The following is a 57671-nucleotide window of genomic DNA, read 5'->3' on the forward strand; positions in this document are numbered from 1 at the left end:
GTCCTAATAACCTTTTTGAATTTTCAAGTACAAACAATCATCCCTGACTAAAAAAACAGAAAATAATGGACCTGCACTTCTATGAAAAAGTAGATCAGGATAAATTATATGAAATCATCGAAAAAGAGGAAATTACCCAAGTTGCCTTCCGTAATGATATTCCAGTGATTGCTGAACTTTATAAAAAATGGTCAAAAAAACTAAAAAATATCTATAAAGTAACAATTACAAACCGTATTTTTCTTGACATAAACCCTTTAAATGTTGATAAAGCTAACGGAATTAAGATGCTATTAGAAAAAAATAACCTAAAACCTGACCAGTTAATCGCTTTTGGTGATAGTTCAAATGATTATTTTATGGTAAAATTAGCTCGTTTTGGTTATGCAATGGAAGATTCAACCCCTGATTTGTTAAGCGTTGCTTATCAAAAAATTGGCAATTGTAACTCCGGATCAATTGCCAAAACGATAAAATCACTTTTAGAAAAACAAGAAGAGCTATTTTCCTAGGCAAAATTTTGAAAAAATTGAATCAAGAAGATTTTCATCATCAACTCGGCCAAAAATAGTTTTTAATTCTTTTCAGGCAATTCTGAGATCAACAATTGCAATTTCAGGACCAAAACCAGATTCTAAACTGGTTTTTGCATCTAGAATTGCTAATTTTCCTAGCTCAATTTGCGAAATTTGGAAGGAATTAGCAACAAATTCTTTGTTTTTTCCTAAAAAAGCAAAAATTGACTTGATTTTTTCAAGTAAATTTTCAATTTTTTGATATTTTGCACTGATTAAAATTTCATCTTTAAATTCCTCTTGATTTTCAAGAAGATCTGATTTATTATAAATTTTAAGATAAATCTGATCAGGTCGCGTTTTTGCTTTTAGATCTAAATTTTGCCTGTTTTTTTCACTAGCATCAATAATGTGCAGAATTAAATCCGCTTTTTTGATACTTTCATAAGATTTTTCAATACCGATTTGTTCAATTTTTTCAGTAGTTTTTCTAATTCCGGCGGTATCAAAAAGTTTAAAAAGAAGACCGTCAAGGACAAAATTTCCCTCAACAACATCGCGTGTAGTGCCTGGAATTTCGCTGATAATTGCCTTATTTTCGTTAATTAAAATATTTAAAAGTGAGGATTTTCCGCTGTTGGGCGCTCCGACAAGACAAGTTTTTATCCCTTGATAAATCAGGCGCGAATTATTTGCGATTTTTATTAACTGATCAAAATCGGCTAATAATTGGTTAATTCTTGGCAAAAGCACATCTGAGGTTAAAATTTCAACATCATCATATTCTGGATAGTCAATATTTACTTCAATTATCCCGATAATTTCCTCAATTTTTTCAATTAAATTTTTAATAAAATTAGAACTTTTTCCTAAAAATTGATTTAAAGCTGCTTGATGTTGAACTTTTACCTCAGCATGTATTAGATCATTAATGGCTTGGGCTTTTACTAGATCAATTTTCCCATTTAAAAAAGCGCGGAGACTAAACTCACCTGGATTTGCAAGGCGGGCGAGTTTGGTTTTTAAAATAAGCTCAAGAATTAAATTTGTATTTAGAACACCGCCGTGAGCATTAATTTCTACAGTGTCTTCACCGACAAAATTTTTATTTCCAGCAAATCAGAGCACTAAAACTTGGTCAATTTTTTGGTTATCATCATGAATTCAACCAAAAGTTATCTCCATTGACCTTCCGACTTTACCTAAAAAAATTTTTTCCATAATTTTAAAGGCATTAGGGCCAGAAATCCGAATGATTGAAATTGCCTGGTTTATTTGCCCAGAAGCGATTGCACAAATTGTATCAGAAAGCAACTTAAATTCTCCTATAAAAAATAAAAAATAGAAAAAATTAAAGCTAAATTCCTATTTTTTTCTCATATTCAGCCAAATTCCCTTGAAAAAAAATTGCACTATCTTCTTTGATATCTAAAATAACATTAGCAACTTCGTTGATCAAAGCAAGATTAAAAGTGGTAAAAATTACCCCTGAGTCATAAAGTTTTAAAGCTTCAATGAATGAATCAATCGATTCAGAGTCTAAATGATTAAGTGGTTGGTCAAAAAGTAGGAAATTTGACTCGCTTAACATCATTTTTGCGAACATCAGACGAACTTTTTCACCTCCAGATGTAACTGAAACTTTTTTAAAAACTTGATCGCCATTAAAAAACATCCTTCCAAGAAAACCTCGCATTCTCTGGGTAGAATTATCCTTGTTTTCTGGTTGTAAATTAAGACTTGGCCATTGTGAAATTCAGGATAATAAATCAAGATCGCCGTTAAAAAAACTATCATTATTTGCTGGAAGATAGTCAAATTTGATTGTCGAACCTCAACTGATTGTTCCTGAAGTTGGCATTTCTTTTCCTGTTAAAATTTCAAGTAATTTAGTTTTAACTAAATCATCTTCGGCAAAAATTACCATTTTTTGACCTGGTAAAAGATTAAAAGAAATATTTTGAAATAAAAAATTACCTGTAAGTGGATTTTTATAACTTAAGTTTTCAACATTTAAAACTTGTTTTCCCGGCCGCGGGAAAACTCCAAAACGAATATAAGGATATTTTCGTGAGGAGGGTTTAATTTCTTCTAACTGGATTTTTTCAAGTGATTTTTTCCGGGAAGTTGCCTGGGCTGATTTTGAAGCATTTGCTGAAAATTTGGCAATAAATGCTTCTAATTTGGCGATTTGCTCCTCTTTTTTAGCATTAGCATTTTTCTGGAGTTCCTTTAGTAGTTCTGATGATTGTTTCCAAAAACTGTAATTTCCGGTAAAAATTTTTATCTCGCCATAGTCAATATCAACTGTATGTGTGCAAACTTGGTCTAAAAAATCGCTGTCGTGGCTAACAATTAGAACAACGTTTTTATAATTAATTAGAAATTCTTTCAGTCATTTAATCGCTTTAAAATCAAGGTGGTTGGTCGGCTCATCCATTATTAAAATATCGGGGTTGCCAAAAAGTGCTTTTGCAAGGAGAACTTTGACTTTATAGCCGGATTTTAAATCTGACATCTTACTATTTCAGTATTTTTTGGGAATTTCAAGAGCAGAGAGCAAAATTTGGGCATCATTTTCCGCGCTTCATCCTCCTAGGAGCCCGAATTTTTCCTCAAGTTCGCCAGCGCGGTTATAATCTGCTTCAGTTGCATCAGGATTTGCATAAATTTGATCTTTTTCTTGTTGGATTTGGTATAATTTTTGGTTCCCCATTATTACAACATCGGTGACATTGAATTCATCAAACTCAAAATGATTCTGTGATAGAACAGAAATTCTTTGGTTTTGTGAGATATGAATAGAGCCTGAACTTGGTTCAATAAGTCCTGCTAAAATTTTCAAAAAAGTGGATTTCCCAGCACCATTTGCGCCGATAATGCCATAAGTATTTCCTTCTGTAAATTTTAAATTTACATTTTGGAATAAAGTTTTATCAGCAAAGATTTTCGATAATTCTCTAACTTCTAGCATTTTATTTTCCTTTAATTCTAATTTTTTATGGTATAATATTATACAATAAAATTGAAAAATAACTAGTTTAAATTTTCATCTTTTTCCATTTATTTATTGTCTCTTATTAAATTTATCAAAAAAGAAAGTGAAGTTTAAAAAATATCGCTCTTTTTAATTAAAAATCAAAATGTTAAAAAAAAAATTTAGAAAAATTTTAGCTTTATTCTTGCCAGTTCCACTTGTTTTTTTAACTTCTTATTCTTGTTGAAGTTCACGAATTAAATCAATTAGATCAGCAATTAATGAAAATTTTGGGCCAGATTTTGAACTACCAGAAAAACAGGGAGTTTTTAAAAAACAAGATCCAAGATCATTTGATCTTTATGTATCCGAAGTTAATGCAATGCAGTTAAAATGATTTTTAAATAAGTCAAGTTTAATTGACTTATCCCAGGAAGAAAAAAACAAAATTTATGCTTCAAAACTCGCAAGATATTATGTTTTTGATAACAAAAATCGAATATTAGCAGATGAGGATAAATTTAAGGCAGAGCAGGACATTAACCCTACCTTTTTAAAAAAAGTCTTTGAAAAAGCAGCTAATTCTTACTCAGGAGACAAAACAAATAATCAAGGAGAGTCTAATAAAAATAGTTTTGAGAAACTAGATAATTTTAAAATTTACCGCGAGATTTCAAAAATTTTTGATTCTAACTGGCGTTTTCTTGAGGTTAGACTTATAAAACCAGGGATAATTGTACCTGATAAAAAAAATTATATTTTAATAAATGCTTATAAGATTTATTATACAAATCCTGTTGATTTTGAAAAGAAAAATGAGGCAGAAAAAACTGAAAATACTGAAAATCAAGCCCAAAACAATAAAAACTGGCGAATTAAAGCTCCAAATCAAAAACCAGTCACGCTTTTACGACTTCATTGATATAATAAAAATTTAGAAAATCCTTTTAAAATTGAGTTTAATTCAATTGAAAATCCAAATTCTGAATATGACTTACAAATGATAAATGATATTGACCAACCCGAGTCAATAGCTGATTTTGACTTTAATTTTTCAAGGATAAATTCTAAAAATACCTCAGAACCACTTGAAATTTTCCATTCAGAACCATTTATTCGTCTAGTTTCGCAAAGTTTTGCAATCCCTTTTGATGGTGAAATTACAGATTTTGAAGCTGAGGATTTTAAATTTAAATACGTGTTTAACGAAAAAAATTAAATTTTTTATAATTTTATATTAAATTTACTATTTTTCTTCAATATAATAAAAAAAATTTCAGATTTTTCCATTATGGTAGAAAAAAACGTAAAAAATTATAATTTTTTACGTTAAAAATAAAAAATAGCAAAATTTTTACCAATTTTTATTTTTTATGGTATATTTATAATTAGTCTTTAAAAAACGAAAGGGTGAAGATGCAAGCAAAAAACAATTTATCTCAATTTGTGAATATGATTTTTTCTTATAAAATCAATTTTTTTGCATTTTTATTTTTGAATATTTTTTCTAGATCTTTCTCAATTAATAAAATTAAGCAAATTTTGAATAATAAATCAATTAACTGTTTGCCGTTTTCGAATCTAATAATTATATAATTTAAAAAAAATATTAGATGAGAAACGGGTTAAAAAACCCGTTTTTTTATTTTAAATATAAATAACGAAGAAAGGAACAAAATGTCTTTAAAAAACGAAGAAGGCCAGCGTCTTGGGCCAGGTTCTAATATCCTAAATTTTTCGGTTTCGAAAATAAATCCAAAAAGTATCGATTATAATCTCATTTATTCAGTTGTAAAACATAAAAAAAGTCGGTTTTCTTGACTTAAATATATAAACTTTGAATCTTTTGCATTTCGATTTTTTAAGAAAATTACTAAAATTTTTCTTGAATTTGTAATAGTAGCTTGAATAGTTGCAACTTTGGTTTTCTTGTTAATTGATTCTATTCCCGGAGATCCAAGTTTTCTTGATGGACTAACAGAGGCCCAAAAAACAGCAGAAAAACAACTTTATGGACTAGATTTACCACAAGCACAACGTTATTTTAATTATTTATGAAAGTTTATCCATTTTGATTTTGGAATTTCTTATAGTTTAAGGCCGCGTGTTGAAATTAGTGATTTTATTTGGCAAAGATTTTTTACCTCATTTTCAATTGGTATTGTCTCAGTTGTTCTTACAATTCTAATCGGTGTTCCCCTCGGAATTGCTGTTGGTAAAAATCCAGGTAAATTTTTGGATAATTTTGCAACAATTTGGATTGCGGTTTTTTCATCAATTCCGTCACTAGTTTTTGCTTTACTTTTATTAATTTTTGGCCAAAAGACTGGAATTCCTTATATTTTTAATATTCAGGATTTTTCTACTTTTGTCCTTCCAGCGATTGCACTTTCAATTGGATCGGTAATTAGTTATGTCCGTTATATTCGGTTTGAGCTAAATAATGAGCTAAATTCGATGCATGCAAAGTTTGCTTATCTAAAAAATTTAACAAGAAATCGTTTTGTTTGAACTCATGCTCTTAAAGCTTCGCTTTTTCCAATTGCAACTTTTTTCCCAATTGTTGTTCTTGGCTCATTTATTGGATCAATTTTTGTTGAAAAGATTTTTTTAATTACCGGTTCAGGAGGTATTATGATCGATGCAATTCAGTCAAAAGATAATAATATCATTCTTTTTTTGGTAATAGTTTATTCACTTTTGACAATAATTTCCTATACTTTAAGAGATATAAGTTATGAATTACTTGATCCGCGAATTAGAAGGAGAGCAAAATAATGACCCATTTTCCTTCAATTGAGAAATATATTGACCAAAACTTAAAACCAAACCCATTTTTACAACCTTTTTCTTATAAAATGTGGAAATTGATGGTTGCTCAGGCCAAAAACTTTGATCGAAATTATTTTGGTAAACCTCGGAATAATTTCTATGAAGTTTTTTTAAGATTTTCACGTTCATTTTCCGGAGTTTTTGGTCTTGTTACTATTGGATTTATGCTAATTTTAGCACTAATTATTCCATTTACAACCGGATCGCCGACAGAATTACGTCCTAATATGAAAAATATTAACTATTTTAGTCAAGGATTTATTCTTGGAACTGACTCACAAGGTCGCGATGTTTGGGCATTTTTATGGCACGGGCTGCGTTTTTCGTTAATTTTAAGTTTTATTGTTGCTCTTTTTGATGTAGCCTTAGGGACTTTATTTGGGACCTTAATGGGAAATTTTGATCTTTTTGATAAAATTTTTACTTTTATTATTAAGATAATTTCTAATATCCCAACAATCTTAGTAATTATTTTGATGACTTTGGTTCTTCGGCCAAGTTTTTGAGTTCTAATTTTGTCTTTTTCACTTACAGGGTGAATTGGACTTGCAAATCAAGTTCGAGCCCAAATTAAAAGAGCAAGAAATTTTACTTGGGTGATTGCCTCTAGAGTTTTAGGTACCCCTTCTTATAAAATTCTTTATAATTTTGTCCCGGTAATTATTCCGCTTTTAATTACAAATATCGTTTTTGTAATTCCTGGAACAATTCTTGGTGAAACTGGACTTGCATTTATTGGACTTTCACTTCCAAATGTTGCTACTTTAGGTAATGCAATTAATGCGGGAATTCCAATTGTAACTTTATATCCCCGTTATGTTTTAATTCCTGCATTTTTCTTAATTTTACTTACCTCTTCAATTCAAATGATTGGAAATTCAGTTCAGGATGCCCTAAGGAGGCAAAGATAAAATGATTTCGTATTTTTATTCAAAATCAGCACCGCAGTGTCTTAAAACTGAAAATCCCAGATTTTGTTATAAACTAAATAAAAATTTAGTAAAATTTCAAAAAGAATTAGATCTATTAAAACAGAAAAAACTTGCACCAAAAGAATATGAAAGCCAGTTTAGTGATCTAAAAGAAAAATTTTTAGCTTATGAAGTTAATATAAAAAAACATTATCAGGCAAAAAAATCCTATAAATTACGTGCTATTTGAGATCGGATTCAAAAATATTGACATACAAGCTTTAACAGATCCCATTTTGATTTTGAAGCATTTTCTAAAAATGTTGAATATAAACAAATAGGAAATAAACGTCATAAAATTGTTGCCCAGATCAAAAATTTAAACCTTTCCTTTGTCAATCCAGCAAATCCCGAGATTAGAAATATCGTGATTCGTAATGCCTCAATTGATTTTTATGAAGGCGAAATTCATGCCTTAATTGGCGAGTCTGGTTCAGGAAAATCAGTAATTACTTCTTGTCTTTATGGTCTTGTCGGTCAAAACGGGGTAATTGAATCAGGTGAAATCAAACTTTTTAACAATCCAGTGCAAAATTTTGATTTTCGTGCTTGAGAACTTTCAAATTATCGGGGAAAAGTTATTTCAGCTGTCTTCCAGAATCCGATGTCAACTTTAAATCCAACAAAAAAAATAGGCATCCAAATTATGGAAGGAATGTTATTAAACAAGATTGTTAAAACGAAAAAAGAAGCCTATGAAAAAGCACTTTTATATCTTAGAATGACCAAAATTGCTAACCCGGAAATGGTTATGAAATTATATCCCCATGAGCTTTCAGGAGGTATGATTCAAAGAATTGTGATCTCAGCAATTTTATCACTTGAACCTAAAATTATCGTTATGGATGAACCAACAACAGCTTTGGATACAACCGTGCAAGCTTTAGTTCTTGATATTATCCGCGATCTCCAAAAAAGACTAAAAATTACAATTATTTTCATTACTCACGACCTTGGAGTTGTCGCTTCTCTTGCAACTTATATCTCAATTATGTATGCTGGTCAAGTTGTCGAGGAAGGTACAAGAGATGAAATTCTTTTAAATCCAAGACATCCATATACTTGAGGGCTAATTACTTCAATGCCTGATGTCAATAAAGGCGAACGACTTCAGTCAATTCGCGGGGTTGTTCCTTCTTCTTTAAATTCAATTGTTGGCGATGCTTTTGCAGTTAGAAACGATTATGCCTTAGAACAAGATTTTTTTATTGAACCTAAATTTTACAGAATAAGTCCAACTCACCGAGTCAAATCAGCTTTACTTGATCCAAAAGCACCAAAAGTTGTCCCACCAAAAATTATTTACCAAAAATGACTGCAATTTGCAAAGATGAGGCAAGAAAATGGAAGATAAAAAAAGATTTTACCTAGAAAAAAATAGTTATTTTTTTGGCAAGATAGTAAAAAATATTTACCGCGCCCTTACACCCGGTATTGAAAAAATGCTTGAATTTAAAGGCAAATCACCAATTGTCAGCTTTCGAAATGTTGATATTACCTATGGAAGTGGTTCAAGAAAAAACAAAGTAATTCATGATATTAGTTTTAATATTTATGAAGGTGAAGTTCTATCCTTTGTTGGTGAATCTGGTTCTGGAAAATCAACAACAGGTTCAGCACTTGCGGGTTTAGTTCCCCGTAGTTTTGGTCAAATTGTAATTAACGGATTTGAGCTACCAAAAAATATCCGGAAAATAAAGGCAAAAATTCTTGGAAAACTAGTCTCAAATGTGCAAATGATTTTTCAAGATCCATTATCTTCATTAAATCCTTATAAAAATATTTATGATGTAATTACAGAAGGTCTTGTAAATTTAGAACAACGCCAAAAAGGTTCAACGAAAATTTTATTTTCACAACATTATTACCAAAATACATTTGAATCTTTAGTTTCTGCCCTTAAAAAGCAAAAAATTTCTCCAGAAATTATCCAGCAAATTAATAATAATTTCTATAAAAATACAAAGGACATTCCTGTTGAAAATTTGTTTAAAACTCTAATAAATTACCTTGAAAAACTAAGAGTTATCGAGACTAAAATTATTGACTATATTCAAAAAAAGTCTTTATTTTTACAGGATTTTTTAAAAAAACCACTAAAAGATATTACCTATAAATATGTTATTGACATGTTAGCCTCTGTTGGACTTGATAGCTCAGTTTTATCCCGTTATCCACTTGAATTCTCAGGGGGTCAACAACAAAGAATTGGAATTTGCCGGGCTTTATTATTAAGACCAAAAATTCTTGTTGCCGATGAACCAATTTCAGCTCTTGATGTTTCAATTCAAGCACAAATTATTAATATTTTTAAGGATTTAAAAGAAAAATATAACCTGACAATCTTTTTTATTTCCCATGATCTACGAATGGTTGAATATATCTCTGATCGAATTGCGGTAATTTATCGGGGAAGAATTTTAGAAATTGGGCCTTCAAAGGAAATAATTAAAAATTTTTTGCATCCTTATACAAAATCATTAATTGAATCAATTCCAACAATTGAATCAAAACGAGGATCGCTTGCTGGTTATGTCTATGATCCAAAAATACATCAATATGATGAAAAAAATCAACCTCAATGAATTAATTTAGGAAATAATCACTATATTTTAGCAACTTTTGCCGAACTAAAAAGGTGAAAATTAGGAGACTATAATTATGAAAAAATCTAATATTTTGCTTAGTTATTTATTAGCAGGCGGAATTCTTGCTGGGGCTTCAGCCGGAATTATGGGTGGAATTAAAATCTATTCAGAAAATAATGAACTAGGTGTCTATGATATTGATGTCCAATCAGATGAAAAAGTTGATATTAAAGATGATCAACTAGTCTATGCAAATTTTAAAAATGCCCAGGGCCAAACAGTTGCTGCTTTTGAGAATCTAAAAGATCCAAAAACAATTTTACTTGATCCTAAAGTAAAATCTGAAAAAAGACGGTTTAATGAAGTCGAATTTGCCGATTGGTTTGCCGATAATTATAATCGGCAAACACCAATTTTTGAACTAAAAATTGGATCAATGCGTTTTGTTAATGAATATTGAGATTCACTTTTACCTTCAGAATTTATCAAATATGCCCAATGATTTAACAAAAATGTTGCTTGAGGACCAGATGCAATTACTCTTGAACATTTTGCCTTAAAAAAAGGGGTTACAAGATCTGGGAATAATTTATTATTAGGACAACATGCAACTGAAAGAAAAGAAGTGACAAAAATTGAGTTCTATCCTGATTCATTTTTTGGTTCTTTTCCAATTTATTCAGCCCTTACTGGAAAAGGAAATAGCGATGATAATCTAACTTATAAAATTTTTCATAATCCAATTTCAAAAGAATCACTTGATAAGTATTTTGAATCAATTCCAACTCAGCAAGTTTTAGCAAATTATGATAAATCCAAAGTAAGTGCCGGAATTCCGGCAATTGATTTAGTCGAAAATGAAGATATTTATTTTTATGATTTAGTAAAAATTCTTAAAAAATCTTTTCCACAAAACAAAGAGATTCAAGATAAATTAGCCAAAATTACAAATGAGGAAAATTTTTTTGTCTTTGCCGATCCAAAGCAAAATCTTGATCAAGTCAAGAAAAAATTTGAATTAGCAATTCTAATGCTTGCCGATGAAAAGGATATCCAATTACCGCAGAATTTTCAACTTATTTTCCCAGAAGATTTTACAAAAACTCGGAAAATTAAGTGAATTCGAAGCGCATTATCTCCCTTCAATCAACAAATAAAACATGATGCAAATAATATTCCCCAAGGTGTTTTTTTACTTAAACTTGAAGATTTAATGTCAGAAAATCCTTCTAAACAACCAAAAGATCTTCAAAATCAAGCACAAAAACCAACACAAACTAGTGATCAAGGAAAAAAACCACAAGTTCAGCAACCAAATCAAAGCCAAGCTCAAACAAAAGATTTCCGCTTTTCAATAAATCAGCAAATGAAAGCGAATCGTGTTGCCCTCATAGTTGGGGAATTAACAACGAAAATTCACCAAAAAGCTGAAAAAATTGCAAAAGAAGGGTTTTTTGATCTTTATAATATTAATCATCCTGTTGGAAAAATAATTGCAATTTACCAAAATAGTCCAGAAAATCGCTTATTTTTGCCAGTTGATTCCAAAAATCCAGCCTTAGAAGCCGAAAATGAATTTATAACCCAATTTGATGCAAGTAAATTTTCCACCTATGAAATAAAAACAGCAAAAAAATTATCAAATTATAAATTAGAAATTGAACTTGTTGACCAAAAAGATAAAAAGTCAATTAAAAAAATTATTTTTGACCTTGATCCAAAAGGTAAAAATTATCAAAGTCAACTTGAAGAATTTAGTAGTTTTAAAATTGCAATTGACTGGAAAAACCGGGCAATTCCAAGAGTTATTCAGGAAATTGAAACTTTAAAAGACGGTAAATCAACAACTGTTTATCAACTTTATGCTGAAGTTTTTGATGGACTAATTGATAAAGTTCTAAACCATCGAAAAACTAATGGTGAAAAACTTGTCGGAACTTATATTATATCAGAAGTTGATCCAAAAACAGGACTAAAAACCTATCAAACAAAACAAGGTAGTTTTATTGGATATTCCCAATCATCCCGAATTCCTTATATTTCCCTTTTAAAAGCCTCCTCGCCATTTTTTAAAACTACGGGAATTAACTACCTTAAATATGTAGGCGCTCATGAATATGGTCATCACCAAACACTAAATTATGCCCAGGATATTTCCGATCCAGATTCAAGTATTATTCTTGATGCGATCTCAACAAATACCGGGATTGGTTTGCAATCTTTTTATAATTTAGATGTTCTAAGAAAATATCTCCATGCACGTTCTTCGGGTCTAGACTTAAGAAAAGCAGGGCCGAGTTTAGAAGCGCAAAAAAATGGAATTTATCCAAATTTTACTTTTAATCGCGATAATAAATTTGAAAGTGAAGTCGATATTTATGGATCAAATGAAAATGATGAGGTTGATTCATTATTAACTAATAAATCTCGGCGTTTTTTGCAGACAATTGATGGTCTAAAAACCGCGGCTGACTTAAGAAAGTTAAAATTATACGATCTTTTCCTTTTAAATTCAATTGATCCAGAATCTGCAACTATTAATCCTTCAATTAAAGATTCAGCAAAATTTTTTAGAAATGACTGGCAGACAATCGAGGATCAAAGTAAAAAAGGATTTATAAATTCTACTGAATCCAAAAGTTTATTTGGAAATTCATTAACAGATGCAGCAGGAAACTTACTTGAATTTGATGAAAAAGGTAAATTAATCGTTGCCGAATTTAAGGAATCTGAGGATAAAAGAACCTTCAGTGATCTTAAAGTAAAAGTGTTTTTTGCAAATGGAAGACCAGCAATTGATTCGACAATTTTTACAAAACCAAACAGCCTTAGTGAATTAAAAGCAAAAATTGCTGAGATTCAAAAAGCATTTTCTGATAATGTTGTTTCTAACTTCGACAATAATGGCTGAGATACAAAAGCCGAAGGATTCTCCCGTTTTCTTCCTTCTAATCCTTTTTTTGCTAAATCACTTAGTGCAATTTTAGCAAATAATGCCGAAAAAGAAGCATTTTATGGGACAAAAATTGCCGATAATCCATCTAAATTAGAAATTAGTGTTGAACTTCCTAGTTCAGTTTTTGATCCTAGTCAAATTCTTAGTATTGTAAAAAGGTATATAAAAGATGAAGAAGCAATTAAATTAGGTGAAAAATTAGTTCAAGATAGTAAAGGCAAATTAGATTTTCCTACTTTTCTTTCAATTTTAAATAAAGAAGAACTTACTAATGGTAATTCTTCAGCAATAACCAAATTATTTGAAAAAATTTTTCTAACTCCGATAACAGAGAAAAAAGATTTATATACCGATCTTAGAAATATCACCTATTTCCGTGATTCTTTAGTTGGAAAAATTGATTTAGCTGTTGAATTTATTCAAAATATTTATAATATTTATTTTGAATGACTCCAAAATCAAAGCCTCGGGATAAATCAGGCCCTAAATACTCCAAAACCAAATACTACCCCGGATAGAAAAGCTCTTGTTTTAAAAAGTTACTGAAACTTTGTAGTTTCTGACCAGATTTGGAATAATTTAGACAAAATTTTTATTATCAAAGGTGAAAAAAATCCTGAAAAAATACCTTCTCGGTTTTTTTCTGCAATCCGAAATTTCCATCGATTAACACCGAATGTTTATGATAAAAATTTTGTTAACTTAACACAGGGGGCAGTTTTCGCTTCAAGTCACCTTGGAAAATTAATTTCAATTAATGGAAATGAATATTATCAAAATCCAAAATATGACTTTCTTGCTACAGTTACAAGTGGGGGAAAAAATTATCTTGTCCTTGATCATTCAGAATTTGATGTAAAAATTCGATCTTTAATGCGAAGATGAATTTCGCCACTTGGGAATTTGCTTAAATTTGATAAGGTTTTACTTGAGGATAAAAATACAAATCCGAAATTAAATCCATTTTTTGGAATTGCTCAGGATTTTAAATTTAAAATAGGTCCAGATCAAAAAATTGATACTTCAAAAATTTATTTAGATGCCTGGGATAAAACGCTTTTTGGTTTTGATTATAATAATAATTATTTTGGATTTCAAAATGAACAAAAAGAAACTGTATTTTCAAGTATTTCTGATTTTATTGAGTTTATCTCAATTGATCCTTTCGCCCTTAGAGTAACAAAAAATGGCGAAGATTTTATCCGAAATTGAAGTCTTGATTATGTAAATTCTAAATTTGATTTATATAGATATGCTTTTGATAGGCTTCAAAAAGAAAAATTTGTTCTAAAATCTAGCACAAATAATCAACTTACCTGGAAAAAGGAGCTAAAATCTACAGAAATTATTGGAAAACTTTTAGCTAATTTTGAAATTAGCTCTGAAAAATTATTAGAAAATTTACAAAAATATGCAAATTTTCTAATGGAAGCTTTCGATAAATCAACGCTTAATTTGTTACTTAAAAATTCTAAAATTGAAAACAAAAATATTGATCCTTTATTTTTATCTTCAATTGGATTTATGGGATTTAAAAATTATGCCCGTAAAGTTGATGAAAATTCATTACCAGCAACAAAATTTGGTAAATTAACAAATCTTGATAGAATTAAAACACCTGAGACAACTTGGTTGACTTTTTCAACTTTCCTAAAAGAAAATTCACTTGTTTTCGATAATGAAGATTTTGTTAATGATGATCTTAATAATTCAAATAAATCACTTGTATATAAATGGATTTTAAATTTCTTAGAGGATAAAAAAATTGAATTTAAAGATCTTGATTTATTTAGATTACAATATCTAGTCGGAACAAAAACCTTTGCTGATTATACACAGGAAGATGGTCTTATTAAACAAATCCAAAGAATGGATGTCGATCTTGGACTTTCTTGGCTAAGATCGAAAAATTTAGCAAGATTTGAAACTCGTGCCGATGATTTCTTCTCTAATTATGTCTATTCTTTCCCTGAATCTCTAACTCGTGATTTTGTCCAAATTCATTATTCGCCAAGTACCGAGGAACTTGATAATATCTCCCCATTATTTAAAAAAATGACGGAAGCAAATACTGGAAATGAGTATTTTGTTGATGGAATTTATACAAGAAAATGAATAAAAAATTTCATTCCGGCCTTTGATATTTCCCAGGCCTATGCCCAAAATTTAATTTCCCGGTTTAGCAATTTCTTCCTTACAAGTTTTGTAATAACAAGAAACAACGAGAATCTTGAAAAATTATATCAAAATTTACTAAAAGCATTTAAAAATGCCCAAAGTAAAAATTTATATCAAAAATTCAATGACTTATCCAGTCAGCAAGAAGCTGAAATTAAGAAAATTATTGGATCTCAAGAAATTCCGTCTAAATTCATTGATAAAGTTCTCCAAGAAATTGAAAACGTAGACAAAATCAATGAGATCTCCAGTAAAATCAATAGGCAAAAAGCCGATCTTTTCAGCGAACTAACAATTGAAGTTAACCGAATTATGCAAGATTATCAAGGCGAACTTGGAAATTATAAAAATTATCATAATCTTAATATTCAGCCAGTTGTCGGAAATAAAACCTGAATAAACGGCTATATTAATAAAAATGTCTTAACAAATAACGGGTTTTTCAAAGATCGTTTCCAAAGAAAAGTACTTAATTGAGAATTATATGATGATAATTTAGAGTCGGTAAAAGATCCAAATATTCGAATTAAAAATCTAAATGGAGAAAAAGTCGATAATCGTGCCGAGGCATTTTGGTATTATTCTCTTAAAACTCAAGGTGTAGGCCAAAGATCAGTTTCGGGAATCTGGCGGGATTCAAAACATGATAAGGTTGCTTTTTGGGGATTCTTTAAATCTCAAGATGCAAATAAGGCCCATTTTCTAACATTAGAAGATGAATCTACTGGTCAAAAATTCTACATTCAACTAGCTACAAAAGGGACAAACAATATTTTTTATCTAAAAAAACAAGCAGATCTTAGCTCTAAATGAACGCTTGAAAATGAAGGTTATAAATCCTGAGTTTCAGCTTGGTCAATTATTGGGGAGTTTAAAAATGCCCTTTTAAGACCCGGTGTTTCTGGAATTAAAAGATTTAGAATTTATTTCTCTGATCAAAAAAGACAAGAAATTAAAGGATTATTTACTTTAGGTAATACAAAATTCATCGCCGAAAATGGAAAAAACTATCAAACAGCACCAACTTATATTGAAAAAACCGCAAAAGGTAACTATTTGGTAATAAGGCCACAATTTAAATAAAGGGAAAATCATGAAAAAAATAAAAAAACTTTTAATTTTAAACACTTTTTTTCCAATTTCGCTGCTTTCATTAGTTTCTTGTAAAAGCGCCCTTGAAAAAAATCGGCAAGATTTTGACTTTGGTGTTGCAACTCCGACAGTTAATACACTAAATTATATAAAGAATAATTCAGCTCATGATATTTTAAATTCACTTGTTGAATCATTTGTAAAACCTGGGCCTTCGGCTTCTAAATCTTATGGAGCAAAACTAAATCTGCCCGGAATTTCTTTTGAATTATATAAAACAAGTCTTCCTTCTTCAAGTGGAAATGAAATTATGGAAAATCCTGCTTTGATCTCAACAGCTGCATCTTCTTATCAAATTAGTGATTTTGGAATGACTGCGGGGGTAGTTTCTCCTTCAAATGGCGGAGGTAAATCCTTTATTGGAATTCAGAATGAGAGTCAATCAATTGTTTCAACAACAATTTTTTTAAATCAAGGGGCCTCAAAATGATCAAATAAACAACCTGTGGTTGCCCAAAATTTTATTGATTATATTCTTTATGTGCTAAATATTAATGTTGCCTCCCCAAATTTAGTTAAAACTTTATCGCTAAATATCAAAAATGCCCAACAAATTAACTCGCTTCAACAAGATTATGTCTCAAAATTTGGAAGTCCTTATCGTAATCCTTTTGGTCAAAAAAGTTATAAAAAAGATGCAAAAACTGGGAAAGTCAGTCTTGATTTTGACCAAAAAGTTTTCCAGTCACAAAATAAAGGTGATCAAGATTTTGTCGATCAATTTCAGAAACTTGCAAGTGGCTTTGGAATGTATACAGGTCAAATTTTTGAGCAGATGACAAATAAAGAAGTAGTCGAACTTGTTCAGGCAAACTTATCACTAAATCCAGATTTTAACTATAAATCCAAAGAAATTTATGTAATTGAAAATGGTAAAAAAACTACGATAAAACTTACAAGAAATCCATTTTTAGATCCAAGCCAAGTTTTTGATGGCCCAAATTTAGTCCCAAGATATGATTTTTTACCTGGTGATGAATATGGACTTCGAATCCAATTTGAAGACTCAGGTGCCAAAAAATTTATTAATTTATTCCAGCAAATTATCAGACCTGAATCCCTAAGACCGATTAATCGTGAATTTGTTGAGATTAATGCCGGGGGAATTGATAATTTTGGAACTGATCTTTCAAAATTTATGACAAATGGCCCCTTTGATATCACCGAGATCAACTGGGGTTCCCAAGGTTCAATGATTCTTGAAAAAAATCAAAGTTATTATTCGGCTGATAAAACAATTCCAAGTAAAATTAAAATATTTTTTGCCGAACAGCCCGAACTTCTTTCTTCACTTTTTTTAGATGGGTATATCGCCAAAACAAAAATTCCAACTACTTTTCAATCAAAATTTTGATCTGAAAACAAAACAAGACAGTATATGCAAAAATTAACCGGTTATGGGACGATTGGAATTCAACTAAACCTTGATAATGTTAAAAAAGGACAGTCCTGATTACAAGATCCAGATCTTAGAAGAGCAATTTTATATGGGATTAATAGGGTTGATCTTTTGAATTTATACGGCCTTGATCATTCTTTTGCCCAAACTACTTGGTCAAATTTTGACGGGATTCTAACCGCTCGGGGTTATCCACTTGAGACTTTCTTAGGAGATCGAAAATATAAATCTGAGTTTAAAGGAAAAGATGGTAAAGAGCTTGAATTTCCTGTTTTAGCCCAGAATTATAAAAAACATTTAGCAAAAAGTGTATGATTTGAGGCTGTTCCAAGAAAAGATGAAATTTATAATCCTCAAGTTGCAAAGTTTTTCCTTGATCGGTTTAGGAAAAAATACCCAAAAGTTGCTAAGGTTAGTCTAAATTTTATTTATAAAGATGATAATGAAGAAAAAGTTGCCACTGGTCTTCAAGATATTCTTTCGCCAAATACAAATAATTTTATCCAGATTGAACCAGTAAGACTTCCTGATGGGATTTATCAACAACGGATTGCTAAAGGTGAATTTGATTTTACAATGAAAAATTTTGACTTTTTCAACATCGGAAGTGCCCAACCCCATTCTTATATTAAAGCTTTTTTTAATTCTGATGAGATTTCTCCCCGCGATAATAAGTTTTCCGGACTTGAGTCAAATCCAGCCGCTTCACTTACTTATTGGAAAATGTGGAACTCACTTACAAAAGAGGAGAAAAATGCTTTAGTAAAAAGGCTTGAAATTTCTCCTATTTATCTTGCAAAATTTGAGGAGTTAATTACAAGAAAAATTAAGCTAGATAATCAAAAAAATCCGATTTTTAAAGAGGTTTTTCTAAATAAAGAACTAAAAGACAAAGCACTAGATATTAATCAAAAGCCAATTTTAATACCGGAATATGAAGAAAGTCTTGATCAATATAATGCTCGGATTGATGCTTTTTTTAATGGTCTTTTTAGTGAACAAGAGAAAAAAGAGGGTTGGACCCAAAATAAGGTTTTTGATTTTATAGTTATTTTTGAAAAAATTATCCGCGAATTTGTTCCAATTATCCCAATTATGGAGGTTGATACTTACTGAATTATTAACCGAATTCGTGCAGGCGATAGTAACTCTTTCCAATTTGCATTTGATGTTGAAAACATCAAAGTTAATTATCTAAGTCCTGAAGATGGTAAAGAATAGAAGCTAATTTTAGTCTCTGAATTTAAAAAAGTACTATAAATTTATAGTACTTTTTTATTTTTGAGGTTAAAAATTTAGCATATAAAAGATTTAAATTTCAGGTTTGGGAAAAAATATAGCCATAGATTTTCTAAAATAATTATAAACCGAATTAGTAGAATTTCTCATAAGTTGGTAAGAAATCTTGTATAAAAAGTTTCTTGTAAAAATAACTACCACTAACGTAAAACAAAAATATGGTATAAAAAGAAGAAATAAGCCAAGACCTTTAAGGGAATTTTTATCAGATTTTGTTGCCATAGCAAATCTAGTAAACCATCCTTTTTCGATTATATTCGGAATAGTTTCAATAAGAATTGTTAATAAGACAAAAAAAGTAAATAAGATAAAAAAAGAACAAATTCGAGAATAAAAAATTCGTAAATGAACTTTATATAGGAATTGTTTTTTGTCGTTTTCGAATTGAATTTCGTCCGGATTTAATTCAATTTCACGAATAATCATATTAAATCGATTAAGAAATAGAGGGGAAAACGGAGGTTTGATAACAAAATTATAGTATTTTGTATCAAATTCATTATTTGATAGAATTAATGCTTCACGTTTGTATTTTCTAATAAATCATCAACCTTTAAATAAAAGATAAGATAAAGGAAAAATAATTAAAAAATATACAACAAGTCGGAACCATATAATAGTTTTATCTATAGGAATTTTGGAACTAATAAAAATAAGAGCGAGTAATGAGCCTAATCCCACAATAAAAATAAAGCTAAATATTTTAAAGGTTGTATTTAGGAATAAACAATAAAAAAATAAACTAACTGATTTCATAAAACAAATTAGTAACTTAATACTTCATCCATTGCTCTTTGGATTCTATTTATTCAATCCTGGATAGTGAGAGGTTGATATTCAGTAAATGAACTTCTTTTTTACGTGATTTTTGTTTTTTTTATTTTTGATTTTGCTCAAAAAATTATCTTCAATTATGGCAAATAAATTTTTTAATTTATTTTTTAGATTTTCCTCATAAGGTTGAGCAACAACAACATTACCCAAGCTCAAAAGGTTATTTAATTCTAAATTTTTCATTTTAATAATTCCTAAATTCACGATATAATTACATTTTGCCATAAATAACAAGAAATTGAAATATTTTTTTAGATAGTTTAGCAAATTATTCAATGTTTTACTATAAAAATTTCAGAATAATAAATATTTTATCCAATTAATTTTTTTCTATTAAACCTAATGTTTTAAATAAAAAACATTATTTCTGGAATTTTTTTATTATTTAATAGGAAAAGTGAAAAGATTTATGAATATTTAAAAAATTTAAAATTATGTATTTTTCGAATAAAAAAATGAAAATTAGTTTACCAAATATTAAATTAATTCAAAATAATAATGAAAATTTAATAAACGTTATCCAGGGAAGTTTTGCGCTAAATTTTTATGGCTTAATTAATAGAATACCAAAAGATTTGAGTTTATTAATTTTTTTTAATAATTTTTAAATCATCAATAAGAAAAATATAATTTTTAAATCAAAAATTTCAGCATCTTGAAATTTGGAAATAATTGAAATAAATAAATATTTCACCTTTTTGAAAATTTTAAGAATTTTAGATTTAAAATATAAAATAAATCAACAACTAAATGATAAAGAAATTTTAATTTATTCGAATGAAAACAAGGAATTTATCTTTAGTACTTTATATAAATTAGTTGTACTTTTAACCTTTATTTAGTAAAAAATACTTTAAATTTAAGTATTTTTTAATTTGTTTTAAATCTGGCAAGATTGACAAGTTTCATAATTTTCTGAATCCTCAAGGACATCTTGACGAATTCTTACATAGTAAATTGACTTACAATTTTTTTTAAAAGCATAAATATAAGCTCGATTTAAGTCTCGAGTAGTCGCCTTGTCGGTCATAAATAAGGTCATCGAGATTGCTTGATCAACATGTTTTTGTGCTTCTGAGACAATGTTTATAATCGGAATTGGACCTAATTCATAAGCTCCGTTTTGATAAAATTTGTATGTTTTAGGACTTAATTTATATGAAGGAACATAAATTCTCCCTAATTTTCCTTCTTTTCTTATCTCAACTGGGGCAACAACGGGCTGAAGCGAAGGCGTGCAGGAACTAAGATAGGAAATTGAGCCTGTAGGAGCAATCGCCATTAGATGTGAGTTGGCAATTCCTGTTTTTTTAATTTTTTCAACAAGATGAATTCAATCTTTTTGAGTCGGAATTTCAACTTGATATTTTGCAAAAAGTTCTTTAATTTTATGTGTTTTTGGTACAAAAGTATTCGGGGAAACTTTTGTATATTTATCAAAATATTCTCCTGATGCAAATTTGGTTTTTTCAAATCCAGAAAAAGGACCATATTTTTTTGCAAGTTTTTCAGAGGCTTTAAAAGCTGAAAAAGCTAAAGTATAGAAAAAAATGTTAGTAAAATCAAGCGCTTCCTCTGAGTCATAAAAAATTTCATTTTTAGCCAAAAACCCGTGTAAATTCATCGCCCCAAGGCCAATTGCATGATTTAAATTATTTCCTTTTTGGATTGAAGGCGCTACTGAGAGATCAGAATTTCGCGAGACAACATCAAGAGCTAACACTGAATAATAAACCATTTCTTCAAAATCAGGGCCTGATTCCATCGCCTTATCAATATTTAGCGATCCTAAATTACAACAAATATCCTTGCCTATTTCTTTAAAACTTAGATCGGGTAAAAATGTGCTTGGAGTTGAAGGCTGTGTGATTTCGCTACATAAATTTGACATCACAACGCGATCAGGATGAGCATTTTCTTTATTGACAATATCTTCAAATAAAATATAAGGATAACCACTTTCAAAATGTAGCTCGGCAATAATTTTAAATAACTTTCTTGCCGAAATAAATGTTTTTTTAATTTCTGGATTTGCTAGCATTTGATAATATTTTTCACTAATAGAAATATCACTAAAAGCTTTTTGATATACTTTTTCAACATCATAGACAGAAAAAAGCGCCATTTTTTCATTATTTTTTGCTAATTCAAAAGTAATATTCGGAATTATTATCCCAAGAGAAAGCGATTTTATCCTGATTTTTTCATCAGCATTTTCCCTTTTGGTATCTAAAAAAGCCAGAATATCCGGATGGTGGACATTTAAATAAACAGCCCCAGCACCTTGACGTTGTCCTAACTGGTTTGCATAAGAAAATGAATCTTCAAGAATTTTCATTACCGGAATTACACCAGTTGCTTGATTTTCAATGTTTTTAATCGGGGCACCTTGTTCGCGCAAATTTGAAAGTAAAACACTAACACCACCGCCACGTTTTGAAAGTTGGAGTGAGGTAGTAATTGCCCTGGAAATTGATTCCATATTATCTTCAACTCGGATTAAATAACAAGAGACAAATTCACCTCTGTTTAATTTTCCGGCATTTAAAAATGTCGGGGTTGCCGGTTGAAATCGACCTAACATAATTTGTTCAAGAATTTTTTCAGCTTTTTGAAAATCTCCTTTTCCTAAAAATAAACTATTTAGTAAAACTCGATCGGGAAAATGTTCAAAATATACTAAATTATCATTAGATTTTAGTCCATAAGTTGAATAAAATTTAAAAGCCCCCATAAAAGAAGAAAAAAAATGATTATAACTTCAAGCTTTTGTATTTAATTTCTCAAGTTCTTGGAATGAATATTGTCCTAAAACTTTCGGATCATAATAATTATTTTGAACTAAAAATTCAATTCTTTCCTTAAAAGAATTGAAAAATTTAAATTTTGGATTAATTTCTTCATTAATATATTTCTCTGCTGCTAATAAATCAAATTTATGTGAATCAGGATGATTTGCAAAAATTTTGCTATTTGCATTTAAGCTAAGATAACTTTTTTCCTGATTTTTATCAAAATTCAGATCCAAACCCACTTTTTTCATTTATTTTCTCCCAATTTAGTTAGCGAACTAACTATTATATTCATTATTTTTTAGCTTATTTTCCTCAAAAATCTTCTAAAATTTGCCGAACCTTTTTTACATCATCATTTGTTCCTAATAATTCAAAACTATATAAAAAAGGAACTTTTAATTTTTGGGAAATAATTGTGCCTGCAAGCGCAAAAGTATCGCCAAAATTAGTGTTTCCAGAAGCGATTACAGCTTTACAAAATCGACGATTTTGTTCATTGTTTAAAAATTTTATTACCTGTTTTGGGACAGCCCCACTTCTTAGACCTTTTCCGCCACTATAAGTTGGACAAAAAAGTACATAATCTTTATCAACTACTAATTCTTGGTCAATCTCAACAGGAATTCTTGCTTTTTCAAAGTTTAATTTTTCGACAAACCGATGGGTATTATTCGAAATTGAGGAAAAATAAACAACAAAAATTTCTCCTCTTAATTTAGATTTGTTTATTATATCATATTTTTCATCATTTGTCATTTTAAAACTCCCAATCTTCATCTTCGGTTTCTTCAGCAAGCGCCATTACATAAGAAGAGCCATTTCCTGAAAAAAAGTCATGATTTTCATCAGCTCGAGCCGATAATTGACTAAAAATTTCAGGTTCAATTTCGGTTTCCTCTTTTGAAAAAGGTGAATCATATCCTAGATTTTGCAAGAATTTCCCGGCATTATAAATGCTAAATTTTATTGCTGATTCAGCAAGTCCAACTTCAGAATATAAATCATAGAGATAATCTTTTTCTAATTCAATTAGTTTATATAATAGATCAAAGGTAAATTTTTTAATTTCGTCTTGTTTTTCCGGGCTTAATTTTTCCACTTTTTTTTGAAATTTATAACCTGAATAATAATTATGAATCACTTTATCGCGTAAAATCAGTCGAATAATATCGGATGTATTTGGCAGTTTTGAACGCGCTGAAAGATAAAAAGGAAGATAAAAACCACCATATAAGAGAAAACCAGGCATTAAAGCAGCAGCAACTTTTGATTTTAAAGGATCTTCACCTACATAAAAAGGTATAAGAATTCTGGCCCTTTTTTGCAATTTTTCGTTATTGATTACCCAGTTATGCGCCTCTTCTATTTCTTCACTTGAGCAAAGGGTAGAAAAAATTGAACCATAAGAACGAGCATGAACCCCAACCATAAAAGCGAAATTTGTATAAATTACCTGTTCATGATCAGTTAAAGAGTGTTTAATTTGGGCTACATCACCGATTGTTGCCTGAATTGTATCAAGTAAAGTAAGTCCGGTAAAAGTGCGAGTAACTACTTTTTTTCAGGTAGGTGATAAAGTTCTTCAGGATTCAAGATCATTTGAAAGCGGAATTTTTTCTGGAATTCAGAAATTTTGCACTATTCGGGTTCAAACTTCAAGATCTTTTGGATCATTTATGATATTTCAGTTGATTGATCGCATTTTTCCTGAAAAATTATTAAGCGCATATTCGAGTGGCGAAACTGATTGATGGTAGTAGTCGTTTTTTATTTTTAATTTATTATTATTACTATTACTATTTAATTTTGAATTAATCATATTTAGCTCTTTTTAGTGTCTTGGGCCTTAATTTTACCAAAAAATCAAAAATATTTTTTTGTATTTTTTGGTAAACGGTAAATTAAAAAATTGATTTTTTACCTAAAAATCCTATGAATTTATAGACTTTTTTAGGTTTAAAATAATAAAATAAAGGATAAATAAAAAGGTTAAAAAAATAATTAATAATATTTTTTATACATTTTAAACGATTTTTTGAAAAAAAATTTAATTTATTCATATATTTTGAAAAAGTTAAAATATATGAATAAAAATAAGTAAAATTCCTTATTTTTTTGGAAATTTTATTAATATTTTATTGCTTTATGTTATAATGAAATCAGATTTAATTAGGCCGGAGGTTTGAAAATGCATAGAACAAGAACGAGGAACATCTTAAATTGAATTAAAGTAAAAATAATCAATTGATGATGAACTTCTGTTATAAAAATTGATGAGTCAGTAGTTCTAATTTTAAAAGTTTTACAGCTTTTCATTCTTGAATTTAGTCATTAAAGTTAGAAATTTTATTCATTTTATATAAAGGTTAATTTTATTAACCTTTTTTTGTTTTTTCAGAATAAGAAATAAAAATAATTTTATATTTATAAACCATAAGTTAAAAAAATAACATAATTTATAGACTTTTTTAACGTTTAAGGTCAGTAACTTTTTTTAATCGGGAAATTTTTAGTTAAAATTTTAACTTTTTTCTTAATTTCTTTAATTTCAAGCGCATTTAGCTCTTTTTTTCTCAGAACAAAATCAATTATTTCTGCCATTTGACTAAATTCCTGTTCCTTAAAGCCCCGCGAAGTCATCGCCGGGGTTCCCAAACGTAATCCCGAAGTTACAAATGGACTTAAAGTATCATTTGGAATTGTGTTTTTATTGGTGATAATATTAACAGATTCAAGTAAAATTTGCGCCTGTTTGCCATTTAGATTATAAGAACTAAGAACGTCGATGGTAAAAAGGTGATTTTCGGTACCCTGAGATACAATTCTTATTCCTTTTTTTATAAATTCACTAGCAAAATGCGATGCATTTTTAACAATTTGGGCACAATATTCTTTAAATCAAGGTTCTAAAGCTTCTTTAAAAGCAACAGCTTTCGCCGCAATTGTATGAAAAAAAGGCCCGCCTTGAATTCCCGGAAAGACAACTTTATCAATTTTTGCAGCAATTTCTTTACTGTTAGTTAAAATCAGGCCGCCTCTTGGTCCTCTCAAAGTTTTCTGGGTTGTTGAGGTTATTATATGGGCATATCCAACCGGCGAAGGATGTTGGCCTGCAGCAATAAGCCCGGCAATATGAGCAATATCAGCAAGTAAAAACGCATTTACTTTATCAGCGATTTGTCGAAAGCGAGCAAAATCAATTTTTCTTGAATATGCTGAATAACCACAAATAATTAAATTCGGCTTTGTTTTTAAGGCTATTTTTTCGATTGCGTCATAATCAAGAAGTTCATTTTCATCTAAAAAATAACTAATTCCTGAATAAAACATTCCTGAAAAATTGATTTTATATCCATGACTTAAATGCCCACCAGCATTTAAGTCAAGTCCAAGAATTTTATCCCCGGGCTTTAAAAGTGCTGCAAAAACAGCGGCGTTTGCACTTGATCCAGAATAAGGTTGAACATTTGCATACTCAATCTTAAAAAGTTTTTTTACTCTTTCAATTGCGATTTTTTCAATTTGATCGATAAAAGTACAGCCACCATAATACCTTTTCCCCGGATAACCTTCACCATATTTGTTACTAGGACTTGTTCCATTTGCCAAAATTACGTCTTCTGAGGCATAATTTTCACTTGCAATTAACTCGATTTGGCTATTCTGTCTTTTAGATTCTAAATTAATCAGCTCAGAAATTTGTTGGTCTCTAAGTTTGATTTTCTTATACATTGGAATTTTATACATTATACACTAAAAAACCAAAAAAAAATAATTTTTTTAATTTTTTTATAAAAAGCCTTTAAAACACGTTACTTTTTTGTTTGAAAACAAAAAAGCTAACAACGGTATCGGTGTATTGAAAAAATTCTTTTTTAGGTTTTTTAGTTCAAGTTTTAAGAATTATTAAAAAATTGATTTAAAAAGAAAAAAAACAAAAATTGTTGAATAAAAACCAAAATTTTTGAAATTTTGCCGAAAATCAGGTTAGTAAATTTTTGGTTTAAAAATTTTTGAAAGCAAATTTGAGAAAAAAACAAGAAAAACAAGAAAACCAAGAAAAATCAAAAAAAGAAGAAAAAAAACTAGATAATACAAAAAAATTAATAAAAAATAAAAAAAATTATTTTTTATGTTAAAATTATAATCGTAGGGTTAAAAATTGATAATTTTTAATAACCCACACAATAAAACTTAAAAAAAACATATCATATTTATATTTTTGTAAAGGAGATAAATGAATTTTAAAAGAAATTACATTCAATCTTTTTATGCCAATGAATTTCATTCAGAAGAAAATCCAAAAACTTTGGATATATTTTCCCCACATGATGGTTCTGTACTGGCTAAATTAGAGATCACTTCAACTTCAACTTTAGACAAAATTGTAGCTCAGGCAAAAACAGCCCAAGAAAAATGGGCATCTTTAACTTTTAAGAAAAGATCAGAAGTTATTTATAAATATCGCGAATTAGTAATTCGCTATAAGCAGGAATTAGCCCATTTAATTCATATTGATAATGGAAAAACTTTAAAAGAAGCAGTTGCAGAGGTTGAAAAAGTAGTTGAACTAACCGAATTTGCCTGCTCAATTCCTCAATTAGTCAGCGGTGAAACCCAAATGGTTAGCCGGGGAATTATTGCCCGCGAAGAAAGACGTCCTGTGGGAGTTTTTGGAATTATTGCTCCATTTAACTTTCCATTAATGGTGCCAAATTGATCAATTCCAAATGCAATTGCTTTGGGAAATGCTGTGATTTTAAAAGGCTCTGAACTTTGTGGGCTATCAGCAAGTTTTATGGCTGATCTTTGAAAACAAGCCGGCCTACCAAGTGGAATTTTTAATTTAGTAAATGGCCAATCTGAAATTGCCAATGCAATGATCAATCATCCTGAAATTGATGGAATTACTTTTGTAGGATCAACAGAGATCGCAAAATTAGTTCATAAAAATGCATCTAATTTAAACAAAAGAGTACTTGCTCTTGGAGGAGCTAAAAATCATATTTTTGTACTTAAAGATGCCCCAATTGAAACTGCATCTTCAGAAGTTTTAGCCGCTGCTCTTGGAATGGCTGGCCAAAGATGTATGGCAGCATCGGTTGCTTTAGTAGTTGGTCAAAATGAAGAATTTATTCAAGCCCTAATTGAAAAAGCACGTAAATTTAAGTTAGATTTTGATCTTCCCCCTCTTGTTTCTAAGGCTTCTGTTGATAAATTAGTTACTTATCTAAACTGGGCAAAAGAACAAGGAGCAAAAATTTTAGTAAATGGAATAACAGATTTTCTAATCCCTGAAAACAAAAAAGAAGGATTCTGGTTTGGCCCAACAATTATTGACTGATCAGAGATTCCTGAAAAAATGGGTTCTCAAGAAGTTTTTGGTCCGATCTTAGAAATAATTAGAACAAAAAATCTTTCTGAGGCAATTAAAATTCAACAAAAATCACCTTATGGAAATGCCGCTTCGGTCTATACCCAGTCAGGTCGAGCCGCTGAAGAAATTATTGCTAAAGTTAAGCCGGGAATGTTAGGTGTAAATATTGGTGTTCCAGTACCCCGTGAGCCATTTAGTTTTGGTGGGACAAGATCTTCAAAATTTGGTTATGGTGATATTACTGGCAAATCCAGTATTAATTTCTGAACTAATTTGATTAAAGTTACTACAAAATGAAACCCGGAAGACAAACAGGATTGAATGTCATAATGAAAAAAGAATTTGACTTTATTCTAATAGGGAGAATTACTATCGATTTTAACCCAACAGACTATTATAATAATCTTGAAAATTCAAGTTTATTTAAAAAATACATCGGTGGATCGGCAGCTAATATTGCAATTGGGCTTAGTCGTCTAAAAAATAAAGTTGGTTTTTTTGGATCAGTTAGTGATGATCAATTTGGAAATTTTGTTCTTAATGTTTTTGAAAACGAAAAAATTGATATATCTCGAATTAAAAAAACAAAAGATCATAAATTAGGTCTAACTTTTACCGAGATGCTCTCAGAAGAAAAAAGCACAATTTTGATGTATAGGGATAATGTTGCTGATCTCCAAATTGATGTATCAGATATTGATCTTGACTATATTTTAAGGACAAAAATTTTAGTAATTTCTGGGACTTCGCTTGCAAAATCACCTTCGCGAGAAGCAGTACTAAAAGCACTATTTTTAGCAAAAAACAACGGTATTAAAGTGGTTTTTGATATTGACTACCGTCCTTATTCCTGAAAAAATTTAGATGAAGTTAGTCTTTATTATCAAATAGTTGCCCAAAATTCTGATTTAATTATTGGTTCTTATGAGGAAATTCAATTAACATCAAGATTTTGCCTTGAAAATCCGGAAAATTTAATTGATGATGACTATGCAAAATATTGACTAAAATTTGTTGATCTTATTATTATCAAAAACGGGAAAAAAGGTTCAAAACTTTATCAAAAAGATAAAAAACTTGTTGCTAAAATCGTTCCGGTTAAAATGTTAAAAGGTTATGGCGGCGGCGATGCTTATGCTTCTTTATTCCTTGATCATTATCTAAAAAATGAATCTGATCTTGAAAATGGGCTTGCACTTGCAACTTCAGCAGCTTCAATTATGGTGCAGTCACATTCATCCTTTGATCTCCCAGATTATCAAAAAATACTTGAATTTAAAGACAATGCGCTAAAATCCGATCCGGATTTGGTTCAAAAAAAGGAGTGAAATGCATTTAAAAAATAGAAATTTAGGTCCGGGTTTTCACCGCTTAGTTGATCGGAAAAAACAAGAAAAAGCTAGTTTTATGAACATCGACCTTGATCTTTGAAATGCATTAATAAATGAAGAATTAGACTATCAAGTTGGGCCACAAGATGAATGTGCGATTTTATTAATCAATGGAGAAGCCGATTTTTATCTAGATTCAGAAAAAATTAGTATGGCAAGAAGTAATATTTTTGAACAAAGAGGTAAACTTTTACTATTAAAAGCAGGCCAAAAAATTCAAATTTTTACTAAAAAACCAAGTAAATTCCTTTTTATTATAACAGAAAATTCTAAATTAGATCAAAATTATTTCTATGATGAATCAAATTCAAGGGAAGAATTTTTTGGTTCTAATCAATGAGAGCAAGTTGCTAGAAGAAAAGTAAGAACTTTTTTTGACTATTATTCAAATCCAAAATCGAATTTAGTAGTAGGCGAGGTGGTTACTTATCAAGGAAAATGGTCATCTTATTTGCCACATTATCATCCACAGCCAGAAATGTATTTTTTCCAGTTTGAAAGAGATTCAGCTTTTGGCCTTTCAGTTAATGGTGATCAAGCCTATATTGTCAAAAATGATGATGTAAACGCTATCCAAGCTGGCCTAGTTCATCCAGTTTCGGCCGCTCCTGGTTATCCACTTTATTATTGTTGAATTATTCGCCATTTAGAAAATAATCCTTGAACTGATCGGATCGAAGCTCAAGAACATCTCTGACTAAATCAAGAAAATCCAAATTATTGAAAGGAAAAAGATGAAATTTAAAGTCGGAATCATCGGCGGAGGAAGAATTGGCTATGTCCATACTCACGCAATTAATAAATTTGTTGATCAGGCTAAAGTAATTGCAATCGCTGATGCTTATTTAGACAGCCAAAATCAGGAAAAATTTAGGAAATTAGGAGTAAAAAGTTTTTATAGTGACTATAATCAATTACTTTTAGATCCAGAAATTGATATTATTTATATTTGTAGTCCAACTGATACGCACTATCTTTATTCAATTCAAGCACTCAAAGCTAATAAACACGTTTTTTGTGAAAAACCAGTGGCTTTTGATCTTGAAAAAATTCTTGAAGTTAAAAAAGTTGTAAAAGAAACGAAAAAATATTTCACCGTTGGACATAATCGAAGATTTGATCATAATTTTTTAGCACTAAAAGATCAAATTGAAAAAAATACAATCGGTGAAATTATCCAGTTAAGAATTACTTCCCGCGATCCAGGACTTCCTCCATATGAATATATCAAAAAATCCGGTGGAATTTTTCTTGATATGATGATTCATGACTTTGACATGGCACTTTTTCTAACTAATAATAAGGTAGTTGAATCTGTCTATGCAACAGGTTCAGCTTTAATTGATAAAAAAATTAGCGAATTAGATGATATTGATACCGCCGTTGTTGTTCTAAATTTCAAAGACGGTTCAATGGCAACAATCGAAAACTGTCGTCAGACAAGTTATGGATATGACCAAAGAGTTGAAATCCACGGAACAAAAGCGAGTATCAAAATTGAAAATGATACAAATTCAACCTTGAGAATTTCTTCAGATCAGGGAATAATTAAGGAAAAACCGCTTTATTTTTTCCTTGAAAGATATCAGAATGCCTACATTCAAGAAAATAAAGACTTTTTTGAGGCAATTTCTTCTAATAAGGAGCCAAAAGTAACAATTGATGATGGTTATAAAGCGGTTTTACTTGCAAAAGCTGCAAAAATATCTCTAAAAGAAAAACGATTAGTGAAAATAAGTGAGTTAGAGGAATAATGGCAAAGACAATTCGACTAACAACCGCACAGGCAATTATTAAATTTATTGATAATGTTTATCTAAAAATTGATGCAAAAACAACCAAATTTGTCTATGGAATAGCTACTATTTTCGGTCATGGAAACGTTTTAGGATTAGGCGAAGCGCTTGCAAATATTGACCATAGTCTAAAATTAATTCAGGGCAAAAATGAACAAGGAATGGCTCATCTTGCCCTTGGTTTTACAAAGCAAAAACATCGCAGACAAATTATTGCTTGTACCTCCTCAGTTGGTCCAGGCGCTGCAAATATGTTAACAGCAGCCGGAACTGCAACTGCTAATAATCTTCCATTATTACTTTTTCCAGGCGATACTTTTGCCTCAAGAAGACCCGATCCTGTGCTTCAACAGATCGAACAAATCCATGATTTAAATATCACTACAAATGATGCTTTTAAACCTTTTTCGAAATTCTGAGATCGAATTAATCGTCCTGAACAAATTATTAATTCGCTAATTCATGCTTTTGATATTCTCACTGATCCTGCAAATACCGGAACAGTAACAATTTGCCTTCCACAAGATGTTCAAGCCGAAGTCTATGATTTCCCTGAATGATTTTTTGAGAAAAGAGTCTATGAAATCAAAAGGATAAAAGCTGATCGCAAAGATATAGAAAAATTAGTTGATCTAATCAAAAATGCCCAGCAACCTTTGGTGATCATCGGTGGCGGTATTCGTTATTCCCAGGCAAGTAGTCAACTTCTTGAATTTCTAAGAAAAACAAAAATTCCTTTTAGTTTGACCCAGGCCGGAAAAAGTTCAATTCCTTCATCTTTAAAGCAAAATTTAGGCGGAATTGGTGTAACAGGAACTCTTATTGCTAATTTATATGCTAAAAAAGCCGATTTAATCATTGGTCTAGGAACAAAATATTCTGATTTTACTACCGGCTCAAAAACCCAATTTGCTAAAGAAGCCAAATTTGTTAATATTAATATTAAATCTTTTGATGCCCGGAAAATGAATGGACTAGCAATTATTGCCGACCTTAAAGTTGCCCTTGAAAGTCTAAATTACTTACTTAGAAATACACAAGAATTTGGATATATTAAAAAGATCAAAGAAAATAAAGAACTTTTAAAGGCAAAAACCCAATGAGAAGACTATCTTAAAAAGATCTATGAACTTGAAAAACCACTTGAAAACAAAGCGCTTGTCCTTGATAAAAATCAAAACTCACCTGAAAAATTCGCCTTAGCAATTAAGGAGCATTACCAAAAAGATATTCATATTTTTAGCCAAAGTCGCGCTTTGTATCTAATCAGGAAATATATTGATCCTAAAGCTTCAATTACCGCTGCAGCGGGTTCACTTCCTGGGGATCTCCAAAGACTTTGAGAGACAGATGAATTTGGATCTTATAATGTTGAATATGGCTATTCTTGCATGGGACACGAGATTCAAGCAGCAATTGGTTCATCAATTGCCCTTGGTTTTAAACCAACTTATGCCCTTGTTGGCGATGGATCTTTTCTGATGCTTCATAGCGAAATGCTTACGGCAATTCAGGAGCAAATTCCAGTTGTGATTATCCTCTTTGATAATTCCGGTTTTGGATGTATTAATAATTTGCAAGTTGGATCAAATATTAGATCTTTTGAGACTGAATTTTATACAAGATCACAGAAAAATCTAAATGAATATGGTTCTCTAGTGATTACCGAATTTGCCACAATTGCAAAAGGTTATGGATTTAGATCTGTTTTTGCCAGGTCAGAACAGGAATTTATTATGGCCCTAAAACAGTCAAAAAGAACGAAAAAACCAATGTTAATTGAGATCAAAGTTTATCCTAAATCAATGACTCCTGGCTTTGAATCTTTCTGACAAACCGGCCTTTCACTTGTATCTAAAAATAAAGAAATTGAAGAACTTGCCAAAGAAAATGAAAAAATCCTTAAGGAGAATAACAATTTTAACTAATGAATAAAATCTGAAAACTAAAAAATGTTAAAGTCGGTGTCGCTCCAATTTTATGAACAAATGATGATATGCCTGAATTAGGAGGTGATATTTCTTTTGATCAGGCAATTTCAGAGATGGCAGAAGCCGGTTATCAGGGCACCGAAATTGGCAATAAATTCCCAAAAGATGAAAAAATTTTACTCAGGGAACTAAAAAAATATAATCTTGAAATCGCTTCTGCTTGATTTAGTGGATATATTATATCAGATTTTGAGAAAAATTTTCAAGATTTTCAAAAACATTGCTTATTTTTAAAGGCCTTAGGAGCGAAAGTTGTTGTTTTTAGCGAGCAAACTTATTCAATTCAAGGTCAAAATAAACCACTTTTTAAAGATAAACCTTATTTTACAAATCAAGAATTTGAAAATCTTGCCCAGGGTCTTAATAAATTTGGTAAATGATCAAAACAGCACGGAATTGAGCTAGTTTATCACCATCATATGGGAACAGGAATTCAGTCTCTTAAAGAAACAGAAAAAATTCTTGAACTAACTGACCCTGAATTTGTCAGTCTGATTTTTGATACTGGTCATTTTGCTCATGCTGGCGAAGATATTGTTTTTTGTCTTAAAAGATTAATCTCCCGAATAAGACATATTCATCTAAAAGATATAAGAAAAGAAAAAATTAATGAACTAAAAACGAAAAATTTAAGTTTTCTTGAAGGAGTAAAACAAGGAATTTTCACTGTTCCAGGCGATGGTGATATTAAAAATTATCCTTTATTTTTCGAGCTTTTAGCCAAAAATAACTATCAAGGCTGGCTAATTGTTGAAGCCGAACAAGACCCGCGAAAAGCAAATCCACTTGAATATGCCAAAAAAGCAATGGATTATCTAAGATCACTAATTTCATGATAGGGAGGTAAATATTGAATTCTATCCAAAAACATCCATTATTTTTTAAACTTGAGAAAATCAATTTAAGTTTTGGCCCTGTTAAAGTTCTAAAAAATATGAATTTAGAACTTTATAAAGGCGCAGCAGTCGCCCTAATTGGCGAAAATGGGGCGGGAAAATCAAGTCTGATGAAAGTTTTAAGTGGGGTTTATCAACCTGATTCAGGGAAAATGAACTTTTGTAGTGATAATATTTGCAATCAAAAAGTTGAATTTTCCGGGGTAATTAATTCCCAAAAACAAGGAATTGCCATTATTCACCAAGAGCAAAATTTAGTTGAAAGCCTAAGTGTTTCCCAGAACATTTTCCTGGGACGGGAATTTCGGAATTCCTTTGGACTTTTAGATTATAAAAAACAAGATGAAGAAGCAAAAAAACTTTTAGATACTTTAGGGGCTGAATTTAGTCCAAAAGCACTTGTTTCTTCGCTTTCGATCTCACAAAAGCAATTTATCGAAATCGCCAAAGCTTTATCCCAAAAACCGGAAATTATCATTTTTGATGAACCGACTTCGGTTCTAACCGAAAAAGATACCCAAAAACTTTATCTGCTTGTTGAAAAACTTAAAAAACAAGGAATTGCAATCGTCTGAATTACCCATAGAATGGAAGAAATTAAGAAAACTTGTGAATTTATCACTGTGATTCGAAACGGAATGTATATTGAAAGTAAGCCAATAAATGAATTTAAAAACGAAGATGAGATTATTTCTTTAATGGTCGGTTTTGATATCGAGCAGCGCTATCCCGAAAAAACGCCGGTTAGAAGTAAAAAACCATCGTTTTTAGTTAGAAATTTATCAAATGATAAAGTTTCTAATATCAGTTTTGAAATCAAACCAGGTGAAATTTTAGTTTTTTATGGCCTTGTAAGTTCAGGTCGAACTGAATTAGCTAGAACTTTAATTGGCGATATGCCTTATTTAAATGGTCATATTGAACTAAATGGTCAAGAATTTCGCCCAAAAAATATTAAGGACAGTCTTGATCATGGAATTTATTATCTTTCTGAAAATAGGAAACAAATTGGTCTAAATGTTAATTTACCAATTAATTTTAATATCACAATTTCTTCTCTTGGCTCAAATCAGATTTTTTCTTTCCTTCCTTTTGTCTCAAAAGCAAAAATAACTAAAACTACAAATCATTATATTAAACAATTAAAGATCAAAACAACTTCACAAGATACGCCATTAACTTCTTTATCAGGTGGAAATCAACAAAAAGTTTCACTTGCAAAAGGGCTTGCAACCCAACCGCAAGTTTTCATCCTCGATGAACCAACTCGCGGAGTCGATGTTGGCGCAAGAAAGGAAATTTATAATTTAATTCACCAATTAAAACAAGAAAATAAAACAATTATGATAATTTCTTCGGATATGCAAGAGGTTATCGGAATCGCTGATCGGGTAATTACAATGTATGAAGGCAGAATTACAAGTGAATTAGTTGGCCCGCAAATTACCGATCAAAATATAATGAAATATTCACTTAATTTATAGAAAGGAAATTAGATGGTAAAAGTCTGTAGCAAATTGAAAAAAGAACATCATTTTGAGTTTGTCGATTCACTTGATTTTTTCTCCCGGGAAGCAAAAATTGCCGAGATAAGAAGCTATTATAAAAAAAGAATCGAATTTAACCAAGAAAAATTAGATACAGCAATTTATGCTTGACATGATGATTTTTTTAACCTTAAAGTCTCAACTGATGATCGAAAGGATTTTATTGAAAAAAAAGCCCAAAAACAAATTAGACTTGCTCAAAAAGCCTTAGAAAATCTTGAGAATCAATATCTAAATTTAGCTCTCGATCAAGCAAGTTTTGAATCCCAAAAAATTCATCTACAAAAGCAGATTGATCAACAAATTAAAGAAATTAAAACTAAGGCCGAAGCTAAAAAACGTAAAGCGGATGAATTTTTAGAAAAACAGCGAGTTAAATACGAAAAAGAGATCGCTAAAAAAGAAGCTCTCCATAAAAATTTTATGGATTATATTCATCAAGATTCCAAGAATCAAATCAATAAAATAAGCAAACAATTTCAGCAAATTGGTGAAACCGATCCAAGTTTTTTTAGCTCAAGACAAGAAAAACTTGCCCAAGATCTAAGAGTTCTTAATCGTCATACAAAAGCAAAATTAGAAACTTTAGAAACTGATTTTTCTCTACGAAAAATTGGAAAAAATACTTTTTTAGATCAGAAGAAAAATATTGAATTATCCTATCTAAAAGAAGTAAAAATGCTGCAAAAACAAGCACAAATGGTTCATCCAAAAATGAGAATGGCTACAAAAATCTGAAACTTTTTAAAATTCAGAGAACAAGATCGGTTCATTAACAATGTTGAAAGAGCCAAAAAATCCTTAAATAATACAAAATTATTAATTTTGTTTTTAATTATCGCCTTTATTACCGGAGCTTTAAATGTTAATTTTTTTAGTTCTTATAACTGATTTGTTGCGATTTTAAAAAATAATATTTTTATTGGATTTATCGCCTTAGGTCAAACTTTAGTGATTCTAACTGGTGGAATTGATCTTTCAGTTGGGTCTCTAATTGGTTTTGGCGCCACGATTTACCTGCTTTTAACAGTTAAATTAGGACTTCATTTTGTTGCTGTCTTATTTATTTTGATCATTATTTTAGCTGCAATAGGAATTTTAAATGGAATTTTGATCTCAAAATTTAAAATTCCACCTTTTATTGTCACTCTTGCCGGACTTTTATCACTTCGAGGGGCAATTGCGATTTTATTAAAAGGGACACCGATCACTAATGCTCAAGATCCAATTTTTAACTTTTTTAACTATAATTTAGGCTCTAATTTCTCGGTTTTGGTTCTTGTATTTATTATCACCGTTGCAGTTTTAATCTTTTTTATTAAGTTTTCAAAATTTGGAAGATATGTCTATGCTGTTGGTGATAATCCAGTTGCAGCTACATTTTCAGGGATTAAAAATAATAAAATTTTAATTTTAGTTTATATGTTTTCCGGAATCTTTGCGATTTTAGGTGCCCTTTCAATCTCATCTGGGACAACTTCGGTATCTCCTAATACCGGTTATGGTTTTGAACTTGATACTGTAACCGCCGTTGTTTTAGGGGGAACAGCTCTTACTGGTGGAAAAGGAGGGGTTGGAAAAACGATTATTGGATGGTTTGCAATGGCTTTATTATTAAATACCTTCTCATTTTTCCAATTAGACTCTAACTTCCAGTTAGTCGCAAAAGGAATTATTATTGTCCTTGCAATTCTTTTTGATCAAAAATATCATATCAATGAAAGATTATCCAAACTTTATTACAAAGTTTTAGTAAAAATTTAGAAAGGAAAAATTTAAAACTTTTATGTCCAAATTATTTATTAGAACATTATATTGAGTACTTGGGCTTATCGCTGCGATTGCAATTTATTTTGGAACCGCTTTTGGGATAGCTTCAAGGTCGAATACAACTGCCAAAGTTGCCCCAGTTGCTGTTGTTTTTTCAACAAGAAATAATCCTTTTTTCCAAAATGTTGAAAAAGGGATTGAAACAGCAGCAAAAGAATTAGGAGTTGACTATGAAGTCTATGACTCTGAAAATGACTCGGATAAAGAAGCAAGAAATATTTCAAATATTATTGCAAAACAACAAAAAGTTGTAATTTTTAACGATGTTAATGAAGATTCAGGAATCTCAGCTGTTAAAAAATTAAATCAAGCTGGAATTCCGGTAATTGCCACTGATCATTTACTAAATTCGCCAAAAGCCTTAGAAGCAAAAATTAAAGTTGAAGCCAATATTGCTTCTGATAATAAACAAGCAGGAGTAATTCTTGCCCAGTTTATGGCCCAAAAAATTGGACTTCCTCAAGATTCACTTACTTATTCAGTCTATGGAATTCCCGGAACTGAATCAGGTGAATCCCGGGCACAAGGGTTTATTGAAACAGTTAAAAATCTAAATAATCAAGCAATAAAATACAACCTTTTTTCCTATGGAAAATATGGAAAAGAAAATGCAAATGGAAAAACTTACATCGGAAGACAAGCTGATGATAATCGCGATCTAGCAAATCAAAGAGTTGCAAATGATGCAACGCAAGTATTCCAAGATGCTCAAAAAAGGCCACTTTTGGTTTTTGGGACTAATGATGAAGCTGCCTTAGGTTCAATTTCTGCCCTTGAAAGTGCCCAGATTCCATTAGGAGGTGGAGATAAATTCCTTCCAGGTTCAGGAAAAGTTTATATTACCGGAGTTGATTATACAAATGATGCTCAAAAAGCGGTATTAAATAATAAATTATCAGCAACTGTTGAACAAGATACTGATCTTTTAGGAAGACTTTCTTTAATAATTGCAGAAAAAATTCTTAAAGATCAATGAAAAACAAGTAAATATTCTGATTTTTATTCACAATTTCCTCAGCTTGATAAAGATAAAAATCCTGATGATCAAGTTGAGCAAGGATATTATTTTAAAGTAGGAACAAAACTTTTCTGGAAAGGACCAGATGGAAAAGGCGAAAAACTTCAAGCCGATGAAAATGGGATACTCCAAAAGGTAAATTAATCTATAAAAACAAGGATAATTTATGAAAAAAGCAAAAATTAAAGTCGGTGTTTTAGGACTAGGACGAATGGGTCTAAGCCATGCTGAAAACCTTTTAGATAAAATCCAAAATGCTGAATTAATCGCACTTTGTTCCCTTGATGAGACAGCAAAAAATTATGCTAAATTATGAAATATTCCTTTTTGGTATAATTCTTATGAAAAAATGCTTGAAAATCAAGAAATTGATGCTGTTATTATTGTAAGTCCTACCCCTTATCATCCCCAGAATATTCTTGATGCCCTTAGAGCAAAAAAACATGTTTTTTGCGAAAAACCATTAGGAACAAATCTTGAAGAAATTTATAATTTAGTAAAATTAGCAAAAAACTATCAAAATCAAGTAATTCAAATCGGCTTTATGCGTCGTTATGATAAAGATTTTCACTATGCAAAACAATTAGTAGACCAAAATCAGATCGGTAAAGTTTTTTATGTAAGAACTCTTTCCCAAGATCCAGAAAAAGATATTAAAAATATGTTTTATTTTGGACCAACCTCTGGTGGTCAATTTATTGATGTAGGCGCTCATGATCTTGATTTGATGATTTGGTATTTAAATTCTTATCCAAAACGAGTTTGATCACTTGGTGATGCTTATAAATATCAAGAATTTCGCACTTGAAATGATGGCGATGTGGTTGCGGCCATGTTTGAATTTCATAATGGATCAATTGGAATAATGACAGCAAGCCGGATTGGCCCTCAAGGTTATCAAGCCCAAGCGGAACTAATTGGAACAACTGGCCATCTAAATATTGGCCTAATTGATGCAAAAAATAACGTAATTAGTCTAAATTCTGCTGGCGCAGTTCATAATTACCACCGGAATTTTAACTCCCGTTTTAAGGATGCTTATATTGCTGAACTAAATGATTTTGTCAATAAAATCATTGAAAAAAATTATGATAAAACGCAACTAGATGAGGCATTAGTAAATATAATTGCACTTAAAAAAGCACAAGAATCATTTCAAGATAAGCAAATTAAGGAAATAAATTATCCAGACTGGCTTGAAATTAAATAATTAAAAAAATAAAAATAACAAAAAATTAGAAGTTAAATACTTCTAATTTTTTTTATATTTTATCCAAATTTTTTCTTTAATTTTAATTAAAATTTAAGAAAAAATTTGATTTATTTCCAAAATCAGAATTTTGCCATCGATCTTGAAAATATTCCTCAGCCCGTTGATCAATTACTAATATCCCTGTCAAGATCAAATGGTCTTATAATTCCTTCTCCTTTTTTGATTGCAAGATATAAACTATTTTTAAATTCTTCATTTTCTTCAAAATTATCAACTTTCTCAAATTCAGCAAAACCGATAGCAAAAACCTTATAAAAAATAATAAAATATTCCCTTAGGTAATTAAAACGAAGAAATCAGAAGGGAACTGCGGCAAAAGAAAGTAGTGTTCAAGTGATAATTAAAGTGCCAATTCCGGCATATTCAATCAATATATCATAATCATTTCTGATATTTTTGAAAAATGAAAATTGAAAACCCATTTTAAAAATAGTAACAGTAGCCGCTGATCAAAAAAGTGTTAAAAAAATATAAGATAAAGTAGATAAAACAAATAAATTATTATGGATTTTTTTTACTTCCTCAAAATAATTTAACTTGTAATCCCGTAATTTAAAATCATTGGCAAAAATATCAATTTCTAATAAATTGTATTTGTATTTAGAAATAAAATTTGACATTTTATTTAAAAAAAATTTACTGAATATAATCGTGTTATTATAAAATTGGTCAAATTTTGAGATTTTTTCCCCGTTTTCTTCCTTAAAATCTCGAAATTCAATTCAGAATTTATTTTCAATTAGAAAATTAGTTTTAATAAATTCGGTTTCAAAATGGAGAGATAAGCCTTTTAAAAAAAGATGATTTTGTCGATACTTTTTTTTGCTTTCCAATCCAAATCAGATAAGTAAAACTAGTAAAATTATACAAAAAACAAGCAAAAATATCAAAAATGTATTAATTACCAATAATCTATCATTAACATTTTTGATAAATTTTGAATTTTTTTTAATAAAAGGTTTTATATCAAATTCTAATAATAAAATTGAGGTTAGCAAGATAAAAAATACAAGAAAAAACAGCGAAAAAATCAAAAAAATTGACTTATTTTTCCTGATTTTTCAATTAAAAAAAAGAACTCATTTCTCAATTTCTTTTTTTTGCATTTTTTATTTGCTTTCTTGAAGTTCTGCTGAAATTACCATTGTAGTTACAACCGAGACAATTGAGTTTAAAGTATCGAGAATATTTAGCGCTGCACTTATCGGATTTACATAACCAACACTCATTAAAAGTCCGCGTTTTGCCGCGGTTTTAATTGTAAGTTGTTTTATTATTTTATAGGCATTCTTAATCCATTTTAGAAATATAGTTTTTTTTATTAATAATTTAGCAATTGTTTCTTTTGTAATTTCATCGCTTATTTTTCTGCCAATAATTTTTATGATTGTTTTTTCCATTATTTTTTCTATTTGTTGTTTGATTAATATTCGTATTGGATTTGTTGCTGTAGAAAGATTTGCAATATTATAATAAAAACCTAAATCCATACCACGCTCTGTAATTTCTTCTCTTAATTGATCCTTAAATTCATAAAATGACATTCCCGAAAATTTTATGATTCTTTCATATTCAGAGGAGTTTTTAAATTGATTTATTTTTTCTCAATCTTCATCCATTTCTTTCTGGATTTTAAAAGATTCTCATACAAAATATGTCATTATTGATGCTTGTATCGAAGCAGCTGCGGCAAGCGGAGCGGTTGCTCCAAAAGTTCAAAAAGCCAAACCTGTATAAGTTGCAACAAGTGCTCAAGCTGTCCCCGCTAAAACTGCAGATGTTATATTTAGCCCTTTTGTTGCATTATAAAATCTTTGATATTTACCTAAAAATTTCTCAAATTGCTTCTTTGATTCCTTTGTTTCATTTTGTAATTTTAAAAATTTTTCTTCCCACTCTGAATCATTTAGTATTGCATCAATTATTTTTTTTCTTCATTTTTTGTTAATTTTTTAGCAGTATTGCTCTTTTCAGATAGATTATTAGAATTTTTTTGGCTTTTTGGTTTGCTTCTATTCATTTCCTCTTTTATTAAATCGTTTTCATAATTGTTTTCTTGAATTTCTGGTGTTTGAGTATTAACAAGTGGTAAATTTGAATGCTGAAAATATAAATTAAGAGCATCTGTTGATGTTATTCTTTTTGACTTTATCGCTTCTAAGTTCTCATAAAATTCTTTTTTAAATCTTATTCTTTGTTCAATATCATTAAAATTATCCAGGTTAAAATTTAAATATTCTTCTACTTCACTAAATTTTGAAAAATCTACATCTTCTATTAATTCTTGCATTTTTGTAAAATTTTTATCAAATCTTTCTAACATAGAAATACTTTCAATGTTATCAGCCAAAATTTTAATAGGCGGTGTAGTATCAATTGGTTTTGAAATTATCAGAGGATTTCTACTTTGATAAATATCCATATTTCTAACTTGATAGACAGGGACAAAAATCCCTGGAAGTTGAGATAAATCACCTAAATTAAATAGAATTTTCTTCATGAATCACCTCATTATTTATAATTTTTGCTAATTGATCAAGCTGATAAAATTTCTTGTCAATTTCAAGTTTTAATACTTTAATTATATTTGAAAAAGTGGACTTTTCAACCAAAACTTTAAAAATATTTAAAGGTCTATTCGGATTTAAAAAATAGAATTTTTCCTGTTTTTCCTTTAAAAACTTAAATTTTACTTGTTCTAAAAGTTTTTTATTTTCACCATTGATAAATTTTGAGTCAATAATTAAAAAATTTTCATTTTCATAATTTTGGAAATTAGTAACTATTCGCGCGTATTTTAGATAAAAAACTAAATTTTTTGTTGTGGTTATCTTAAAATGTGACTCAAGAGTAACTGCATCAAAAATAAAATCTATTTTGCTTTCATCTTTTTCCTTTAAATTCTCGGCTGTTTCTAAATTAGGATTTAATAAAAACTCTTTTATTAATTTAATATCTTCGTTAGTCGGGGCAAACTCAATTTTTTTTATACTTTCAAATTGAAAATCCATTTCAAAAATCATTTTTTTCATTATTCACTTATTAAAATCTAGAACAAATTTTTTTTCTGGATTTAATCGGCAAAAAATAATACTAGTAAATCCAAAAATGAAAAATGTAATAAAACAAGCAACACCGGTGTATAATAACGGCAAAATATCAGGATTTATTCGTTTTGTTTGTATATAAGATTTTAGGGAACCCAGCATAATAATCAAAGTAATTGTTAAAAAAACACAAGTTAATGAGAAAAAAATAGTCCAAAAAATTTTTAAAACAAAGTATATTTTATCTAATTTCTTAGTTAAAAACTTTTGATCCTGTCACCGATACCGGCTTATATTCATAGAATATTTCATTAAAATTTCTTTGATTATTCGGCTATTCTTATCTTCTAGCATAACATATAAAACTACTTTAAAATAATATTATTTTATCATATTAGTTAATTTTTATGAATTTTTAATTTTAAAATTAGCCTTTAATTTATAGTGTTTTTTCATTTTTAGTATTTCTTTTTAATCAAAAATAGTAAAATTCATCTTTAGTCACGCTTTTATGGTAATTTTATTATATTTAAATATATTTTTGCACAATAATATAAAAAACATATTAAATTATTAAATCATTAAAAAAATATTAAAATATACCCAATTATTTTTTAAAAACATCCAAAAAATGGTCAAACTTTAAAGAAATATGGAAGGAATTTTTTAATAAGTTTTTCGGATTTCATAATTTTTTTCACTAATTAAAATTCTAACTAATTTATATTAAAAAATTTATAAGAAAAGCTTGAAAATTTTGAAAAATTTGATAATATTTTTGTTAATTAGCTTTCTTCTAACCTTTTCGTCAAAAAAACCATAAAAATACTTATTCATATTATTAAAATATGATATAATTGTAAACTCGAGAAAGGAAAAGCATGAAATTAGGTACTTTTTTTGCTAAGTTGTTTTCGCTTAATAGTTGAAAGCGCTTTTTTCTTGCTTTTTTGACTTTTGCGCTTCTTGGAAGTGGGATTTTTTTGGTTTCAAATTTTTATATTTCTAAAAATATTAATCGTTCAATTGAATATGGTGGTGGGGCTGAAGTTTTAGTTCAAGTTAAAACTTTAGATGGAAAAATTCCATCATCTAAAGTTGTAAAAGAAGCTGATGCAGCAATTTTTCAACGCCTAACTGGAGGAGCTAATCTTAGTGGGACAAGCGTTTTCACTGAAGGCGAAGGTCGGATTAGAATTTCCCGTAATAAAATTTCTAATAATCGTGAATTAGACACTTTTATTCAAGAAATTGTTAATAAACCAGTTTTAACCATTACTGATGTTGATACAAATCCACTTTTTTTTGAAGGAAAATTTGATAAAAACCTTAAATTAGACCAGGGAAACGAAACAAATTGGATTGTTCCTTTTGCTCCAGGTTCTGCAATTTCACAACCAAATCCACAAAATCCGGCAAATAATCAAGTATTAATTGAGCTAAAAGATAAAAAAGCTCAACTTGAGTGATCAAAAGCAACAGAGTATATTTCAAAATTAGGTCATGGTAAGAATCGAATTTTGATTTGATCAAATATTGTTGAATTAAAAAAGATTGCAAAAGAAAAATTCCCTGCCCAATGAGCAAAATCCGGCGAAAATATTTATAATTTTGTCCATGTTGGCGAGAAAACTACCCCTGAATTTCTTCAGGGCAATAAAATTTTACAACCAGAACTTAAAAAATATCAATTTGATGCGAAAAAATATTTGATTTCCGATGCAACCGTTTCCCAAGCGCTAAATGGAAAATCCTTTGTAATTACTGGAAGATTTACCCCTCAAGAAGCAAAACAATTGGCCCTTGATATAAATTATGGAACAGCTGATTATAAACTAGATTTTTTATCAGCATCTTTTGTTAGCAAAACAAAATCAGATTCAGTTTTTATTGCGGGTTGAATTGCAATTGGGCTTGCAATTGCAATAATTTCTTTATTTTTGTTAATAAATTACGGGCTTTTAGGTGCGCTTGCAACAATTTCGCTTTCATTATATGTATTTCTAACATTACTTTTTTTCACAATTGTCAGAGGTGAATATTCGCCGATTACAATTTCAGCCTTAGTTGTGGGAATTGGAATGAATATTGATGCAAATGTTATTAGTTTTGAGGTATTTAAATCCCGAATTTATTCAGGAAATTCTGTTTTAAAAGCAAATTATCAAGCTAATCGATTGTCTTTTAATGCAATTCTTGATTCAAATATTACAACACTAATTGCAGCACTTGTTCTGTTCTTTTTTGGTACTAAAAATGTTAAAAGTTTCTCGATTACTTTGATTTTTTCAATTATTTTCACTTTAATAGTAACAATCGGCTTTACAAAATTTTTTACCAGCTTTATTCTTAAGGCAAACTTTTTCCAAAATAATGAAAAAAAACTTTGACTATTAGGTATCAAAAAATATTATCTTAGAAAATATCAACGCGGTTATAATTCAATTTATTCACAAATTGATTATGAAAAAATTTATAAATATACGAGATGATTGCCGCTTATTTTGTTTTTAGGTTCAATAATAGTTTTTGCAGTTTTTGCCGGAATTTATAGATCATTTGGTTCAGGATTTAATTTAGCAATTGATTTTAGTGGCGGAACTAACTTTTTAATTGAAAGCTCAAATTCAAGTTATGATTTAATTACAAAGGAAAAAGCCGAAAAAATAATTAGTTTTCTTGATTCACAAAATATAAACAAGTCAAATTCAACAATTTTGCTTAATCCATTAAATGAAAATGGAAATATTTTTAATCTTGAAATTAAAACAAAACTTGATCTAGCAACAAAAATTGCCTCATTAAATACGGCAATCCAGAATAATTTTTCTAATATTCGAATGACAAATTATTCAATTTCGAATGAAGAAGCTCAAAAATTAATTTTCAATGCAATTCTTTCAGTTGGAATCGCACTTATTTTTGTAACTATTTTTACGCTAATTAGGTTTAAATGGACTTTTTCGCTTGCAATAATTTTCTCACTTCTTTTTAATGTTTTAATGGTTTTGCTAGCAATTATTATTACACGGATCGAAATATCGCAGAATTTAGTTGTTGCAATTCTTACTTTAATTGGTTATACAGTAAATGATACAATCGTGGTTTTTGATAGAGTAAAAGCAAGATTTTCAGAAATAAATCATGAAAATGTTTATAAATTTGATAAAATTAAAGAAATTTCCTTACAAGCAATTAGAGAAACAGCAAAAAGGTCGGTATATACATCCTTGACAACCATTTTAACAATTGTTGTTTTAATGATTTTTTATGAATCAATTGATATTGTCTTTAGCCTGACGATGTTAATTGGTGTGATAATTGGAACATATTCCTCCTTATTTATCGCAACCCGCATTTGGATTATTCTTGAATCATACCGTAATCGTAAAAAAGAGATGAGAATCAATAAAAAATACTGAAATGTCCAAAAAATTTATGAACAAACTTTCGCAAATATTAATGATTATGAAAAATAATATAAATCAACTTTTTCTATTGTGGGGAAAATCAAAAATGTTGATTTTTTTCTAATATTTTATTTGATAACTTAAAAAAAGGTAAAAAGTGAAAAAAAAGTTAAATTTATGCCCAAAAGGAACCTATGATTTCTTTGGCCAAGGTGCTAAAATTTTCATTGATGTTCGTAAAGTTTTTTTTAATCAGGCAAAAAAATTTAATTTTTCTTATATTGAAACACCAATTTTTGAATATGCAAATATTTTTCTAACAACAAATCAAATCGCAGATATTGTAAGTAAAGAATTATATAAATTTTTTGATAAATCAGGACGTGAATTGGCACTAAGACCTGAAGGTACAGCCCCAATTATGCGCTCGGTAGCCCAGCATAAATTATTCCAAACAGAAAAGAAATTTTTCTATTTTGGCCCAATGTTTCGCTATGAAAACCCTCAAAAAGGTCGATTTCGTCAGTTTTATCAAGCCGGATTTGAAATTATTAATTATAAAAAAGATTCACTGGAATTCCAAATTCTTGAAATTATTCTTTTAATTAAATCGATTTTTAAAGACCTTGGGATAAATGAATATGAACTTAAAATTAATTTCCTTTCGAATCTAACAACAAGGAATATTTATGAAAAAAATTTGGCCCAATATTTTGAAAAATTCAGTGATAAACTTGAGCCAATTTCAAAAATACGGATTAAGAAAAATCCACTACGGATTCTTGATGATAAAATTGAACAGGAAAAAGAATTTGTCAAATTAGCTCCTAAAATAAATACTTTTTGAACAATGGAAGATAAAAATATTTTTAATAGAATAACTTCAATTCTGGAAGAATTTAAAATCAGCTATAAAGTTGATTATAATTTAGTCCGTGGTCTTGATTATTATGATGATTTTGTTTTTGAATTTATTGATACTTCACAAACACTTGGGACAAAATTAGCGCTTGTAGGAGGGGGTTGTTATAATAATTTGCCGACAAAATTTGGGCTTAATAATTTTAAAAGTATTGGAATGGCCTTTGGAATTGAACGCTTAATTGAGATTCTAAAATCAAAAAAGAACATAAAAGAGCAAAATCTTGACTTTTTTTTATTAAGTTTTACCGATAAAGAAATTTTGCTAAATTTTAAATTAGCAAAAATATTACGAAAAGAAAATTTTTTAGTCGATTTAAATAAAACACCATTTTCAGTAAGTAAAGGTTTTCAATTAGCCAAAAAATCTGGAGCTAAATTTGTTTTTTTCTTTGAAAAAAATCAAGCAAAAAATTATATTTCTCTAAAAAATTTGCAAACTGGAAAGAATGAACAAATTTTATATACTGAAATTAATTTTGAATATCTAAATTCAATTATCAAAGCGAGTGAAAATGCATAATTCGAAAACTTTATCCAAATCTGATCTCGGAAAAACAGTTACAATTCAAGGTTGAGTACAAAATATTAGGAAAATTAAAGGCAAAAGTTTCGTGATAATCCGTGATTATCAAGGAATTTTTCAAGCTGTTGTAACTCAAAATTCAAAAGTTGATCGATTCACCAAGGAATCTGTTGTCAAAGTTCAAGGAATTCTTACTCAGCGGATAAATCCAAATACCAAAATTCATAACGGTGATCTTGAGATTCTAGTTGATAATTTAGAGACAATTTCATTAGCGGATCAGATTCCTTTTGAAATTAGCGATCAGCTAGAAGTAAGCGAGGATTTACGACTTCAATTTCGTTATTTGGATCTACGACGCCAAATAATGAAGGAAAATTTAACATTTCGTTATAAAATTTTCCATTATATTCGTTGTTTTTTATATAAAAACAACTTTATTGAAATTGAAACTCCAATTCTTTCTAAATCAACACCAGAAGGTGCTAGATCATTTTTAGTTCCAACACGGCAAAAAGGCAAATTTTTCGCACTTCCGCAATCACCACAAATTTATAAACAGCTTTTAATGGTTTCTGCTTTTGAAAAATACTTCCAGTTTGCTCGTGTTTTTCGTGATGAAGATCTCAGAAAAGATCGTCAATTTGAATTTTTACAGCTTGATTTAGAATTTGGATTTCCCACTTTTGAAAAAATTTCAGAGGAAATTGAAGCACTAATACGTGATTTATGAACAAAAATTTTTCCCAATTTAGCAATAGATTTCCCAAAACTTACTTATTTTGAAGCAATTAAGAACTATGGAACTGACAAACCTGATCTCCGTTTTGAGACTAAATTATTTGATTTAGACTTTCTTAATGATATAGACTTGCTTTTTCAAGGAAAAGTTCGCGGACTTTTCCTTGAAAAAGTTTTAATTACAAAACCAGAATATCGAATTTTTGTCGAAAAAATTCAACAAAATAATGCAAAAACACTTTTATACCTGCATATTTTTGAGGGAAAAATTACTTATTTTTCCTTTAAAACTAGTGAAAAACTCTTAATAAAAACTAAAATTGAGAACTGAATTTTGCAAAATAACTACCACACTGGCACACTATTTCTAATTGCTGCTGATTATAAGATTGCTTCGCAGGCACTTGGAGCACTTAGAAATTTAGTCGCAAAAAAATATAAACTGATTAACGAGGATCAATTTAAATTTGCCTGAATTATTAACTGGCCACTTTTTGAATTAGATATAAATAACAAACTTACCTCAGCTCACCATCCTTTTACTGCCCCAACTTTAGAAAGTCAACAATTTTTGCATAAAAATCCTTTAAAAGTCCAAGCTCAGGCCTATGATCTTGTTCTTAATGGGTTTGAATTAGGCTCAGGGTCAATTCGAATCCACAATGCGGAATTACAAAAGCAAGTTTTTACAATTCTCGGGCTTGATCAAGACCAAATTCATACTCAATTTGGAGCGCTGTTACGCGCATTTAATTACGGCGTTCCTCCCCATGGTGGCTTCGCTTTTGGCCTTGATCGGCTCATTATGATTTTAAGAAAAACGAATTCGATCCGTGATGTTATTGCTTTTCCGGTGAATTCAAAAGGTTTAGACCTATTGCTTGATTCACCAACTGAAATTGACCAAAATTTACTTGCTGAATTTGGTTTGAAGGATATAGGCAAAAACTAAATTAGCAAAAAATAAGTAAAAATTATTTTTTTTGGTATAATTTAGAATATAATTTTATAAGTAGTTGGGCAAAAATGATATATGATAAACTAGAAAATTTTGATAAATATTCATTTCTAAATAAAAATTTTGCTAAATTAGCTGTTTTTTTAAAAGAAAATAATTTAAATGAAATTCCTCCGGGAAAAACTCAAATTGATGGTAATAAAATATTTGTAATTAATGTCGATGTTACAAGTTTTGATGATACAAACGCGCTTTATGAATATCATAGAAGATATGCGGATGTTCATATTGTCCTTGATGAAGAAGAGCAATATTTTTTTGATTTTTCCGAGAAATTAATAAATAAAATTAGCGATTATTCTGAGAAGGATGATGTTGCTTTTTATGCAAAAGATTCAACTCGTAATTTAATAAAACCATTAAAAGGTGAATTTTTAATTTTTCTGCCTGGAGATGCGCATTTACCAAAATATACTGGCAAAATCAGCACAATCCGCAAAATGATTTTCAAGGTAGAATATTAAAAAGGAACATTTTATAAACATTTTAGTTTTTTTAAAAAACAGTATTTTATTGTATAATTTAATATATAATAGATATTAACTAAAATTATTTTGTTTTTCAAAAAAAAAAAAAAAAAAAACCGAAAAAGGAAAAAAAAGAATGGCAAATATTAAGTCAAAAATTAAGTCAATTACAAAAATGCAGAAGGCTCGCGCAAAAAATAATGCAATTAAATCCCGTGTAAAAACAGCGATCAAAAAAGCGAAAATTGCCATAAGTACTGATGCATCTAATAAATCAGATTTGATAGCAAAAGCTCATTCAGAAATTTCAAAAGCAAAATCAAAAGGTGTTTTTCATAAAAATAAAGCAAACAGAAAGATTTCAAGACTAAATCTTTTTGCAAATACTTACACAACACCAGCCCAGTAATTAAATTTTTTTAGTAATTTTATTTTTTGGTTAAAAATTTAAAAAATATTACCAACAAGGTAATCTTTTTTAATTCACTAATAGATGATAATGACAACTAAAAATGCAAAAAGCATTTTATTTTATAGTATTTTTAGTTACCAAGTCTTGATTTTTAAATATTTTAATGTTTAAATTTAGCGATAAATTTATTATAAACTCAAAAACCAAGAAAGCCAAAGCCAAGAATCATAAAAATAAAAAGTGGGATTATTCAATATCAGGTTGTTTTTTTCTGAAAAATATTTTTTGTTTGATCGCCTTTAGCTAAATTTGAAGCATTTAAATTTGGTGAAAAATCTGAATTAAAAACAGTGAGCTCTTTTTTTCCACCAATTTGTGAAGTGCCAGGTTCCAAAATCAATGTGGCCTTATCTAAGTTTGGATTAGCTCGAAAATTGTTAGCAATTTGAGCTAAGTTTTGAATATAAAGATATTTTTTAGCATCAATTTCTTCTGGTAAAAGTAGATTATAGACATGATCCCTTAATGCGTTTTCGAGATTTTGACTATTTTTTGCAACAGAAAAACTAAATTGCGTTGCACGTATTTGACCTAAATTATGAATTTTTGGATTTGTTAAGCTTCCGACAATATTGACTAATTTAATTGTTTTTCCGCCATAAAATTTTTTATTAGAATCTGGCTTTATTTTTAGTTCTAGATCCCAAACTTTATGCGGAATCTGCTCACTTTCTTCTATATTTTTAACTACTTTTTCAACAATTTCATCGAAATTTATGATAATAAAATCAGCATTAAATTTATATTTTTCCTTAGTTCAACTTTTTTCAATTTCATCAAGAATGAATTTTTTTGCTTTTTCAGGATTAGAAACTCCAGCTAAATTTATTCTGCTAATATCAAGTTTTTCAAAGATATTCTGCCATTCTTCAATAATTTCACTTGTTTCTGGCAATTTTCTAAGTAAAATAAATGGCTTTTGCAGAAAAAAATTGTTCTTAAATTCATCTTTTACCTTAAAATTCGCAAAAATCTTATTATCTTCTTCTTCAAGAACTATATCAACTTTATCACCATTTTCTTGAGAATAAAAATAATTGATAATTTCGGCATAATTATTTGTATTTTTTTCGCCACTTAACAGATTAATTTTGTCAAGTTTAAAGTCAATTTTTGTTTTATTTTCATACTGGTCTGTTTCACTAATATTTATATTTTTAAAAGTGAATTTACCATCATTTTTACCTAATAATCCATTTTTTTTCTCATTTTTATTTATAATATTTATTTCAAAATTAAAAGTTCCATCTTGATTCTCAATAATATTTTCAATTTTTAGCTCATTACCAGCAATTTCATCAATATCACGGATCATTATTTTTAATAAATCAGCCTGCATTTCCGGATTAATTTCTAAAATTGTATTATTTTTTCCAAGTTTAAATTTTGAATTTTGTGAATTTCCTATTATTTTTTTCTTTTTAATCGCTGAAATGATCCGATTTTTTATTAAATTACTTGAGTCTAATTTAGCATTAATTTTTTTAATTGCTTGTTTTTTAACTAAATTCTCAATGAAATTACGCCAATAAAGCAGGATTTTTTCATAAGATAATTTTTTAATATCATCTCAGGACATTTTTTGCAGCATTAAATTTTGTGATAAAATTTGTCCTACTTTTGATTCCCAAAACGGAATAATTGCTTTATTTGGAAAAATTTGACTAAAAAGTTGGGAATTTGAGTTCTCGCCAATCGCAACTATTTTATATGAAGATGTTCCCTTTTCAAAATTTGAACTAAAAAGTCAAATTCCTGAATTTGAAAAGTATTTATTTGTACTATTTGTAATATCAAATTTTTCTGATTTATGATCTTTTTTGCTTAAAAGTTCAAATTTTTCGTGATTATTAGGGTTAATTTTATATCTATATGATGAAATTTTTTCATTTTCAACTGCAGAATTTAAGGTTATATTCGCTCCTTTTCCACTAACACTTCCTTCAGCAATAAAGCCAAAATCTGCATTAAAACCTGATTTTAAACGTGAAACCTCACTTGGAAGCTGGGCAAAATTACTATTTTCTGGCAAGGAATCAAAATTATTGCCAGTTGAAACTCAAAGAATTTCCTTCTTAGTGCCAGTTTCCTTATCAATTAATGGGTCAAATTTAGGGTTTTTTATTTTAAGGCCTAATTGATCATATACTAGATTTCCAGATGCATCTTTTAGATAAGGTTCAATTAATTTTTGTTGTTCTTTATTATTTTGTGGATCTCATGCAAACCACTTAATATCCATTATTGAATTGGCCGCTTTGATTACAAATTCAATTTCATAGACCGCTATTATTTTGGAATTATCCTGTGTTTTATCACTTTTTTCAAATTTTTTTATTTCAACTTTGTACTTATTTATTGCGTTTTTTTTATCTTTTTGGTCTAGTCTTAGATCTTCAAGTTCATAATTGAAATTACGATCAAGGACATCAATTGGCTTATCATTTACATATAATATTTCATTTTCTTTTTCATCTGCAAAAAAATTTAATTTAATTTTATCATGATATTCCCATTTTCCACCATAAATATAGTCAAAATTTTGCTTTCTTTCCTTATTTTTTGCTTTTAATATTTCAATTGGTTTATCAATTTTTGGTGTATAATCCTTTTGTTCATAAATTTTTCCGGGAATTATTGTTAGCCTTTCTCAAAATTTATCTTGATTTTCAACTATATTTGTTAAAAAATTAATATTTACATTATCTTTTAGTTTAAAATCATAGTAATTTTTATCGTCTGGGTGTTGGAAATGCAGTAAAAATTCGATTTTTGTATCACTTTTGATATTAAATTTCAGTGATGAATTATATTTTTTTTGATCTTTGAATAATAATTTTGAATACTCTTCGGTTTTTTTTTGAATCTCTCCAAGTATTTCTGATTTTGGATTTAGAGAAAAATTCCGAATTCCATTACCATTTTCATCATTAGTACTAACAGGTAAAATAATTTTGTTATTATTAAGAACTTCATTATCAAATTTTTTTCTTAGACCACCTAAATATTCTTTAAGTTCAGTATTTAATTTTAAAACCGGTTTTTGATATTGATAGTTAAATTTAAAATTTATCGCAAAATCCTTTATTTCATTTTCCATTATTTCAAAACCAATTCGATAAACTATGTTTGAAATTCGAAAATTATTAGCTCCAAAATTTTTTTCAAGTCTACTAAATTTTTCTTTTATGTCTTTATTCAAACTTTCTGATATATCAAATTCGTATTTTATATTTGTACTTTTTCTAATTCCTGCAACTATTAGGGAAATTCGATCAAAAATTGACTTATCATATTCACCATAAAGATTAAAAATTGTTTCCTGTTTTCAGTTTCTAAATTTTTTTTCATCTCTATAAAATTGTCAATTACGACAATTTTCTAAATTAGGGCAATATTCAAGTGCATATTTTTCTTGGCTAATTTCGGGTTTTGAACCGGGTAAATAAATTTTATTTGCTATTTGTTTATCAAATCAGTATGATTCTAGTTTACGAACTTCCTTGCTTTTGTTATAGTTTTTATCCTTAATTCACTCAAAATATACTGAATTTGCATTTCTATCAACTTCAAAATTTCTAATTACTGCTGTAAAACTTGCAGATTCTGATTTTGTAACTGGATTTACTAATTCATTAATTTCAAAATAATCATTATTTTTTTGAAAGCTAATTGATAAAAAAGGCAACGGAATTACCGCAGCAGTTAAAAAAAATGGTAATTTTTTTATCATTAATTTTCCTCCTTATTTGATTTATCTCCTTTATCAAAAAATAATTTTTTCTCCATTTTGTTAAAATAACCTGAGCAAATATAACGGTCATTTAGGTTTGAAGAAAAAATAAATTCGCCAATTTGAGAAAGAGCAATAAATTTTTTCTCTTCATTAGTAAGTCCGCCTGAGGAAGAAAAAAGTTTGTCAACTTTTTCAATATCATTGCTCTTTAGGTTAAAAAAGAAAGCATATTGGCAGTTTTCAATAATTGCCTCAGATTTTCTAGCAGCTTCACCACTAATTGCAAAATCACCCGGATTTTGCGTAGTAATTATTAAAGAACCGTTGTATTTCCGGATAGTTTTTGCAATTTTGAATAAAAAATCAAGGGCAATTGTATTGGATTCGTCAATAAAACGGTGTGCTTCATCGACAATTAATACAATTTTTTGGTTTTTATAGAAATTAGTTGCAATTTTTCCTTCAATAAATGATAAAACAAGAAAAAAAGCAGATTGGTAAATTCGTTTTTCCAGGTGCATCAAAGTCGAGACATTAAAAATTACCAATCCACGTGAGATATCTAAATTTGTACTGTGGCCATTAAATAATCGGTTTAATTTCCCATATTGGTTAAATTCATAGCGCAAAGTTGATAAAATAATTGTCTTTTCAAAGTCGGTAATATAGTCAAAATTTAACTCTTGAAATTTTTGGATTAAATCAGTAATTGTAGGGAATTTATCTGGTTCTAAAAGGCAAACATCCTCAAAAAGTACATAAAAACCGCGGTTTTTATACATTTCATTAATAGTTTCAATAACTGCCATGACCATTTTATGTTCTAAATTTGGTAGTAGAATTCCAAAAAATTTTTCTAAATTTTGCAAATGAAGGGCAATTGTTTCTGAATTATTAAAATCTTCTGCTTCTTCTTGTTTTGATTGGGGATTGAAAACCTTTTGGATTTGCAAGGGATTAAAAATTGTTAGATCTCCTCCACCAAAATTAATTCGATTTGCATTTAAATTATCACCAATTTTTCAATATTCATTTTGTGGATCTAAAACGATTACGGAATTATTGATTGCCTTATTATATGTTAGTAATTTTTTTGTCATCGTTGATTTTCCAGCCCCCGAAGTTCCTAAAATAAAACAGTTTGAATTTTTTCTGTCTTGATTTTGCCGAAAAAGATCAAAAAAAACCGGAGTATAATCAGTTTTGCTAATTCCGATGATATTATAATTTCCATCATTAAAATTTCGTGAGGTAAACGGGATTCCAAAAGCAATATTGCTAGCCGGCATTTCAATTTCTTCTTTTAAAAAATTACTAAAACGAAAAAAAAGTGATGCAAAACCTTGCAATTGTCGGTATTTTAATGGATTGATAGTTGCCCCAATATTTCTTAGATTATTCCGATTTTGACTTTCAATTTCTTTTAGTTGATTTTTTGTCTCAGCGGTGTTTAAAAAAATAAAAGTTGAATAGAAAATTTCTTCCCGTGATGAGCCAGCAATGCTGATTATTTCTTCAAGAGCGGCACGTTCTGTGGCTGTTTTTGTTTTTTGAACAACATTTTTTTGGTCATTAAGGTTTGATTCTAAATTTTTTGCCCCTTTATTAAAACTATTTTCTTTTTCGGTGGCAGTTAGGCGATTTAGATGCCAAACAACGCTACTGTTTGTCGAAAAAAGTTGGGCCGCTCAGCCAAGCGGTAAATTAAATGGATATTCATTGATACTTTGAACTGAAAAATAAATATCATTAATCTTAAAATTTTCTGGGTATCATTCAATTTTATTTTGAGCTAAATATTTGCTAATATCATCGCCATTTCTGATGTTATTAAATTCTTCATCATTTAAAAAGTCGTTAAAATTAATAATTTTTAAATTTAAATCAAGTAGATCACGCAATGGTGCAATTCGTGCACGAAATCCAGTCGAAGAAATATTTGCACGCAGAAGACTTACCTGTTGCAACAAGGAAACATCATTTTTTTCATAGACAATAATAAAATAGCGGTGATGTAAATATGTATCAAAATTAGCAATGTCATTTTTATATTCCAAGCATAAATTTTCTCCTAAATTTTCAAGACATTCATCTTGATACCGTAGAAAAAATAGTTTATTTTTTGTTAAATCATTAGGATGAGCAATTTTTACAATTGAAATTCGATTGCTTATTGCATTAAGACTGACAGTTAGTTGCTGGAGAATCTGTTCAATTTTTTCAGTTCCAATACTGAAAATATCCTGACCATTAATCTCAATCCCTCCTACAAACCCGCCACCAACTTTGATAAAATCCTGTTTTGCACGCGTATATGGTAATAAATTTCCGGTATTTGCACTAGTTTTTGAAGTTTTTGTATAAATTTTTGGCCGCGAAGTGTATAAAATTATATATCAAAGAATTTTATAACCCTTAAGACCTCAATTTTTATAGTGTTTTATTAACGGAACTGTAAAAATAAAGAATAAAGAGGCAGAAATTAAAATTTTTCATAAAATAAAAATGTCTTCTGGCAAAGCAAAACTGATGCTAGCTGAAATAAAAAACATAATCATAATGATTGGTAAGTCAATTAAAGTGATTTTTCGAAAAATTTGAATTTGGACATTTTTGATTCGTTTATTCTGTAATTTCATTAGTTTTTCCGTTTTTTAGCTATTTTTTTGCATTATTTATCTTTTTTATCATCAATAATTTCTGATTTCATATTGTCATTTTCAGGTTTAATTTGTTTTTCAAGGTCGTTAATTTCTTTAATTTCTGATTCAATATTTTCTTGATTATTTTCAGCCTTCTTTATATCAATGTTATTATCCTGATTTTTTAGTTCTATTTTTTCTGTTTGATTTACAGTTTTTTGATTATTTGTAGTCGAATCTAGTTGATTTTCGGTCACTTTTTTCTTTTTTCCACGTGGTTTTTTCTCTTTTTCTTCAACTGTTTTAACCTTTTTTTCTTTTTTTGGTCTTTTTTCTAGTTCTACTTTTGGAGTTTTTTTAACTTTTTTAGTCATCTTTTTTGTTGGTTTTTCACTAGTTTCCACCACTTTTGTGCGAGGTTTTCGTTTAGTTTTCTTTTCCTCTTCAGGTAATTTGCCTCAAAATCATTCTCAAAATCCTTGTTTTTTTGGTTCTACAACCGCGTTTTCTTCTAATTTTTCAGTTTTCTCAGTTGATAATTCAGTTGTAGTAATTGTTTTTTCAGCCGATTTTTCAGCTTCTTCAACTATTTCATTAGTTTCTAAATCTTCTTTTTGGTCTAAAATTTGTGTTTCAGATGTATTTTTAAGGCTATTTTCCTTTGTTTTTTCAGATTTTTCATTATTAACTACACCCACTTCTTCCAATTTTTCTTGGTTTTCTTCGTTTATTTGCTCCACTTCAGCACTGTTTTGGCCACTATTTTCCAATTTTGTCTCCACAGAGTTATTTTTTTCGTTGGAATTTTCAGTGATATTTTGCCCAGATTTACTATTTTTTGCTGTTTTTGGTTTATTTTTCACTCTTCCCTCTTCTTCAGTCTCACTATTAGAACTATCAGATTTTTTATTTTTTCTAAAAAATCGACCAATCTTGTCGATAAAAAGTTTCGTTGGACCGTTTTTGTGATTAGGATCTAAGGCTCTTTTTGCTCGCCAATTTTTGAATTGTTCATACTTTTTTTTAGCATATTTTACGCCCTGATATCCCATTGCTGAACCGGTAGCAAGTGTTGA

39 protein-coding genes (2 of these 39 running past the window's edge) are annotated in these 57671 nt (G+C 29.1%); 24 read left to right on the top strand and 15 right to left on the bottom strand.

Features of this window, described 5'->3' with window-relative positions:
- Positions 1-512 carry the 3' portion of a Cof-type HAD-IIB family hydrolase gene (locus tag MHJ_RS01105; protein ID WP_011283987.1) on the top strand. Its footprint begins 319 nt before the window's first position, so 512 of the gene's 831 nt are visible here — the last part of the coding sequence; its start codon lies off the left edge, out of view; the stop codon is at positions 510-512.
- On the opposite strand, the gene mnmE is transcribed toward MHJ_RS01105, so the two are convergent.
- Together mnmE and MHJ_RS01115 are read right to left on the bottom strand one after the other, a co-directional pair.
- A complete protein-coding gene (gene mnmE, locus MHJ_RS01110) occupies positions 501-1829 on the bottom strand; it encodes a tRNA uridine-5-carboxymethylaminomethyl(34) synthesis GTPase MnmE (RefSeq protein WP_011283988.1) in 1329 nt (442 codons plus the stop codon). The genes MHJ_RS01105 and mnmE overlap by 12 nt on opposite strands.
- A gap of 43 nt (positions 1830-1872) precedes the next feature.
- Positions 1873-3489 carry an ABC-F family ATP-binding cassette domain-containing protein gene (locus MHJ_RS01115; RefSeq protein WP_011283989.1) on the bottom strand — a complete coding sequence of 539 codons (1617 nt, stop codon included), beginning with the start codon at positions 3487-3489 and terminating at the stop codon, positions 1873-1875.
- 169 nt (positions 3490-3658) lie between these two features.
- Here MHJ_RS01115 and MHJ_RS01120 point away from each other — a divergent pair, with 169 nt between their 5' ends.
- The 7 genes from MHJ_RS01120 (at position 3659) to MHJ_RS01155 (ending at position 18789) form a co-directional block, all read left to right on the top strand.
- Positions 3659-4711: a hypothetical protein gene (locus MHJ_RS01120; protein ID WP_044284603.1), complete on the top strand. Its 1053-nt coding sequence runs from the start codon at positions 3659-3661 to the stop codon at positions 4709-4711.
- Positions 4712-5169: 458 nt separating this feature from the next.
- Positions 5170-6270 (top strand): ABC transporter permease, encoded by a 1101-nt coding sequence (locus tag MHJ_RS01130; protein ID WP_011283991.1) that lies wholly within the window; start codon positions 5170-5172, stop codon positions 6268-6270.
- Positions 6270-7235, top strand: a complete 966-nt coding sequence (locus tag MHJ_RS01135) for an ABC transporter permease (protein WP_011206005.1) — start codon at positions 6270-6272, stop codon at positions 7233-7235. The genes MHJ_RS01130 and MHJ_RS01135 overlap by 1 nt, the downstream gene beginning before the upstream one ends.
- Position 7236: 1 nt before the next feature.
- Positions 7237-8649, top strand: a complete 1413-nt coding sequence (locus MHJ_RS01140) for an ABC transporter ATP-binding protein (RefSeq protein WP_011206004.1) — start codon at positions 7237-7239, stop codon at positions 8647-8649.
- Complete coding sequence (locus MHJ_RS01145; RefSeq protein WP_011206003.1) at positions 8639-9970, top strand: ABC transporter ATP-binding protein; 1332 nt, start codon at positions 8639-8641, stop codon at positions 9968-9970. Before MHJ_RS01140 ends, MHJ_RS01145 begins: the two co-directional genes overlap by 11 nt.
- Positions 9957-16100 (top strand): PDxFFG protein, encoded by a 6144-nt coding sequence (locus MHJ_RS01150; RefSeq protein WP_044284604.1) that lies wholly within the window; start codon positions 9957-9959, stop codon positions 16098-16100. The genes MHJ_RS01145 and MHJ_RS01150 overlap by 14 nt, the downstream gene beginning before the upstream one ends.
- Before the next feature lie 10 nt (positions 16101-16110).
- A complete protein-coding gene (locus MHJ_RS01155; RefSeq protein ID WP_044284605.1) occupies positions 16111-18789 on the top strand; it encodes an ABC transporter substrate-binding protein in 2679 nt (892 codons plus the stop codon).
- 90 nt (positions 18790-18879) lie between these two features.
- Here the strand turns inward: MHJ_RS01155 and MHJ_RS01160 are convergent, their stop codons facing one another.
- The 5 genes from MHJ_RS01160 to nrdF all read right to left on the bottom strand — a co-directional run bounded on the left by MHJ_RS01160 (position 18880) and on the right by nrdF (position 24315).
- Positions 18880-19548 (bottom strand): hypothetical protein, encoded by a 669-nt coding sequence (locus MHJ_RS01160; protein WP_237697231.1) that lies wholly within the window; start codon positions 19546-19548, stop codon positions 18880-18882.
- Positions 19549-19668: 120 nt separating this feature from the next.
- Complete coding sequence (locus MHJ_RS03830) at positions 19669-19884, bottom strand: hypothetical protein (protein WP_237697232.1); 216 nt, start codon at positions 19882-19884, stop codon at positions 19669-19671.
- A 697-nt stretch (positions 19885-20581) separates the two neighbouring features.
- A complete protein-coding gene (gene nrdE / locus MHJ_RS01175; protein WP_044284608.1) occupies positions 20582-22744 on the bottom strand; it encodes a class 1b ribonucleoside-diphosphate reductase subunit alpha in 2163 nt (720 codons plus the stop codon).
- A 55-nt stretch (positions 22745-22799) separates the two neighbouring features.
- Positions 22800-23252 carry a class Ib ribonucleoside-diphosphate reductase assembly flavoprotein NrdI gene (gene nrdI, locus MHJ_RS01180; RefSeq protein ID WP_011283999.1) on the bottom strand — a complete coding sequence of 151 codons (453 nt, stop codon included), beginning with the start codon at positions 23250-23252 and terminating at the stop codon, positions 22800-22802.
- Position 23253: 1 nt separating this feature from the next.
- Positions 23254-24315, bottom strand: a complete 1062-nt coding sequence (gene nrdF, locus MHJ_RS01185; RefSeq protein ID WP_014579695.1) for a class 1b ribonucleoside-diphosphate reductase subunit beta — start codon at positions 24313-24315, stop codon at positions 23254-23256.
- A gap of 369 nt (positions 24316-24684) precedes the next feature.
- On the opposite strand from nrdF, the gene MHJ_RS03755 reads away from it, so the two are divergent.
- On the top strand, positions 24685-24831 hold the full coding sequence (locus MHJ_RS03755; RefSeq protein ID WP_158209054.1) for a hypothetical protein: 147 nt from the start codon (positions 24685-24687) through the stop codon (positions 24829-24831).
- 140 nt (positions 24832-24971) lie between these two features.
- Here MHJ_RS03755 and glyA read toward each other — a convergent pair whose 3' ends face one another.
- Positions 24972-26228, bottom strand: a complete 1257-nt coding sequence (gene glyA, locus MHJ_RS01190) for a serine hydroxymethyltransferase (protein WP_011284001.1) — start codon at positions 26226-26228, stop codon at positions 24972-24974.
- Positions 26229-26733: 505 nt separating this feature from the next.
- Between glyA and MHJ_RS01195 the strand changes: the two genes are divergently transcribed.
- Genes MHJ_RS01195 through MHJ_RS01240 form a run of 10 tightly spaced genes read left to right on the top strand, consistent with a single transcriptional unit; the run spans position 26734 to position 39552 of the window.
- Positions 26734-28203: an aldehyde dehydrogenase family protein gene (locus MHJ_RS01195; protein ID WP_011284002.1), complete on the top strand. Its 1470-nt coding sequence runs from the start codon at positions 26734-26736 to the stop codon at positions 28201-28203.
- Positions 28203-29219 (top strand): 5-dehydro-2-deoxygluconokinase, encoded by a 1017-nt coding sequence (gene iolC / locus MHJ_RS01200; protein ID WP_011284003.1) that lies wholly within the window; start codon positions 28203-28205, stop codon positions 29217-29219. The genes MHJ_RS01195 and iolC overlap by 1 nt, the downstream gene beginning before the upstream one ends.
- On the top strand, positions 29203-30009 hold the full coding sequence (locus MHJ_RS01205) for a 5-deoxy-glucuronate isomerase (protein WP_014579699.1): 807 nt from the start codon (positions 29203-29205) through the stop codon (positions 30007-30009). Before iolC ends, MHJ_RS01205 begins: the two co-directional genes overlap by 17 nt.
- The gene (gene iolG / locus MHJ_RS01210) at positions 29999-31018 is read left to right on the top strand and encodes an inositol 2-dehydrogenase (RefSeq protein ID WP_044284609.1); all 1020 of its coding nucleotides are present in this window, start codon (positions 29999-30001) and stop codon (positions 31016-31018) included. The genes MHJ_RS01205 and iolG overlap by 11 nt, the downstream gene beginning before the upstream one ends.
- Positions 31018-32988: a 3D-(3,5/4)-trihydroxycyclohexane-1,2-dione acylhydrolase (decyclizing) gene (gene iolD / locus MHJ_RS01215; RefSeq protein WP_011284006.1), complete on the top strand. Its 1971-nt coding sequence runs from the start codon at positions 31018-31020 to the stop codon at positions 32986-32988. Before iolG ends, iolD begins: the two co-directional genes overlap by 1 nt.
- Positions 32988-33890, top strand: a complete 903-nt coding sequence (iolE, locus tag MHJ_RS01220) for a myo-inosose-2 dehydratase (protein ID WP_044284610.1) — start codon at positions 32988-32990, stop codon at positions 33888-33890. Before iolD ends, iolE begins: the two co-directional genes overlap by 1 nt.
- Before the next feature lie 11 nt (positions 33891-33901).
- Positions 33902-35431 carry a sugar ABC transporter ATP-binding protein gene (locus MHJ_RS01225; RefSeq protein WP_014579703.1) on the top strand — a complete coding sequence of 510 codons (1530 nt, stop codon included), beginning with the start codon at positions 33902-33904 and terminating at the stop codon, positions 35429-35431.
- 12 nt (positions 35432-35443) lie between these two features.
- Positions 35444-37258 carry an ABC transporter permease gene (locus tag MHJ_RS03835; protein ID WP_237697233.1) on the top strand — a complete coding sequence of 605 codons (1815 nt, stop codon included), beginning with the start codon at positions 35444-35446 and terminating at the stop codon, positions 37256-37258.
- 22 nt (positions 37259-37280) lie between these two features.
- Positions 37281-38486 carry a D-ribose ABC transporter substrate-binding protein gene (locus MHJ_RS01235; protein ID WP_011205983.1) on the top strand — a complete coding sequence of 402 codons (1206 nt, stop codon included), beginning with the start codon at positions 37281-37283 and terminating at the stop codon, positions 38484-38486.
- A 22-nt stretch (positions 38487-38508) separates the two neighbouring features.
- Positions 38509-39552, top strand: coding sequence for a Gfo/Idh/MocA family oxidoreductase (locus MHJ_RS01240; protein WP_011284010.1), 1044 nt, complete (start codon positions 38509-38511; stop codon positions 39550-39552).
- A gap of 110 nt (positions 39553-39662) precedes the next feature.
- On the opposite strand, the gene MHJ_RS01245 is transcribed toward MHJ_RS01240, so the two are convergent.
- From MHJ_RS01245 to MHJ_RS01260, 4 genes are all read right to left on the bottom strand, one after another.
- Positions 39663-40721, bottom strand: a complete 1059-nt coding sequence (locus tag MHJ_RS01245) for a hypothetical protein (protein WP_011284011.1) — start codon at positions 40719-40721, stop codon at positions 39663-39665.
- A 3-nt stretch (positions 40722-40724) separates the two neighbouring features.
- Entirely contained in the window at positions 40725-41342 is a 618-nt protein-coding gene (locus tag MHJ_RS01250) for a hypothetical protein (protein ID WP_237697234.1), read from the bottom strand.
- Positions 41343-41536: 194 nt separating this feature from the next.
- Positions 41537-42115 (bottom strand): hypothetical protein, encoded by a 579-nt coding sequence (locus tag MHJ_RS01255; RefSeq protein ID WP_193325079.1) that lies wholly within the window; start codon positions 42113-42115, stop codon positions 41537-41539.
- Complete coding sequence (locus MHJ_RS01260; RefSeq protein ID WP_237697235.1) at positions 42096-42824, bottom strand: hypothetical protein; 729 nt, start codon at positions 42822-42824, stop codon at positions 42096-42098. Before MHJ_RS01260 ends, MHJ_RS01255 begins: the two co-directional genes overlap by 20 nt.
- A 719-nt stretch (positions 42825-43543) precedes the next feature.
- On the opposite strand from MHJ_RS01260, the gene secDF reads away from it, so the two are divergent.
- From secDF to rpsT, 5 genes are all read left to right on the top strand, one after another.
- Positions 43544-46141, top strand: coding sequence for a protein translocase subunit SecDF (gene secDF / locus MHJ_RS01265; RefSeq protein WP_011284015.1), 2598 nt, complete (start codon positions 43544-43546; stop codon positions 46139-46141).
- A gap of 88 nt (positions 46142-46229) precedes the next feature.
- Positions 46230-47516 (top strand): histidine--tRNA ligase, encoded by a 1287-nt coding sequence (hisS, locus tag MHJ_RS01270; RefSeq protein ID WP_011284016.1) that lies wholly within the window; start codon positions 46230-46232, stop codon positions 47514-47516.
- Complete coding sequence (gene aspS, locus MHJ_RS01275; RefSeq protein WP_044284611.1) at positions 47509-49212, top strand: aspartate--tRNA ligase; 1704 nt, start codon at positions 47509-47511, stop codon at positions 49210-49212. Before hisS ends, aspS begins: the two co-directional genes overlap by 8 nt.
- Positions 49213-49286: 74 nt before the next feature.
- Positions 49287-49742 (top strand): YhcH/YjgK/YiaL family protein, encoded by a 456-nt coding sequence (locus MHJ_RS01280; RefSeq protein ID WP_011284018.1) that lies wholly within the window; start codon positions 49287-49289, stop codon positions 49740-49742.
- A 139-nt stretch (positions 49743-49881) separates the two neighbouring features.
- Positions 49882-50154: a 30S ribosomal protein S20 gene (gene rpsT, locus MHJ_RS01285; protein WP_011284019.1), complete on the top strand. Its 273-nt coding sequence runs from the start codon at positions 49882-49884 to the stop codon at positions 50152-50154.
- A 163-nt stretch (positions 50155-50317) separates the two neighbouring features.
- On the opposite strand, the gene MHJ_RS01290 is transcribed toward rpsT, so the two are convergent.
- The 3 genes in view from MHJ_RS01290 to MHJ_RS01300 are tightly spaced (at most 32 nt apart) and all read right to left on the bottom strand, a layout consistent with a single transcriptional unit that may run on beyond the window.
- On the bottom strand, positions 50318-53950 hold the full coding sequence (locus tag MHJ_RS01290; protein WP_044284612.1) for an Mbov_0399 family ICE element protein: 3633 nt from the start codon (positions 53948-53950) through the stop codon (positions 50318-50320).
- Complete coding sequence (locus tag MHJ_RS01295) at positions 53950-56592, bottom strand: Mbov_0397 family ICE element conjugal transfer ATPase (RefSeq protein ID WP_044284613.1); 2643 nt, start codon at positions 56590-56592, stop codon at positions 53950-53952. Before MHJ_RS01295 ends, MHJ_RS01290 begins: the two co-directional genes overlap by 1 nt.
- A 32-nt stretch (positions 56593-56624) precedes the next feature.
- Positions 56625-57671, bottom strand: partial view of an Mbov_0396 family ICE element transmembrane protein gene (locus MHJ_RS01300; protein WP_011284022.1) — the final stretch only. 1200 nt of this gene lie beyond the right edge of the window; 1047 of the gene's 2247 nt are visible here — the last part of the coding sequence; the start codon falls outside the window, past its right edge — the gene reads right to left on this strand; its stop codon occupies positions 56625-56627.

Source organism: Mesomycoplasma hyopneumoniae J, from assembly GCF_000008205.1.
Classification (GTDB): Bacteria; Bacillota_I; Bacilli_A; order Mycoplasmatales; family Metamycoplasmataceae; genus Mesomycoplasma; species Mesomycoplasma hyopneumoniae.